Consider the following 56,898-nt stretch of genomic DNA (forward strand, 5'->3'; position numbering starts at 1 on the left):
CTTTACCGGGGTACGGCCCGTTTCACCGGCGAGCGGCGCCTGATCGTCGCGACGGCCGGCGGGCCCGTCACGCTCACCGCGGACCGGATCGTCGTCGCCACGGGCAGCCGCCCGGTCGTACCCGACGTCCCCGGCCTCGACGAGACGCTCGGCTTCCACACCAGCGACAGCATCATGCGCCTGCAGCGGCTGCCCCGCCGCATGACCGTCCTCGGCTCCGGGTTCGTCGCCACCGAACTCGCCCACGTCTTCTCCTCCCTGGGCGTCGACGTCACCCTGATCGCCCGTGGCGACCTGCTGCTGCGGCACGAGGACACCGACGTCGCCCGCCGCTTCACCGAGCTCGCCCAGGGCCGGTGGGACGTACGCCTCAACCGCAAGCTGCTGCGCGCCGAGCGGGCCGCGGACGGAACGCTGCGCCTCGAACTGGAGGGTCCCGAGGGCGCGGAGAGCGTCGAGACCGACGAGCTGCTCGTGGCGATCGGCCGGCGCCCCAACTCCGATCTCGTGGACGCCGCGGCGGGCGGCCTCGCCCTCCACCCCGACGGACGGATCGCCGTGGACGGACGCCAGGCCACCTCGGTGCCCGGTGTGTGGGCGCTCGGCGACGTGTCCTCGCCCTGGCAGCTCAAGCACGTCGCCAACCACGAGGCCCGGACCGTCCAGCACAACCTGCTCCACCCGGACGCCCCACGCGCCTCCGACCACCGCTACGTCCCGCACGCCGTGTTCTCCGAGCCGAGAGTCGCCTCAGTGGGCCTGACCGAGCAGGAGGCACGGGCGGCCGGCCGCGCGTACGTGACGGCGACGCGTGAGTACGGCGGCACCGCCTACGGCTGGGCGATGGAGGACACCACCAGCTTCACCAAGATCCTCGCCGACCCCGCCACCGGCGAACTACTCGGCGCTCACATCATCGGCCCCGAGGCCCCGACCCTGATCCAGCCACTCGTCCAGGCGATGTCCTTCGGCCTCGACGCCCGCGCGATGGCCACCGGCCAGTACTGGATCCACCCGGCCATGCCCGAAGTCATCGAGAACACCCTCCTCGACCTTCCCCTCGACGACCCGCTCGGCAGCCCTCTCGACTGACCGGGATCAGTTCGGCCGGATCTCCGGGCGGTACAGGTCCAGCCACAGGGCCAGGTCCAGTGTGCGCTCCAGGCCGCGCCGCTCCGCCTGCGTACTGACCGGGGCGTCGCGGTGGAGCAGCCGGCGCAGGCGGTCGGGGTCGACGAGTTCGAAGACCGGGTGTGCGGGGCGCGCCAGGAGGTCCTTGACCTGGTCCTGGAGGGCGGCGGCGTACCGGGGGTCCTGCGTGGAGGGGTACGGGCTCTTGACCCTGTCGTAGACGGACCTGGGCAGCAGGTCGGCGGTCGCCTCGCGCAGCAGGCTCTTCTCCCTGCCGTCGAACGACTTCAGCGACCAGGGGGTGTTGTAGACGTACTCGACGAGCCGGTGGTCGCAGAACGGTACGCGGACCTCCAGGCCGACGGCCATGCTCGCGCGGTCCTTGCGGTCGAGGAGGGCGCGGACGAAGCGGGTGAGGTGGAGGTGGGAGATGCGGCGCATCCGGTGTTCGAGGTCGCTCTCGCCGTCGAGGCCGCTGATGCCGGCGACCGCGGTGCGGTAGTTGTCGGCGACGTAGCCGCCCAGGTCGAGGGTGCCGAGGAGTTCGGGGCGGAGGACCTCCGAGTCGTCGCCGAAGTGGCGGCCGAAGCGCACCAGCCAGGGGAAGGTGGTGCCGCGGCGTGCCTCTTCGTCGAAGAACTGCTGGTAGCCGCCGAAGACCTCGTCGGCGGACTCCCCGGACAAGGCGACCGTGGACTGCTCCCGGATGGCCCGGAAGAGCAGGTACAGGGAGGCGTCCATGTCGCCGAACCCGGTGGGCAGGTCGCGCGCCCGGATCATGCTCGCGCGGACCGCGGGGTCGGCCAGGGCCTGGGGGTCGAGCACGATGTCCTGGTGTTCCGTGTGGGCGGCGCGGGCCACGTCGTGCACGAACGGGGTGTCGGGTGTGCCGCGCAGTTCGTCGGCGACGAAGTTGTCCGTCCGGCCGACGAAGTCGACGGCGAAGCTGCGGACCTTCTCGCCGTGCGCGCCGAGTTGGCGGGCCGCCAGCGCGGTCATGGCGGAGGAGTCGAGGCCGCCGGAGAGGAGCGTGCAGCGGGGCACGTCGGCGACGAGCTGTCGGCGCACGATGTCGTCGAGAAGGGAGCGGACGGTGGCGATCGTGGTGTCGCGGTCATCGGTGTGCGGGCGGGTCTCCAGCGCCCAGTAGACCTGCCGGTGCACGCCCGTCCGGTCGACGGTGACGACGGTGCCGGGTTCGACTTCCGCCATGCCGTCCCAGATCGCGTGGCCGGGTGTCTTGATCATGGTGAAGAGTTCCCGCATGCCGTCCGCGGTGACGCGGGCGGTGGCCTGCGGGTTGGCGAGGATCGCCTTGGGCTCGGAGCCGAACAGGACCCCGTCGGGCGTCGGGTAGTAGTAGAGCGGCTTGACTCCCATCCGGTCCCTGATCATCAGGAGCCGGTCGTGTCGCGCGTCCCAGACGGCGAACGCGTACATCCCGTTGAGCCGTTCGGCGATCCGTTCACCCCATTCGAGGTAGCCGCGCAGGACCACCTCGGTGTCGGACCGGGTCGTGAAGCGGTGTCCCCGGCCGCTCAGTTCGCTGCGGAGTTCGGTGAAGTTGTACGCCTCCCCCGAATAGACGAGGCAGACGCTGCCCTGCGGGGTGTCGACGGTCATCGGCTGACGGCCGCCGGGGAGGTCGATGATGGCCAGCCTGCGGTGGCCGAGGGCCGCGGGGCCCTGGATCCAGGTGTCGTGGGCGTCGGGGCCCCGACATGCCATCGTCTCCGTCATCGCGTCCAACGTGGCGGGCTGGGTGCCCAGGTCGCGGTCGAAGGAGATCCAGCCGGTGATGCCGCACATAGGGTGCCTCCTGCTCCGGGTGTGCCCGGGCCGCCGGCCGAGCGGTCTCGCGCACCCGGCGGACGGCCCCCACACAAACAAGTTGTAGCTGCCATGCATGCGGAGTGTGCGCCGCCCCGCGAACGACGGTCAACACTCGCGTCGGAGCCCGGAGTCCCCCAACCCGACGCATTTCAGCCCCACTTGACGTGCGCGATACTCACGGACGCCGGTATCCGTGGTGCGGCTCGCATGGAATCCGCCACGGGTAAAGCCTTCGCCAGTTCGGTGGCGGGCACCGGCCGCGGCCCGCGATGGCGTGGCCGGCTCGACGGGGCACAGAGCAGGACGCGCGCGGGCGCGACCGCTTGCCTGCGGTCGCGCCCGCGCGCGCTTACGCGTCCTTACGCGTGCTTCAGTTCCGGCGCAGTACGGCGCCCATCGCCCCGGCTTCCGGGGCGTGCGGATTGCTGTACGCCGCGTCGGCCAGCAGATGCGCCCGCAGTTCCTCGCGAGCCGCGGCGATGGCCTCCTTGTCGGCAAGCCGCTCCACGGCCAGACAGCTCAACGGTGAGGCCGTGCGTAGCTGCTCCTTGGAGAGGGCGCAGCCGGCCTGGACCAGGGCCGCGTGGCGGTCGTGTGCGAACAGGTCGCGGAATCGGTCGTCGGTGCTCAGCGGGTCGAGGAGTCGGTCGATGACGGCGGCCGGAAGGTGCAGTTTCTCGTTGCCCGGTGTGTGAGTCTGCAAATGGTGAAAACCGTAGTCGCCCCGCCTGCTCGGGCGGCTGAGTCCTGGCGTGGCAGACGGGCCGACTCGCTGGACGCCGAGGAGGCGGCCCTGGTGGCCGAGTTGGTCGACAGCGGCCTGGTGATCGCCGATGACGAACGCCAGTCCGCCCACCGCGAGCGCGACGACGTGCTGCGCGCCGCTCATTGGTGGCCGCCCGCGGCGATGACGCACCGGCTCGCACGGTGGGAGGGTCTCGACAGTGTCAGCAGTATGGAAGCCAACGAGATGACCACCGCCGCCGATCTGCGGCGCAAGCTGGGCCCGCCGCCCGCGCACGTACGCGAGCGCAGCGACGCGGCGGACCGGGTGCCGTTGCTGCGCGTCGAAGGCAACGAGTTCGACGCCCTGCTGGCGCGGCGGGCAACCTGCCGCAACTTCGACGGCGGGCGGGCGTCGCCACTGGCCTTGTGCTCGCGGGTACTGCAACGCGTGTTCGCCGCGCATTCCCAGGTGCGCGTCGACGACGACACCGTACTGGTTCTCCGACGCGCCCGTGCTCGCCGTCCTGGCCCCGCGGTACGCGCGCAGCCTCTGGAAGTACCGTCGGCACGCCAAGGCCTACCGCGCCCTCGTCCTCGACAGCGGGCACTTGTCCCAGACCCTGTACCCGAGCGCGACCGAACTCGGTCTCGGCGCCTTCGTGACCTCGGCGATCAACGAGATCGACATCGAGCGCGGCTTCGGTCTGGACCCGCTGGCCGAGGGCCCGCTGGCGGTCTGCGGCTTCGGCTGGCGCGCGCGGGAGATGACCACCAGCGAGTTCGATCCGGGCGGGGAGGTCTGGCTGCGCAGGCCGGACGGGGCCGACGAGTCCTGAGTCACGGCCGCGTCAGGCCGCGAGGAGGAGTCAGGGAGCGGGGACGGGTCCGCCGGGGCGGAAGCGTTCCACCCCGACGATGTGGCGCACCTTGACCGGCCGTACGATCACGGCGACCCGCTGCTCCCCCGGCATGATCCACGGGTAGCGGTCGACGCCCAGGTACTTGTGGGTCATCCGGTCCATCCGGTCGTGCGCCTCCTCGCCCTCGATGAAGCGGGCCACCACGCCGCTGATCTGCACCCGGTCGTACGGGTCCGCGGCGTCCGCGTGGGAGAGGTAGACCCGGGGGTCGTTGCGGAGGTTCTCCTCCTTCACCCGGCCCACCGACGTGTTGAACGTCAGCTCCGCGTCGCCCTCCAGGTCCACCCACATCGGGCTGACCTGGGGTGCTCCGTCGGTGCACACCGTGCCGACGTACCAGATGTTGGGGGCGGTGAGCCGGGCGCTGACGGCTGAGTCGAAAGTCGCGGTCATGGCCCGAGGGTAGCGACGACGACGGTCGGGCGGGACGGTTCCGGCGACGGTGGCCCAGCGCCGAGCGGTGCCGGGCAGCGCTGGCGGTGCCGGATGTGCTCGTACTCACCGGTCACTCGCGATTGAAAGTGCGCGGAGACTGTGTTCTCCTGCGGACCCGAACCGACGTGTCATCGCCCGACCACCCGCGCAGGAAGGATCGTTGACCGATGGTCACCCCAGAGCCTCGCGACGTCCCCGATGTCCTCACGCCGGCGAAGCTCGGCCCGCTGACCCTGCGCAACCGGATCGTCAAGGCGGCCACGTTCGAAGGCGCCACTCCGGACGGACTGGTCACCGACCGGTTGATCGAGTACCACCGCGGTCCCGCCGCCGGCGGGGTGGGCATGACGACCGTCGCCTACCTGGCGGTGGCCCCGGAGGGCCGCACCGAGCGGCGCCAGATCTGGATGCGACCAGAAGCCGTACCGGGGCTGCGCCGGCTGACGGACGCCGTGCACGCCGAGGGAGCCGCGGTGTCGGCGCAGATCGGCCACGCAGGGCCGGTCGCGAACGCCGCTTCCAACCGAAGCCCGGCGCTCGCCCCGACGCGCCGGTTCAGCCCGCTCGGCATGCGGACCACCCGGGCGGCCACCGAGGCGGACATCGCGCGGATCGTCCGGGCGCACGGTGAGGCCGCCCGGCTCGCGCTCGCCTCCGGCTTCGACGCCGTGGAGATCCATCTGGGGCACAACTACTTCGCGAGCGCGTTCCTCAGCCCCCGGCTGAACCGGCGCCGGGACCGGTACGGCGGCAGCCTCGCCAACCGGGCCACGGTCGCGCGGGAAGCCGCCCGCGCCGTGCGCGACGCCGTCGGCGACCGCATCGCCGTCACCGCGAAGCTGAACATGGACGACGGCGTCCCCGGTGGCATCTGGCTCGACGAGAGCCTGCGGCTCGCCCGCTGGCTCCAGGACGACGGCACGGTCGACGCCCTGGAGCTCACCGCCGGCAGCTCCCTGCTCAACCCGATGTATCTCTTCCGCGGCGGCGCGCCCCTCCGCGACTTCGCGGCGACCTTCCCTCAGCCGCAGCGCCTCGGCGTCCTGGCGCTGGGGGGCCGCTTCCTGATCGAGTACCCGTACCAGGAGGCGTACCTGCTCGACTCGGCCCGCCAGTTCCGCGCCGCGCTGGACCTCCCGCTGGTCCTGCTCGGCGGCATCTCCGACCTCGCCACCGCGCAGCGCGCCATGGCCGAGGGCTTCGACTTCGTGGCGATGGGACGCGCCCTGCTCCGCGAGCCCGACCTGATCAACCGCTACCGGGACGGAACGAGCAGCACGTCCCTGTGCGTCCACTGCAACCGCTGCATGCCGACGATCTACACCGGCACCCGCTGCGTCCTCGTCGACACGGAGCCCCCGGCCCGGCGTTGACCCGCCACGATCGCAGCGGCCGCAGGGGGCCACACGATCACACGGGGCGCAGGGGCCCGGCATTGCGTAGCCGCGTGCCCGCTCCTGCCTACCGGGTGCGGGTGACGACCAGGACGCGCGGGCTGATTCCGATGGCTGCCGTCACCTGGTTCGTGACCGGAACGGAGCCGACGGAGAGGCCGACGCCGGTGCCGCCGGACGTGACAGCCGAGTAGATGGCGGGGCCTCCGTTGCCGATCGAGACCTGGTAGCGGTGTTCGGGGTGGGGGTCGTAGCCGTTGGCCCAAGCGCCGCCGGCGGTGATGTGGACGGCGACCCATTCGCCTTCGTACCACCGGGTGCCGGGCCCGTTGTGGGTCATCCTGCAGTCGATGTCTCCGGCGTACCACTGGGCGGAGGGGCAGCTGATGTTCGTCTGCGCGGCTTCCGCGGGGCCGGCCGTCGCCGTCAGTGCCGCCAAGGAGAGAGCCGTCGTGCCGAGCAGGGCATACGGGCGTCGGATCGGATTCATGTGAGTCCTTCGCGAAGTCGGAGCGGTGGGCGGATCAGTTGGCGGCGGAGACGTGGAACCAGTCGCCGGGCAGGACGCGCTCGTCCCGGTAGAACGTGGCGAGGCGTTCCCCTCCCTTCTGGTTGTGGCTCCTGGGGATGTTGCAGCGCGCCCAGCCGTCCGATCCGATGTACGTGGTGACGACGGGCGTGTTGGGCCAGGTGTCCGTCAGCGGGCAGTTGCCCGGGGGGAAGGTGCGCGGGGCGAAGGGTGTGCCGCTGGTCGAGGCGCCCTGCTGCGTGGAGCGGAACGGGTACTCGTCGCACTCGTAGTCGGTGGGCCTGGGGTAGGAGGCGCCGGACGGGCACGCGCGGTCGCCGTTGGCCTTGGACTGCGAAGGGTCGTGGAGCCTCTGCAGGTGACTCGGCAGACCGGTGTAGATGGCCCAACCGACGTTGAGGGCGTTCCAACCGATCTCAGGGTCGTTGTAGTGCAGGGACAGCCACGGGTCGAAGCCCTCGAAGACGCAGCCGGGTGTGGTGTTGTTGCCGGGCAGCGCGTGGTCGCAGCGCAGCGGGAGCGCCGTTGCCTCGGCTTCGATGTCGGCGACCTCGCCCGGAACGGAGAAGTCGAGGCTGAGGCTCCCTGTGGCGTCGCCGCGGTCGCCGCGGTTGACGAGGGTGGATCTCACTCCCATCTCCTTGGTGATGATGACGTCCTTGACCACGGGATGGACCGTGCTGGTGGCCACCGTCGTGCAGTTGCCGCAGGAGGGGGTGAAGCGAAGATTCATCCCGGCGAAGCCTGTTCCCTCGAACTTCCATGGAGTGATCGAGAGTTGGTACACGGAGTCGATCCCGCCGCGGTTGTAGACGTACCTGACGTCGTGGTACTCCATGCTGCCCAGCCACGTTCCTCGGGTGTCGAAGATGTTCATCTTCGCGATGTCGACCAGGCAGGCGTCCCGGCGCATGAACCACCACTGGCCGTCCATGTGCTCCGGCTCGGCGCACCACGACGGCAAGGGCTGGGGGGTGAGCTGCGCCGCCGGCGCGGCGGTTTCCTTCCCGGTCCGTATCGCTGCCATCGTGCGACGCAAGGCGGCCTTGCTCTCCGCGTCCGGCCGCCGGCCGGACGTGTGGCACACGACGAATCGCTGTCCTAGGGTCCGCGCCTTCTTCAGCAGTGTGTCGGACGGTCGGCAGCTGTCGGTGGTGGCGGGCCCGGACACGGACGACGGCCGGAGAGGGGGCCCCGGCGTGGGCGGCGGCGTGGCGGCCGGGGGCGGGGCCAGGACCGTCAGCGCGGTCTGCCGTACGGGGTTCGGTTGGGAAGTAGGCGTCTCCTGGGCCTGCGCGACGGCCGGGGAGAGGGTCAGGAGCGTCGCCACGACGCCTATGAGAACGGCTCTTCGTCTGTGCACGGGGATCCTCCCGGATACGGGGATGCGTCGGTGTGCGAGTTGCGCGGGGGCACGCTGAAGCCGGCTCGGGTCGGGGAGCGTGCGTGGACCGGGATCGGCCAGCTCGGAGGCAACGCCGCAGGGGGACGGCGCGAGCCGACTCGGGCTCGGCGTTGGGGGCGGCGGTCAGGCCGACCCGTGAACCGGGACGGCAGTCCGCGGCCGTGCGGGACAGCGTCGGCTCCGATCCCGGAATGGGACAGCGTCGGCTCCGCCCCGGAAGAGCACGGACCCGACGGAGGCTTCGGTCAGAGGGAGGCTTCGGTCAGACGGAGGCTTCGGTCAGACGGCCTTCCGGCCCGAGCGGCCCTTGTCGTCCTCGCGGACGCGGATCGGCGTCACGTCGGCCAGGTACCCGTTCTCGGAGCCGTACGCGTCGTGGGCACCGATGGCGATGGCCGCGATCCGCCCCGCAAGGGGCTGCTTCGTTGTCATGCCCTGAACGCTAGTGGCGGCGGATCGCCCGTCGTCATACCGCTTCGCGTCGTCTGAGAAGGCCGCTGGAACAGGTCGTTCGCCGGTCGGGCACCGGATGCACACCGGTCGCGTCCGACCGCGTTCGAACCGCTACGCCGGTCATCAGTGACGATGCCGCCGGCCCTCTGTCCAGCGCCGAGGTGCCGCTGCACCCGATTCGGCCGGATCCGGCGCGGCGCGCGCCGTTCCGCGCGGCGTGAACCGGGCGCCAGGCCCCCGGCCGCGCGGTCAGCGGCGTCGTGGTTCCCAGCCCAGCACGTCGCGGGCCTTGGTCTGGCTCCAGAGTCCCTCTTGATCGGTGCCGGCGATGTGGAAGACGTCGAAGCCGTCGCGGTGGTCGAGGGCGGCCAGCACGGCTCGTGCCAGGTCGTCGGCGGCCAGGCCGTGGACCTTCGCACCGTCCGCGGCATGGGTCCTGGGTGGCCGGCCGGGCAGCGCCCACGCGGGCCACGCCTGGTTGGTCGTCGGCCAGGCCAGGCGCAGCACGGTCACCGACAGGTCCCACTGGACGGTGGCGGCGTGGCAGACCTGTTCGGCCAGGCGCTTCGTCAGGCCGTACAGGTCGGTGGCGTCCGGCGGCACCGACTCGTCGAGGCGGCGTGTGGTGAGGTCGCGGTAGACGGAGAGGCTGGACAGGTGCACGACGTGGCGAACGCCGGCCCGGTGGGCGGCGGCCAGGGCGAGGTGGACGGAAGTCACGTTGGTGTCGAAGGCCCTTGCCGCGTCGGACAGCTGGTCACCCGTGGGGTTGGTGAGAGCGGTGTGCAGGACGACGTCGATGCCGTCCATGGCAGCCGTCAGCGCGGCCGGGTCCGTGGAGGAACCGGTGAGGTGGGTGTGGGCGCCGGTGCTGGGGCGCGGGTCGAGCACGGTGACCTCGTGCCGCGCGGTGAGGGCAGGAAGGAACAGCCCGGCGACGTAGCCGCTGCCTCCGATCACCAGGACCCGCATGCGGCCACGCTAACAGGGCGCCGCAAGCCCCCTGCGGGCGCCTTGGGTTTCGGCGGGGGCCGCGTGACGACGGCAGGGCGGGCGGGAGGACGCCCGCGCCGGCGCGTAGGCCGGGCACGGGGCGGTCACTCGACGCGCTTCGATCACGGCGTAAGCGTGCGCGCCTTGGCGGTGATGGCGTCGACGAGACGCGTCAGGCCCTTCGGGTGGTGCTGGAGGAACAGGTTCGGCTCGATCAGTTCCAGTTCCATGACGACGGGCCTTCGTGCCTCGTCCAGTACCAGGTCCACCCTGGCGAACAGCGGGGTGTCCGGTGACGGGACGGCCGCCAGCGCGGCCCGCGCCACCGCGATCTCGTCGTCCGTCGGCTGGTACGGGGTGACGTCGGGGTGCGGCGCTCGCTCGTTGTCCAGCACTCCGGACTCGGTCAGTACGGGGCCCTTGCGGATCGCGTGGCTGAACGTGCCGGAGATGAAGACCAGCGCGCGTTCCCCCTCCTCCACGAGCCGCAGGTACGGCTGGACCATCACGGCCCGGTCCTGGTCCAGGAGCATGCGGACGTGCCGCTCCGCGTCGGCGCGCTGGTCGGGCTCGTACCGTGCCGTGTCCAGTGCCCCGGCGGAGACCACGGGCTTGACCACCACCGCGCCCGCGCCCAGGAGGGCCTTCGCGTCGAAGGACGAGCCCGGTTCGACGAAGCGGGTGGGGACGACGGCCACCCCCCGCTCGGCCAGGTCCGCCAGATAGCGCTTGTCGCTGCTCCAGCGCACCATAGGGGCCGGGTTCCACAGGCTGGTGAGGCGGGCGGTTCCGTCGGCCCAGGTCAGGTACGCGTCGACGCGTTCGGCGTAGTCCCAGGTCGAGCGGATGACGGCCAGGTCGAAGCTGTGCCACCGCACATCCGGTGCGTCCCAGGGCACCGCGGTGGCTGACACCCCGTTGGCCCGCAACCCGTCCAGGATCAGCTGAAGATCGGCGTCCCACGTCATGCCGGCCTCGCTGGTCACGATCGCCACCCTGCTCATGCCCCTGCCCACGCGACACTCCTGTCGTCACTCGTCCCACTGCTGCTGCGCGATGTCCATTGTCATACCGCAGCGCGGCAGGGGCCGCCTCGACGCTCGTGCGCGTCGGGGCGGCCCCTGTCACCTGTGGCGTCAGAAGCGCCGGAATCGCAGCGTGCGGAGTTCGAACGGGCGGAGCTCGACCGGTACGGCCCCGGCCACCGGCCGCGGGGTCGTGGCCTCCAGGGGGCGTTCCAGGAGGTCCGTCTCCACCACGTCGAGTGCGTCGAAGGCCGGCGTCAGGGTGGCGTTCGCGCGGGCGCCCTGGGCTTCGTGGAAGCGCACCACCACGTCGCCGGTGCCGTCGTCGGCCAGTTTCAGCGCCGTGACGACCACCGTGTCCTCGTCGACGGTCAGCAGCGGGGTCACCTCGGCGGCGCCGGTCCGTTCACGGGTCGGGAGGTTGATGCGGTAGCCCTCGCGGACCGCGTCCTCGATCGTCGCGCCGGGCACCAGGGCGTGCCGGAAGCGGTGGACGCCCTGGTCGGTCTCCGGGTCGGGGAAGCGGGGGGCCCGGAGGAGCGAGGCGCGCAGGGTCGTGGTCGTGCCGGCGTCGTCCTCGCGTACGTCGCGGGTCACGTCGTGGCCGTACGTCGAGTCGGTGACGAGGGCGACGCCCCAGCCCGGTTCCTCCATGTGCACGAAGCGGTGGTTGCACGCCTCGAACTTGGCCGCCTCCCACGAGGTGTTGGTGTGGGTGGGGCGGTAGAAGTGTCCGAACTGGGTCTCGGACGCGTACCGTTCGGCGTGGATGTCCAGGGGGAAGGACAGCTTCAGGAACTTCTCCGTCTCGTGCCAGTCGACCTCGGTGAAGATGTCGAGGCGGGACGAGCCCGGCTGGAGGGACAGCACCTGCACGACGGTCGACGCACCGAAGGAGCGGGTGACGCGGAGCGCCGCCGTGCCGTCCTTCGTCGCCTCCGGGTCCGGGCCGACCTCGTCGGCGTCCGTCAGGTCGGTGACCGTGTTGCGGTAGAAGGCGTCCACGTCCCAGGCGTCCCACATGTTGGGGAAGTCGGGGTGCATCTGGAGGAGGTTCGCGGGCGTGCCGGGCGGCACCGTCTCCCGGTCGGCCCGGAGGTCGTAGGCCGAGACGACCAGGCCCCGGGCGTCGACGGTGATGCGCAGCAGCCCGTTGTCGAGGACGTACGCGCCGTCGCCGGCCTCGGCGAGGTGGGCGGTCTCGGCCGGGGTGGCGGTGGCCGCTCCGCCCGCCGGCACGCCCTGCCAGGAGTGCGGGGTCGCGTTGAAGTGCAGCGGCGTCTCGCCGTCGCCCGCGAGGGCGGCCTGGGCGGCTTCGATGATCGCGGTCAGCTCGGCCGCGACCCGGCGGTAGGTGGCCTCGGCCTCCCGGTGCACCCAGGCGATCGAGGAGCCCGGCAGGATGTCGTGGAACTGGTGCAGCAGCACCGTCTTCCAGATGCGGTCCAACTCCTGGTACGGGTAGGGGAATCCGGCCCGCACCGCTGCCGTCGCGGCCCACAGCTCGGCCTCCCTGAGCAGGTGCTCGCTGCGCCGGTTGCCCTGCTTCGTGCCGGCCTGGCTGGTCAGGGTCGCCCGGTGCAGTTCCAGGTAGAGCTCGCCCGTCCACACCGGCGGGTTCGGGTACTCGGCCTGCGCCTTCTCGAAGAAGTCCGCCGGCGTCTCCCACGTCACCCGGGGCGAGCCCTCCAGGTCCCGCAGGCGGGCCGCCTTGGCCACCATCTCGCGGGTCGTGCCGCCGCCGCCGTCGCCCCAGCCGGTGGGGGCGAGCGAGTGCCGGGCGACGCCCTTGTCCTTGAAGTTCTTCGCCGCGTGCGCGATCTCGCTGCCCTTCATCGCGCAGTTGTACGTGTCGACGGGCGGGAAGTGCGTGAAGATCCTGGTGCCGTCGATGCCCTCCCACTGGAAGGTGTGGTGCGGGAACTTGTTCACCTGCGACCACGAGATCTTCTGCGTCAGCAGCCACTTGGCCCCCGCGGCCTTGATGATCTGCGGAAGCCCGGCCGCGAAGCCGAAGGTGTCCGGCAGCCACGCCTCGTCGTTCTCCACCCCGAACTCGTCGATGAAGAAGCGCTTGCCGTGCACGAACTGACGGGCCATCGCCTCCGAGCCGGGCATGTTCGTGTCGGCCTCGACCCACATGCCGCCGGTCGGCACGAACCGGCCGTCCTCGACCGCCGCGACGACCTTCGCCCACACCTCGGGCCGGTGCTCCTTGATCCACGCCCACTGCTGGGCCTGCGACATGGCGAACACGAAGTCCGGCTCCTCCTCCAGGAGCGCCGTCATGTTCGACGTCGTCCTCGCCACCTTGCGCACCGTCTCGCGCAGCGGCCACAGCCACGCCGAGTCGATGTGCGCGTGCCCGACGGCCGAGACGCGGTGCGCGGAGGGCTCGGCCGGCGAGGACAGCACCCCTTCGAGGAGCTCCCGGGCCCGGGCCGCCGTGCCGCCCACGTCCTGGAGGTCGACCGCGTCCAGGGCGCGGTCGACGGCTCGTACGATCTCGTAGCGGCGCGCCGCGTCCACGGGGAGCTCGGCCATGAGCTCTCCGAGCACCTCCAGGTCCATCACCAGCTGCCACACGGTCTCGTCGAAGACCGCGAGGTCCATGCGCGCCAGCCGGTACAGCGGGTCGCGGTGCGAGGTCTCGATGTCGCCGAGCCGGGTGGGCAGGAAGGGGTGGTAGTCCAGGAGCACCGGGTTGGACGCGGCCTCGACGCGGTACTCGACCTCCTCGCCGCCCTGCGCGGGGGCCGCGACCCGGACCCAGTGGTTGCGGGGGTTGAGCCCCTTCACCGGCGTGCCGTCGGGCCGGTAGACCAGGCCCTCGCACTGGAAGCCGGTCATGTTCTCGTCGAATCCGAGGTCGAGGATCGCCTCGACCGTCCGCCCCGCCCACTCGGCCGGCACGGTGCCGGTCACCGTGAACCAGCTGGTCCCCCACGGCTTGCCCCAGGGGTCGCCCACCGCGGTGGGCCTGGGCTCCGCGGCCAGTCCTTCGGCCACGGGGACGGGCTCGCCCGGGGCTTCCCAGACGCCGATCCGCATGGGCACCGATACGGGGTGGACGGCGGGTCGGATGCGTTCGTCCAGGACGCGCTTGAGGCGGGCCTCGACGAGTCCGCGGTCGTCATGCATGGGGGTCTCCTTCGGGGCGGTGAGAGTGGGGGTGAGGGTGAGGGCGGGGGTGGGGGTGAGGGTCGGTGCGACAGCAGGGGCCGCGGGGAGCAGTCGGGAGGCGGGGTGGGGCGTACGTGCCGGAGGTTCGCGGGCGCGGGCCTCGGCGGGCCCCGGTGTCAGGGGACCTGGTCGACGGTCACCACCTCCGTGATGCCCCGGGCCGCCAGGTGTGCGGGGTCCTCCGCCAGCGGGGCCAGCACCGCGGTGGGCCGGGCGCCGTCGGCGACGAGGCGGAAGTACGCCTCGTAGAAGGCGCCGCCGGGGGCGCAGACGGAGCGGGTGGGCATGCTCGGGCCGTCGCCCGCGTCGACGACCAGGGCCGTGGTGCGCGGTGCGGGGGGCGGTACGGGGACGTCCTCGGCGTACCGGCGGGCGTAGGTCTCCAGGACGCGCGCGGTGTCCTTCGGTTCGCCGGCGTTGGTGAGGATCCCGAGTCCGTACTCCAGCTCGGGGAAGTCGGCCAGCGTGCGCGAGACGTCGTGGGAGCACCACCAGGTGACGCCCCACAGGTCCGGGCAGTCGAGCGCGTTGCGCAGCGTGGCCTCGCTGAACGCGGCGGCCCGCTCCGGCGGCACCAGCGGGGCGGGGGCGCCCACTTCCTGGAGCCAGACCGGCCGTCCCGGGTCGCGCGCCCACGCCTTCGACAGCTCGATCAGGTAGGCGGCGTGGTGTTCGGTGGGGGGCGACACGAGGCCGTGGAGCTGGGCGGTGCCGTTGAAGACCCAGGAGTGGACCGCCGTCATCGCTCCGTGCCGGGCCGCGTGGTCGGGGGTGAACGGCATGTCGTCCTGGTACCAGGTGGCGTCGTACTCGGCGTGCAGGTGCGTCCGTCCGGGGGCGCCCTCCTCGCAGGCGGCGAGCATCCGGGTCAGCCAGGCGTCGACCTGTTCGGGTGTGGCTCGGTCGGGGTCGGGATGGGGGTCGGCCGAGAACTGGTTGATCTCGTTGCCGACGGTCATCCCCAGGAAGTGGGGCCGGTCGGCCAGGGCGCTCGCGAGGGTGCGCAGGTACGCGGCCTGTCCGTCGACGACCTCCGGGTCGGTGAAGAGGTTGCGGCGGTGCCAGGTCCGCGTCCAGGCGGGCAGGAAGTCGAAGCTGGACAGGTGGCCCTGGAGGCCGTCGACGTTGACGTCCAGGCCGAGTTCGCCGGCCGTGTCGACCAGGTCGAGGAGCTGGTCGACGGCGCGCGGGCGGATCAGGGACCGGTTGGGCTGGAAGTACGGCCAGAGGGGGAAGACCCTGATGTGGTCGAGGCCGAGGGCGGCGATGGACTCCAGGTCGGCGCGGACCGCACCGGGGTCGTAGTCGAGCCAGTGGTGGAACCAGCCTTGGCTGGGGGTGTAGTTGACGCCGAAGCGGGGCGTGGGCATGGGGTCTTCCTAGGGGGATGCGGAGGCCGGGGGGAGGGAGGCGGCCGGAGGGAGGCGGCCGGGGGGCGGCTGCCAGGGCGGCACTGCGTTCCGGAGGCGCGGCGTCGCGGGCGTCAGCCCTTGACCGCGCCCTCGCCGACGCCTCGGAAGAAGAAGCGCTGGAGGCCGGCGAACATCACGATCAGCGGCGCGACGGCGATGATGGTGCCCGCCGCGACCACCCTCTGGTTGTTGGCGAAGGTGCCGTGCAGGAAGTTCAGTCCCACGGTGAGGGTGAAGTTGTCGGAGTCCGAGAGCACGATGAGGGGCCAGAGGAAGTCGTCCCAGGCGCCCATGAAGGCGAAGATCGCGACGACGGCGAGGGTGCCCTTGACCGCGGGCAGTGCCACCTTCACGAACCGCTGCCAGACGTTCGCGCCGTCGACGATCGCGGCTTCCTCGATCTCGAAGGGGATGTTGCTGAAGGCGTTGCGCATCAGCAGGACGTTCATGGCGCCGATGCAGCCGGGGAGCACGACGGCGACGAGGGTGTCGTTGATGTCGAGGGTGCGCATGGTCGCGAACTGGGCGATCATGATCGCTTCCATCGGGACGAGCAGCGCCAGGACGAAGACGAGCGAGGCGGCGGCCCGCCCCTTGAAGCGGAGTCGGGCGAGTGCGTATCCGGCCATGGCCGCGCCGATCACGTTGGTGAGGACGTTGGTGACGGCGACCTTGAGGGAGTTCAGGATGTAGTCCCACACCGGGATGATGTCGGCGACGCCCTGGTAGTTGTCCCAGGTCGGGTGCTCCGGCAGCAGGCGGGGCGGCGAGGTGAAGATGTCCTCGGTGGCGCCCTTGAGCGAGGTGGACAGCTGCCAGAGGAACGGGCCGATCATGATCAGCAGGACGAGGACGAGCGCCGCGTAGCGGAGCGCCAGGAGCCAGGTGGGGGTGCGGCGGCTCCGGCGGGGCTTGCGGCGGGCCTTGACGGGCGGGGCGGAGCCGGTGTTCCGGGCCGGGGCGGGGGGCGGGGCGGGGGCCCGTGTGTCGCTGGTGGTGGGCATCAGTCCTTGTCCTTCCGGTCGGCCCGCAGCACGAAGAGCATGAGGATCAGGGTCAGGACGAACAGGGTGATGGAGATCGCCGAGGCGTATCCGGTGCGTCCCTGGAGGCCGGTGCCGACGCGCTGGATCAGCATCACGAGGGTGGTGTCCTGGCCTCCCGGGCCGCCGGTCGGGCCGGCGATCATGAAGACCTCGGAGAAGACCTTGAAGGCCGAGACCGCGGACAGCGCGCCCACCAGCACCATGGTCGAGCGCACCGCGGGCACGGTGATGGACCAGAAGCGCCGGACCGGGCCGGCGCCGTCCACCTCGGCGGCCTCGTGCAGCTCGCGGGGTACGTTGGCCAGCGCGGCCAAGTAGATGATCATGTAGTAGCCGAGGCCCTTCCAGACCGTCAGCATCATCGAACTCAGCAACAGCAGCCACTGGTTGGAGAGGAACGGCACCGGGTCGACGCCGACCATCCCGAGGATCGCGTTGACGAAGCCGCGGTCGTCCAGCATCCACACCCACATCAGGGCGACGACGACCACGGACGCCACGACGGGCGTGTAGTAGGCCGAGCGGAAGAACGCGATGCCGGGGATGTGCTTCTGGACCAGGAGGGCCAGCAGGAGCGGCAGCAGCACCAGCAGCGGGACCACGACGACGACGTACAGGGCGCTGTTGCGCAGGGCGATCCAGAACTGCTCGTCCTGGAAGAGGGCCTGGAAGTTCGCGAGGCCGACGAACTCGCCCTCGGTGAGGGTCCGGGCGTCGGTGAGGGACTTCCACACCGTCGCGAAGAACGGATAGAGGTTGAACGCCAGGGTGATCAGCAGCCCGGGAGCCAGGAACAGCCAGGGGCTGAGGGGCTGGTGGGTGCGGCGCCCCCGCCCGCCGCCGCGCTCGGTGGCGCGGCGGCGGGCGGCGGTGCCCGTGGCGGTGTTCGCGGAACCGGTCGCCCGGGCCGGAACGGGGGTGGTGCTCACGGGGCTCACCGTCCGGTCAGTTCTGCTCGAGGAGCTTGTTCATCTGGGCGGCGGCGCTGTCCAGGGCCGCCTGGGGGCTCGACTTGCCCGTGAAGCACTTGGCGATCTCGTTGCGCAGGATCGTCTTCATCTCGTCGCTGAACAGGACGGGCGTGTAGTTCACCGCGGTCGGCAGCATCTTGGCCGACGCCACCCGGATCTTGCCCTCCTCGGTGCCGTCCGGCTTCGTCCAGTACTCCTTGTCCAGCGAGCCCTTCGTCGAGGGGAAGACGGCGACCTTGTGCCCGAACGCCTCCTGGTTCTTCGCGTTGGTGAGGAAGTGCGCGAAGGCGACGGCCGTGGCGGTCTGCTTGCTCTGCGCGTTCACCGACAGACCCTGGAGGTACATGTTCTGCTTGCCGGTGTTGGTCGGGACCTCGGTGATTCCGATGTTCTCGTACAGCGACGGCGCGTTCTTCTTGAAGTTGTCGAGGTCGTGGGCGCTGCCGGGGTTCATCGCTATTTCCTGCTGGAGGAACTTCGTACCCGTCGAGTCGTCCTTGAGGGTCAGGGTCTGCTTGTGCAGTCCGCCCTCGTCGTACAGCTTCTTGAATTTCGTGAGAAGCTCGACGCCCTTTTCGTTGTTGAGCGTGATCTTCTTGCCCGCCGCGTCCATCGCCTCGACGCCGTACCGTCCGAAGTCCTCGACGGTCGGCGGCTGTCCGAGGGTGGCCTCGCCCTTCTTGGCGAGCTGACCCGCCACGGCGAACAGTTCGTCGAAGGTCTTGGGCGGCTTGGTCGCGTCGATGCCGGCCTTCTCGAACATCGTCTTGTTGTAGAAGAGCGGACCGCTGTTGAGGTACCAGGGGAAGGCGTACGTGCCGTCCATGCCCGGCATCTCGAAGCCCTTCCAGGCCCCTTCGAGATACTCCGCCTGGTACTTCTTGGCGACCGCGTCCTTGTCCAGGTTGAGCAGGAGACCGGCCTTGGCCAGCGGGTACGCCAGGTCGGGCGAGAGATTGACCACGTCGGGCAGCGAGCCGGCGGAGGCGTCGGCGCTCAGCTTGTCGGGGTAGCCGTCGGCGGGCTGGTCCACCCACTTGACCTTCGCCCCCGGATACTCCTTCTCGAAGTCCGCGATGACGCCTTCGAAGTAGTCCTTGAAGTTCGCCCTCAAGTTCCAGGTCTGGAACTTGATGGTTCCCTCGACCTTTCCGTCGGTCGACGACCCTGCCTTCGACGTGCCTCCGCCGCAGGCGGTGACCGTGGCGAGACAGAGGACCGTGCCGAGTCCGACGGCTGTCCGGATCGCGACGCTGCGAGTAATGGACATAAGTGGCTGACTCCTTGCTGCAGAAAATTCTGGTGGGTCGAGCTGCCCTCACCTTGGAGCCGAATCACCTTTAGGTCAAAGCGCGTTGAGCACCACTGATCGACAAAATCGCAGGTCAGCCGAGCTAAAGAGGACTAAAGGTTCTAAACCTGTGGTCATTGGTCGCTACACCCGGGTGCGCACGCCGGGATTTACTGTGGCCAGCAGCAACGATCTGGAGGGATTCCCGCGGACATGTGTGCCCAGACGAACGGGAACGAAGGCCCGCAACGCTCCGGAAGGCCCTTCCCCTCACCACGGATCCCGGTCGGCCGCAGTTCCCCCGGCGCCGCGCGCCGCCCCTCGTGGGACGGCGCCGCCACCCCGCCGGCGCCCCGCGCTCCCACGCTCGACGAGATCGCCAAGGAAGCGGGGGTGTCGCCGACGGCCGTCTCCTTCGCCCTCAACAACCGCGCGGGCGTGTCCGACGCGACCCGCCGCCGGATCCTCTCCATCGCCTCGCGCATGGGCCGACGGGTCCCGGCGGCCGGCCCCTCACCCGCCCGGGACCGCTCCCGGGCCATCGGCCTCGTCCTCGCCCGCCCCGCCGGCAGCCTCGGCGTCGAGGCGTTCTTCCTCCAGGTGGTCTCCGGCATCCAGGCGGCCCTGGCCCCGCACGACCACGCCCTCGTCTTCCAGATGGTCGACGACATCGACGCCGAGTGCGAGCTGTACCGGCGCTGGTGGACGGAGCGCCGGGTCGACGGCGTCATCGTCGTCGACCCGAGGGTCAGCGACCCGCGCCCCGAGACGCTGACCGTGCTCGGACTGCCCGCCGTCGTCATCGGCGCCCTGGAGGGCGCCGACCCCGGCGCTCAGGGCACCGGCGGGCACCGGCGCCGCAGCGCTCTGTCCACCCTCTGGGCGGACGACGCCGGAGCGATGGACCTGATCGTCCATCATCTGCACGAGCTGGGGCACCGGCGCATCGCCCACATGGCCGGTCCCCCGGGACTCGCGCACACCGCCCGCCGGATCGCAGCCCTCCGCTCGGCCGCCCGGCGGCTCGGGCTCGACCACATCGTCTCGGTGACCACCGACTTCTCCGACCGGCAGGGCATCAAGGCGGCCCGTCGCCTCCTCGGAGCGTCCCTGCGGCCCACGGCCCTCATCTGCCACAACGAGGTCATGGCGGTGACGGCGGCGGGCGTCGCCGCCGAGCGGGGGCTGCGGATCCCGGAGGACCTGTCCCTCGTCTCCTGGGAGGACTCGGCGATCTGCCGCACCTTCCACCCCCGGCTCAGCGCCCTCACCCGCGAACCGGGCTCCTTCGGCCGCCGCGCGGCGGCCGAGGTCCTGCACCTCCTGGCCGGCGCGCAGCCGCGCCGCCTCCAGGACCCGCTGCCGAGCCTGGAGGTACGGGAGAGCTGCGGCCCGGCCCCACGAGCCTGAACACCCACCAGCCCCCGCACACCCACCGTCCCCCCGAACCCGACAAGCGAGTACCGCCGATGACCCACACCCCCACCTCCCGCACCGCCAACCCTCCGACCCCGACCCCGACCCCGACTCCGGCTCCGGCTCCGACCCCGACTCCGACTCCGGCCCCGGCCCCGGCCCCGGCCCCGGCCCCGACTCCTACCGATGCGGTCGTCGCCGCGATCGACATCGGCGGCACCAAGATCGCGGGCGCGCTGGTCGACGCCGGCGGCAGCCTGGTGACGCGCGTCCAGCTTCCGACCCCCGCCACCGAGGGCGCCGACACGCTCATGCGGCAGGTCGGACGCGTCCTGGCGGAGCTGCGCGCCCATCCGGAGTGGCGGCGGGTGCAGGCCGTGGGGGTGGGCTGCGCGGGTCCGGTCGACACGGTCGCGGGGACCGTCAGCCCGGTCAACATCCCCGGCTGGCGCGCGTTTCCGCTCGTCGACCGTCTTCGTGACGCCCTCGGCGGGGAGGAGGACGGTGCGGGCCTCCCGGTGCGGATGATGGCGGACGGCCCGGCGATCGCCGCCGCCGAGTTCTGGAACGGTGCGGCCCGCGGGCGTACCAACGCCCTCTGCATGGTGGTCTCGACCGGGGTCGGCGGCGGACTGATCCTCGACGGCAGGCCGTACGCCGGTCTCAGCGGCAACGCGGGCCACATCGGGCACATCAGCGTCGAGCTCGACGGCGAGCCGTGCCCCTGCGGCGGCAGGGGCTGCGTGGAGCGCCTGGCCAGTGGCCCCAGCATCGTGCGGTACGCGCTCGCGCGGGGCTGGAGCCCGCCCGCCGGAACGGAGGCCACGGCGCGTACGGTCGCCGATGCCGCCCGGCGCGGCGAGCCCGCTCCCCGCGCCGCCTTCGCCCGCGCGGCCCGCGCGGTGGCCGCCTCGGTCGCGGCGACGGCCGCGCTGGTCGAGCTGGAGGTCGTCGTGATCGGCGGCGGGGTCGCCGCCTCGGGCGACCTGCTCTTCGACGCCGTACGAGCCGAGTTGAAGAACTACGCGACCCTCTCGTTCACCCGCGAGGTGCGGGTCGTCCCGGCGAAGGCCGGCACCGACGCGGGCCTGGTCGGCGCGGCGGCGCTGGCGTTCGGGATCTGACACCGGACACCGACGAGGACCAGGGATACGGCCGCAGGGGCCGGTCCGCGACACGAGCGCGGACCGGCCCCTGCGGCCGTTTGGCAGTGGCCTTGCTTCTGGTGTCGGTGACAGAGGTCCGGAGGTGGCTCGCGCCGCCTCCGGACCTCTGTGACCGACGTTTCCCGACCGTTCCCTACGAGGGGAGCCGGTCCCCGGTGACGGCGGAGAAGAGGTGCACCTCGTCCTCCCGGGGGACGACCCGCACCGTCTGCCCGCGCAGGCCCTCCTCACGTCCGAAGGTGCGCACGGTCATGGGCGCGTCCTCCCCGTCGCCGAGGTCCAGGCGGCCGTACGCGAAGCCTTCCGAGCCCAGTTCCTCGACCGTGTAGAAGGTGACCGGCAGGCCCTTGTCGCTGTGCCGGGCGTGGAAGTCGAGGTGCTCGGGGCGGATGCCCAGGGTGATCCTGTCGGAGTCCGTCGCCTTCCGGGCGGCGTCGCTGATCCTCACGAGGCTGCCGCCGAAGCGGACGCCCTCGTCGGTGAGCGGCAGGGTGAACAGGTTCATCGCGGGCGAGCCGATGAATCCGGCGACGAAGACGTTGGCCGGCTCGTCGTACATGGTGCGCGGCGGGTCGCACTGCTGGAGCACACCGTCCTTGAGTACGGCCACCCGGTCGCCCATGGTCATCGCCTCGACCTGGTCGTGGGTGACGTACACCGTCGTGGTCCCCAACCGGCGCTGGAGTGCGGCGATCTCGGCGCGCGTCTGGACACGCAGCTTGGCGTCGAGGTTGGACAGCGGCTCGTCCATGAGGAAGACCTGCGGCTCGCGGACGATGGCGCGTCCCATGGCCACGCGCTGCCGCTGGCCGCCGGAGAGCGCCTTCGGCTTGCGCTGCAGGTACTCGGTGAGGTCCAGGATGCGGGCCGCCTCCGCGACGCGCCGGTCGATCTCCTCCTTGCCCACCTTGGCGATCTTCAGCGCGAAGCCCATGTTCTGGGCGACCGTCATGTGCGGGTAGAGCGCGTAGTTCTGGAACACCATGGAGATGTCCCGGTTCTTGGGCGGGAGGTAGGTGACGTCGCGGTCCCCGATCCGGATGGATCCCTCGGAGACGTCCTCCAGGCCGGCCAGCATGCGCAGCGTGGTGGACTTGCCGCAGCCCGACGGACCGACGAGGACGAGGAACTCGCCGTCGCGGATGTCGAGGTCGAGGCTCTTGACGGTGGGCTCGTCGGCCCCCGGGTAGGTCAGCGACACGTTGTCGAAGACGATGGCTGCCACGGTGGTTCCTTCCCATCACCGGCGGTACGTGCCGGACGATCCAAGTGGAATGAGAGTTGCGCCGCGGAGCTGCGGCGCCTACTGCTGTGGAGCAGCTGGTGTAGACCAATTGCTCTCACCCTCGTCATCGACCCGCGGACCGGTCAAGCGATCCGCGCCCCGACCCGCCCGCTCCGATGAGGAGGGGACCTGAGACCCGGGTCCGGGCGGACCCAAGGACCCTCCCGAAGCCGGAGATCACCACCGAAGGGCCCGGGCTTCCGACCCCACCCGCCGCCCCAACCGCCCCCGTACCTGCCGGTCCTGACGGGTCGCACGCGAGACCTTTGTGGCGGCCGCCCCCTATCACCCTGTGAGGAGAATCCCGTGCTCGAAGGCTTCGGCGAGGCGCTCGCGGACCGGGAGTACTACCTGCCGCTGCCCAGCGTGGCCGACCCCGGGCCGCGTTTCGCCCCCGGTGACGTTCCGTCGGGCGTACGCGCTTCCGTCCAGGGCATCTGGACGGTCTGGGGCAGCCCGAGGACCGGGCCGGCCGAACAGGGCTGGAAGATCCACGTGTCGGCGCGGCTGGACCGGGCGCAGCACGTGCTCGACACGGTCGCGGAGATCTGCTTCTCCGAAGGCGTGCCGTTCAAGCATCTGAGCGCCCGGCTCTTCTTCCTGTTCCTCCACCACAAGCACGCGCCGCGGACCCAGGCGGGCAAGTTCTGCGCCGTCTACCCTCCGGACACGGCGACCGCCCGCCGGCTGCTGGACCGCCTGCGCGACGCGCTCGACGGGGAGGAGGGGCCGTACGTCCTCACCGACCGGCGCTATCGCGACTCTCGGACCGTCCACTACCGCTACGGCTCCTTCGACGGTGCCCGCAGTCGGCTCCGGGCCGACGGCACCCGGGAGGGGATCGTCCGCGACGGTTCCGGCCGCGAGGTCGTGGACGCGCGGCTGCCCGCCTTCCTCTTGCCGGCGGGGGTCACGGACCCCTTCGTCGAGCAGGAGGAGCAGCCGCACGCGGGCCCGATCCTGATCCGCGACTACGAGGTGACCGGCGCGGTGCGCCTGAGCAACGCCGGCGGCGCGTACCGGGCCCGCGACCGGCGGACCGGTCGCACGGTCTTCCTCAAGGAGGCCCGCGCCCACAACGGCCTGGTCTTCGACGGGACCGACGCGCGGCAGCGGCTGCGGCACGAGTACGAGGTGCTGCGCGCGCTGCACGCGGCGGCCCCGGGGGTGGGGCCGGAGCCGCTGGAGCATTTCACGGAGTGGGAGCACGACTTCCTCGTCACCGAGTACGTCACGGGGCAGCCGCTGGTGGCCTGGCTGAGCCGATCGTCGCCGCTGGCCCGCGCCGACCGTACGGCCGAGTCCGTCGCCGCGTACTACGAGGCGTGCAGGCGGCTGCTGACCGCGCTGGACGCCTCGCTCGCGCGGCTGCACGGCGCCGGCTACCGCTTCGGCGACCTCAGCCTGGGCAACATCCTGGTCACGCCGTCCGGCGGGGTCCGGCTGGTGGACTTCGAGGCGGCCACGGCACTGTCCGCGGCCCCGTCCGGGATCGGCACGCCGGGGTTCACGCCGCCGCCCGGCCTGCGCAGGGCCGACGCCGATCCGCTGCTCCAGGACCGGTACGGCGCGTCGGCGGTCGCGCTCGCCTTCCTGGCACCGTTCAACGAGATCGCCGAGCACGCGCCCGCCAACCTCGCGCTCCTGCGCCGCGACCTGGCGGACGTGGCTCCACCGCAGGACCTTTGGCAGCGGGCGACCGCGTTCCACCTGACGGAGGGCCGGGCGCAGGGCCTGACGGATGGCCGGGCGGAGCACCGGGCGCAGGGCCTGGCGGATGGCCGGGCGGACGGCCTGACGGAGCGCCGGGCGGACGGCCTGACCGATCCCGTGACCGTTGGCCTGACCGAAGGCCGGGCGAAAGGCCGGGCGCGGTACCGGAACGGTCCTGACCGCCCGCCCTCCCCCGTCGAGCCGGCCGCCGACCTGGCCCCCGATCCGCGGGGCCGCCTCGCCCGGCTGGCCGAGGAAGTGGCCGCGGGGCTGCTGGAGATGGCCGACCCCGACCGGCCCGAGTGGGCCTTCCCGCCCTCGCCCGAGGCGTTCCGGACCAACAACGTGTGCCTGGCCTACGGCACGGCCGGAGTGGTGCACGCGCTGCACCGCGTCGGGGCCACGGTGCCGGAGGAGATCGGTGAACGGCTGCGCCGCGACACGCTGGCGCTGCGCCGTGCCCTGCCTCCCGGGCTGCTCGTCGGTTCGGCCGGGATCGCCCGGGTGCTCGCCGGCCTCGGCCGGCTGGACGAGGCCGTCGACCTCCTCCGGGACGCCGACGGCCACCCCCTGACCGCCTCCTGCGGCACGCTCGCCGGAGGGCGGTCCGGAGTCGGCCTGAGCTGGCTCGCCCTGCACCGGCTGACCGGGGAGAGCGGCCACCTGGAACGGGCCGCCGCGGCCGGGGAAGCCCTGCTGCGCACCCCGGACCTGTCGGCGGCCCTCGGCGAGCACGACGCGCGCGGCCTGCTGCACGGCCGCTCGGGGCTCGCCCTCTTCCTCCACCGCCTGGCCCGCGCCACCGGCGAGGCCCGCTTCCTGGAGGCCGGCCGCCTGCTGCTCCACCAGGAGTTGGACCGGACCTTCCCGCTGGACGACGGCGCCCTGTCGATCTCGGACGACGCTCGGCTCACCCGCGCCATGCCGTACCTGGCCACGGGCGCGGCCGGTCTCGCGACGGCGCTCACCCGCTATGTGGCCACCGCGCCGGACGAGCGCTGCGCCGCGGCCCTGCCGCGGCTGGTCGCCGGCATCCGGGTGTCCTGCGCGACGAAGGAGGCGGGCCTGTACCGGGGCCTGGCCGGACTCGCCTGGTTCCTGGCCGAGCACGCCGGGCTCACCGGGACGGACCAGGCCCGCGAGGACGCCGTGCGGGCCGCGACCGGCCTGCTGAAGTACGCCGTCCCGTACCGGCGCGGCGTCCGCTTCCTCGGAGCGGGCTCGCAGCGCTTCACCGCCGACCTGTCCAGCGGCGGGGCCGGAGTCCTGATGGCCCTTCACCGCCTGCTGTCCGGCCCGCTCCTGACGGGGCCCCACCCGGCACGTCCCCGACTCCTGGCAGCCGCCTGACGTCACCGGACGCGCCTCCCACGACCCCCTCGGCACGGCGGCGGACACCTCCGCGCCGAGGTACGCAGTGACCCACACCCACCACTGGAACCCCGCGTTCAACCCGACACGAGAGAGGAGATCTTCCATGAGCCAGATCCTCGCGCTCCAGACCCTGGACACCGAGCAGGACGCCCAGGCCCTCGTTCCCTGCTTCAGCGTCGCCTGGAGCATCAGCGACATCTTCCCGGAGCCGATGTAAGACCGGTACGCGCACGGGCCGGGACCGGTGGGCAGGGACGAGGGTCCTGCCACCGGTCCCGGCCCGCTGCGGCCGAGTCGGCGTCCGCTCAGGGGTCTGCTTCCGCTCAAGCGGAGCGGGAGAGTTGTTCGCGCACCCACTGGGGGTCGGGGTTGGTGTGCGGACGGCCCGCCACGACGACCGTCGGCACGGTCTCGTTGCCGTCGTTGGCGGCCCTCACCACCGCGGCTCCTTCCGGGTCACGCCAGATGTCGACCCAATGCATGCGGCGGGCGTTGCGTCCCAGGCGCATGCGCAGGCGCATGCAGTACGTGCAGCCCGGACGCCAGAAGACGACCGGCCGTCCGTCGGCCTCGCTCCGGCGTTCCGCCTCCCGCGCACCGATCGACCTCGGGAAGATCAGGGGCGAGTTCACGCCGGCGAACACCAGGAACGCCACGAGGAGTACGGCGGCCGTGCCGTAGTCCCCCTTGCGGATCATTCCGGTCGCTACGGCCGAGCCGCAGACCGCGAGCAGTATCGGCAGCATCCAGGCGCGCATCATGGGACGCAGGCTACCGATGAGCCGACACGCTCCTCGAACCAGCCCGTAGGTGACGCGCACGGTGCCGTGCGGGTTCCTGCAGCACCGAGGCCCGGTTCCCCACCGGACGACAGCGTTCAGTGCCGAGACTCCGGGCCTCGTTGTCACCCGCGACCCTCCTGCGGGCTCCGCTCGACGGGCCGTCACATGGGCAGCGAGAGCAGCCGCACGGGCCCCGCGGGCCAGTGAGCGTCGTCGCGCAGGGGAGTCACCATGGTCCGCAGCGGCATGGTCGCCAGGCGCCTCTCGGGCTGCTCGACGAGGACGTCCCCGTCCAACGGGTGCCATCCGAGACGCGCGTACAGCGGTACGAGGGGCTCGCGGCAGAACAGCAGCGCGTGTTCGGGACCCCACGTCCGGGCGTGCTCCAGTGCCGCGGTGACGACGAGCCGTGCCAGCCCCTGACCTTGCATCCCCGGTGCCACGGCCACCCCGCCGACGCCCACCACCTCGGTCTCGGTGCCGCCGACGACGACACGCAGTCGCAGCAGGCCGGTGTGCGCCACGAGCCGGCCGTCCCGTCTGACGCCGAAGTGTTCGTCCTTCGGCAGCCAGGTCAATCCCGTCCAGGCGACACCGAAGGGGTCCTCGCCGGCGCCGAGGATCTCCTCCTGGTCCCTCTTCGTGTACTGGGCGAGTCGCACCACGGTCGGTGCCGCGAAGGGCGCTGTGTTCTCGGGCATTCCCTCATGATGATCGCATCGCCGATCAAGAGCCAGGCGCCCCCGAGTACCCCGCACCGTCGCGTCAGACCGGCTATAGGGTCCTGCCTGTGGCGAATCATCAGGATGAGACCAGGGTGGCCTACGACGGGGTCGTCGAGTTGTACGCATCGCTGTTCGCGAACCGGCTGGAGACACAGCCGTTCGCCCGGTCCATGATCGGCACCTTCGCCGAACTGGTGCGCGCGACGGGCAACCCACGGGCGGCGGACCTCGGGTGCGGGCCCGGACACCTGACGGCCATGCTCGACGAACTGGGCCTGGACGCCTTCGGACTCGACCTCTCCCCGGGCATGATCGACCACGCCCGCCGGGCCCATCCGGAGCTGCGCTTCCAGGAGGCGCGGATGGAGTCCCTGCCGATCGAGGACGGTGCGCTCGGTGGCGTACTGGCCCACTACTCGATGATCCACACCCCGCCGGGGGAACTGCCGGGGCTGCTCGCCGAACAGGTCCGTGTCCTGGCGCCGGGCGGCCTGCTCCTGGTCTCCTTCTTCGGGACCGACGGACCGGAGCCGATCCGGTTCGACCACAAGGTGACGCCCGCCTACAGCTGGCCGGCGGACCGCCTCGCCGCACTGCTGACCGACGCCGGGCTCACACCGTTCGCCCGGCTGCTCCACGACCCGGCCTCGGAGCGAGGTTTCCTCGACGCCCACCTGATGGCCCGCCGCTCGTAGCCCCGTCCGACGGCGCTCGCCGTACGGTGGCCGTGGACGGGCCCTCGACAAGTCGCCGTCACCTTCCGGGGGAGACGATCCCTTCCAGTGTCCGAGGCATCGGGTAGGCGCGCTCGGCGGGAATCAGCCGATGGGCCTTGGGGGCGTGCCCGGCCTGTATGAGGGTCGCGGCCTTGCGCACCTGGGGGGTGAGGTCGGTGAGACCGACGATCCAGTCGTCGGTGAACGTACGGATCAGGTGGCGGCCGATGCCGACCTGGATGCTGTAGTGGTTCAGTGCCGCTCCGCGCGGCGAGCGTTCCGGGTCCCACTGGACGTGCACCGCCGCCTGGGCCACCGCCGCCGGGTCGGCGGTCGTCAGCACGGCCCGGGACAGCGCCTCCTCCCATCCCTCCCGGGTGATCCGCACTGCGAGAACCCGTTCCTGGCCGGGCTTGCGGGCCCAGTTGCTGCGGTGCATGAGCCACATGAACGACGGCTTGATCCACGTCATCCGGTGGAACGAGAACGGCGCGACGAAGCGGCCCGCCCGCAGTGCCGCGTCGGCGATGGCAGGTGAGTACGCCTGATAGACGACGATCGTGCGAGCGTCGTAGTCGGCACGGATCTGGTACTGGGGCGTCATGCGCCGCACCCTGCCATCCGGTCCGCCGGCACGGCGAGCCGTTTTCCACCCGGCCGCGCGCCGGGGTCGGGTGGGGCCGGGCGGGGCGCCTACGCCGTGGTGCCGAGGTCTCCCCGTCGCAGCAACGCCGCCGCCCGCTCGTTGCGACGCGTCATCAGGTACGCGTGCGGCGACTCTCCGTACGCCGCCCGGAACTCCCGGCTCAGTTGCCCCGCGGACATGCCCACCTCATGGGCAAGCGCCTCCACGTCCAACGGCAGCGCGTCCTGCCTGTCGATCCGGTCACGGACGCGACGCAGCCGCGCCAGATCCGCGAGACGCTGCGCCTGGACACGTGCCTGCCGCCATTCGGGCTTGCACATCGAACCCTTCCCTTCCCTTCCCTTCCCTTCCCTTCCCTTCCCTGACGTCTTCGACCGGCCCGTACGGCTCAGCGCAGCTCCTGGAAGCGGACCAGGTTGCCGGCCGGATCGCGGAAGGCGCAGTCGCGCACTCCGTACGGCTGCTCGGTCGGCTCCTGGACGACCTCCGCGTCACCGGCCCGCACCTTCTCGAACAACGCGTCGAGGTCCGGGGTGGCGAGGAGGATCCAGCCGTAGGTGCCCTTCGCCATCATCTCGGTGATCGTGCGGCGCTCGGACTCGGTGATGCCGGGGTCGACGGCGGGGGGCGCCAGAAGGATCGAGGTGCCCGGCTGGCCGGCCGGACCCACGGTGATCCAGCGCGTCCTGCCCTGCCCGACATCGCTGCGCACCTCGAAGCCGAGGAGGTCGCGGTAGAAGGCGACCGAGGCGTCCGGGTCGTCGTGCGGGAGGGAGACCGTGTGAATGGTGATGTCCATGACCAGCAGGCTAGTCGCGGCCCCCTGACCCGCGCTTCTCGAATCCTGACCGATCGGATCCTCGCTGATCGAATCCCGACCGATCGAGTCCCGACCGATCGAGTCCCGACCGAGCCGCGCGGGTTGCAGGGGGCGCTGACGTGCCATGGGTCTAGCGCGCCAGGTACTCCTGCCGCAGAGCGTCCAGGATGTGTGCCGCCTCGTCGAGGTCCGCGTTGCGGCAGCGGGCCGCGGCGGTCGTGAGGCGGGTGATGGCGTCGTTGCGGCGGTCCAGGCCGTTGCCCTCGATCAGCGCGGCGATGCGGACGGCCTCGGCGCGCGGCACCTCGCCCCGTTCGCCGCCCTGTTCGTGGGCGGAGATCGCGGCCTCCGCCTCGGTCAGCGCCTCGGGGAAGCGCTCGGCCTCGGCGAGGACGCGGGCGCGCCGGTAGTGGACGGAGCCCCTCTCGTACCAGTCCGGGTAGTCCTCGGCGGCGTCCGCCACAGCGGCGGCGATGACGGCGTCGGCCTGGGCCAGGTGGTCGAGGGCGGCGTCCACGCCGTCGGCTTCCCTGGCCACCATGGTGAGGCGGGCGAACTCCCTCATCATCTCGGTGATGAGCGGCGGGTTCGGCGCCTCGGCGTGCGCCGCCAGGGCCCGCTGGTACGCCGTGGCCGCCTGGTCCCAGCGGTCGGCGAGGGCCAGGGTGGTGGCGGCCTCGGCGGCGACCAGCGTGTGGATGTACCGGTCCTCTTCCCATGCCGCCACGGTGTCCGCGAGACGCAGGAACTCGGTGGCCGCGGCCAGGTGCTCCTCCAGGTCCCGCAGCCCGCGCGCCAGGTTGAGCCGGGCCTGGGCGAGGACGCGCTCGTCGAGGGAGGCGGCCGTCGGGTCGGACAGGACGGACTCCAGGACGGCGACGGCGTCGGCCCGCCGGCCGCCGCCGGACAGGACGTCGGCGAGCTGGAGCCGGGTCTCGGTGGCCTCGGTGTGCTCCTCCGCCTGGTCGAAGCGCGCGGCGGCCTCCGACAGGTGGCGCACGGCGCCCGCCTGGTCGCCGAGGTGTGAGAGGGCGTGCCCGAGCAGGGCGTAGGTCGGGGCCAGCGGGAAGCGGGTCTCGTCGTACCGTACGGCGTCGGCGATGGCCTGGTGCAGCAGCTCCACCGCCTCGGCCGACTCCCCCTTGGACATCAGGAACTGTGCGAGCAGGGCCCTCGGACGCGGACCCCGCCAGGGGCGCGCGGAACCGTCCAGGTCCTTCAGGGCGGCGCGCAGTTCGGCCTCGGCCCGGGCGAAGTCGCCGCGCCGTCCGTGCAGGTCCGCCACGTACTGGCGGGCGTTGGCCCTCTGGTGGGCGACGGACAGGCGCTCGGCCTCCGCCGCGAGGCGGCCGACGTGCTCCTCGAACCGCTCCACGGCTGCGTCGGGCGGCTCCGGGAGCGCGCGTTCGACATCGCGGTAGGCGGCGTAGGCGCGGGCGTTGAGCACGATGAGGTACTCGCGGACCCGCTGCCCGGCCACGTCGTCGCCGGAAGCCGTCTCCCCCGCGCCGGGCGACTCGCCCGACAGCGGGGCCTCGGCCATGAGGCGCTCCGCGTCGCGCAGGAACCCGTCGAGGCGGGCCCGTATCGCGTCGCCGTTCGCCTCGGTCTCCTCGGGGGTGGTCCCCCAGGCCACGGCGCGGGCCCGGGCGGACAGGGCGTGCCAGGGCATCCCGACCCGCTCGAACAGGTCGGCGGCTTCGTTCATCGCCACGACGGCCTCGCCCTCGTGGTCGGACGATCCGAGTTCGCCGGCGCGGTGCTCGGCGAGCTCCGCGCGCAGCAGGTCCTCCGGTCCGAGTGCGGGGTCGTGCTCCGCGCCGCCGTCGGCCAGGCGCTCGTCGATGGCGGTCCACAGGCGGTCCGCCGTGGGGTGCCCCTCGTTCGCGAGGCGGCGTGCCTCGCCCACGAGGGCGACGAAGTCCTCGGGGAGCGCGGTGGCGGGGGCCTTCGGGGCCGCCGGGGCGGGCGAGGCGGTGCCGCGGGCGGCGGGCGACCGCAGGCCGAGCGGCAGCGGCTCGTCGACCAGGGGCTGGCGGGCGAGGCGCAGGGCGCGCCGGTCGCCGACGGCGGTGGTGCCGTTGCGCGTGTCGAAGGCGGCGGCCAGTGCGTCGGCCTCGGAGCGGACGTGGCGGAGGAGCTCTCCGGCCGTCCAGTTCCGGCCGGGCGGCCCGGCGACCGGTGTGTCGGTGTGCCCGTCCTCGACGAGGCGGGCGATCAGGACCTCCACGCCGGTGAGGAACTCCAGGTGGGCCAGCGGGGCTCCGGTCGCCTCGAACAGCGGGCGGTTCTCCGCGAGGATCTCCAGGCCGCGGCCCTCGTTGCGCGACAGGGCGCAGAACTCCAGGTGGAGGCCGACCTCCTGCTGCGTACCGTTGCCGCCGCGGACCTTGCGGTATCCGGTGAGGTGGTGGGAGCGGACCTCGTCGGTGCGTCCGGTGCGCAGCATCGGCAGCAGGGCGCGGGCCTGGCTCGCCTGCGGCTCCTCGCTGCACGCCTGGGCGCCGCCGAGGACCGGCGCCCAGGTGTCGAGGGCGCCCTCGTCGTCGCCCGAACGCACCTTGTGCCAGGCGAAGGTGCGGGTCTCGCAGGCCTCGCAGTCGCTCAGTTCGGTGCGGCCGCGGGTCGCCCAGAGGTCGTACGCGTCGGTGACGCCTTCGCCGGTGTGGGCGGCGACGTGGTAGCGCATGGCGGCGACCGGCTGCATGCCGTGCTCGGCCGCCTCGTAGCGGGAGCGCATCCGGTCGATCCAGCTGTGCACGGTGGCCAGCGGCACCTCGGGGACCTGGAGCAGTGACGTCGTGACCCACTTGAAGCGCCAGAAGACCTGGTGGGCCTCCCACTGGCTGAACGACTCGGGGGTGGTGTCCCAGAGTTTGAGCAGCCGGGCGAAGACCACGGGCGACTTGCGGTGTTCGCCGGTGAACTCGTACGCCGTCATGAGCTCCAGCAGGGCGGTGACGAGCACGTCGGGCTTGTCGAACGCCTCCGCCGCCTCGACGAGTTCCTCGGCGGTGACGGTGCGGTGCAGGCCGTGCGGGCGGTCGTGGTTCTCCCGCATCGCCTCCACCACGGCCTCGGGGGTGTCCAGCATCTAGATCTCCTTCCGGGGCTCGGTGCCGGAGGCGTCCGTGCCGGGGTGGTGCATGGCGTGGGTGAGCAGTCCGATGAACGCCCGGTTGAGCAGGGCGCTCTCGCTCGCCTTCAGGGGGCGGCGGCTGAGCAGCAGGGCCTGGCCGTAGAGCGCCTCGGCGGTCGTGACGGCGAGGCCGCGCTCGGCGATCGTGATCGCCTGGCGGACCAGCGGGTTGAGGTGGTTCAGGACGAGCTGTGCCCGCGGGGTCTCGTGGCGCAGGGAGCCGAGGATGTCGGCCCACAGGCCGTCGCTGTCGGCCGCGAGGTGGGACCGGGTCCGCTCGTGCCGTGCCTCGCGGTTGTCGAGGAGCAGCGCGGGGGCGGTCACGGGCTGGAAGTCGCGCAGGACGACGTCGCAGTCGTGGATGCCGACGGTCTCCCGGGCGACGGCGAGGAAGGCCGCCGCGCGCAGCTCGGCGGTCGGGTCGACGGCGTCGAGGTGGGCCGTGACGGTGGCCGGGTCGAGGTCGGTGACGCTCGTGCCGGGCCGGATCTCCGGCAGCCGCAGCACGAGGTCGCGGTCGTAGGTGTAGCCGCCGTTGACGACGCCGAGGCCGGCGGCCGAGGCGATCGGGGCGACCTGCAGGAACTCCTCGACGCTCCGGGTGACCAGGAGGGCCGGGTGGGTCCGGGCGAACTCCTCCAGGGTGACGTTGCCGTCGGTGGTCTCGAACGGCAGCCACGGCAGCACGATGCGGAGCAGCTCGTCGTCGTAGCGGGCGAGCGCCTTGACGGCGAGGTGGTGGGTGTCGATGAACCGGTGCAGCAGGGCCGGGTCGCTGGCGGCGAGCCCGGTGAGCCAGTCACGGATCCGGTCGCCGAGGGCGTCGCGTACGGCGGACAGCGTGCCGTCCTCGTACAGCGCCTCGCGGGAGGCCGTCGGCCGCAGGCTCGTGGTGTCGACGACGCAGCGTACGAAGAACGCCCAGTCCGGCAGCAGCTCGGGGGCCTGGTCGGTGAGCAGCATGCCCTTGAGGTGCACGCGGTGGCCCGCGCGTTCGGCGGGGCTGACGGGGGTGGGCAGGACGTACGCGGCGCCCCGCAGGCCGGCCGCCGGGAGGTCGAGCTCGATGGTGTCGAGCGGGGTGAAGCCGAAGAGGGTGCGGCCGTACTCGGCGAACGCCTCGCGGCGGGCCAGCGGGGAGCGGTGGGGACGGTCCCAGGGAGGCGTCTCGTTCACGCGGTGGGTCTCGTCGCGCGGTCCGACGACGGTGACCTCGTGCCTGAGCAGCCCGCCGTAGTGCCGGGCGAGGTCGACGACCCGCTCGGGGCTCGTCCACTCCGCGTTGTCGACGCGCGGCACGAGCCGCACGGTGGTGCCCGGCTCGGGAACGGCCGAGGCGGGCAGCGTGCGGATGGTGTAGCGCCCGTCGGAGTGGCCGCGCCATTCGACGGCGGGCGCCGCCGGGTCGGCCGCGGACCTGGTGAGCACGGTGATCTCGTCGGCGACGACGAAGCAGGCGAGCAGGCCGATGCCGAACTGGCCGATGAACTCCCCGCGCGCGGCGTCGAGCCCCGCCCCGTCGAGGGCGCCGTCCGGGGTCCGCTTGGAGCTGCGCCCGATGGTGGCCAGGAAGCGGTGGACGTCGGCCTCGCTCAGACCGACGCCGGTGTCCGTGACGGTCAGGGTGTCGCCGGTGCGCACGGTGATGCTGCCGGGCGCGGAGGGGTCCAGCGCCTGCCGCGCGGTGATGGCGTCGACGGCGTTCTGGAGGAGCTCGCGCAGGTAGACGCGGGGGCTCGAGTAGAGGTGGTGCGAGAGCAGGTCGACCAGGCCGCGCAGGTCGACCTGGAAGGTGTGCGCGGTCTCGGAACCGGAGGAGGACAAGGATCGGGTCCTTCGCTGGGCGCGCCCGCGCCCGGGGGCGGGGCGGGCGGGCTTGTGGGCGGGGGCTGCGACGGGGTGCCGGCACCTGCCGTCGTTCATTCGTCAGCGGTGGGCGGCGGGCGGTCGGCTGGTGGCGACTTCCCGGCCGTCCCCGGTCAGCGCCGCGCCGCGGAACGCATCTTCCGGTAGGCGGCGGTCGGGTCGGAGCCGTTGAGGTAGTACCAGGGGGACTCGGTGACCCGCCCCTCGGCGGCCTCGAAGCACTCGCGTGCTCCCGCCCCGTCGCCGGCCAGGGAGAAGGCCATGGCGAAGGTGTTGACCAGCGGGAGCCAGCCGCGCCCGCGCTCGAAGTCCGGGTGCCGGTACGAGTGGTCGGCGGCCTCGTTCAGGGAAGCCGCCACCTCGGGCGCGCGGATGTACCTGGTGTCCGCCCCATCGCCGAGGTCGAGCCAGTGCTCGATGTGCGCGTACGGGACGAGCTGGCCGAGCAGCGTGCCGCCGGGTGCGCCGAGGGTCGCGGTCCGCGCGAAGGCGTGCATCTCCTCGTGCGATCCGCTCCACTTGGCGCACACCTGCTGCAACTGCTGCTGATGGGCCCCCAGGTGGTGCGGGGATCGCCGCACGGTCGCCTCGAAGCGGCGGCGCGCGACGGCCTGCCCGACCTGGAGGCCCCGGCCGGTGATCTGCAGGCCGTACCAGGGCGAGCACCATCCGGGCTCGCGCTCGGCGACCTCGTACAGCCACTGTTCGGCCTGGCGCAGCCGCGCGTGGAACACCTCGAACTGCTTGCGCGAGACGTCCTTGGCGCGGGCGTCGGTGCGGGCCTCCCAGCCCCAGGTGATGTGCCGGATGCCGGCGACGAGGCGCGGCAAGGGGGCGTCCGGCTCCGCTTCGAGGACGGGCGTGATCCACCGCTCCACCCCGGCGGTCTCGGCGACGGCCCAGAGCAGCTCCGTCCGGTCCGCGCTCTCGGGCCGGGCCTCCAGCACGGCGCGTACCGCCGGCCAGTCCGCGGCCTCGGCGGCCGCCCGTACGCGCGGCAGGTCGGGGTCGCCCGAGTCCTTCTGCAACGTCACCTCGGGCCGGCCCGCCCATCTCCCCAGCGTGAGCCCCCAGTCACGGAGCAACGCCATGTCCCCACCCCTTGCCATGTTCGAACGGGCAGGTCATCGATCTTCCCACCCGGTGGAGTAGTGACTATCACGGGCGACCGACAATCGCACATCAGTATCCCTGGCCCGGTTTCCGGACCCTGTGAACGGATGTCGGCAGGTCAGGTGGGGAGGGTCATCAGGAGCAGGGGGGTCGTGGTGGGCTGCGGGGAGCCTCCGGCGGGTTCGAGGGTGAGGCCGACGGCGCTCGCGTCGGCGGAGTCGCCGGCGAGGATGACGGTGCCGTCGTGGTCGATGAGTCCGGCGGGGAGCATCGTGCCGTCGTGGTCGAGCCAGAGCTGGTAGGTCCTGCCGGTGCCGGGCGCGGGGAGGTTGACGGCGGTGAAGACGGCCTTGTTCTGCCGGTCGGAGGTGACGACGGTGGCGAGGGCTCCGTTGGCGGCCCGCGCGTGGGTGGTGCGGGCGTCGGGTGCGGCGAGGACCGCGCTGACGGCGTCGAGTCGCTGCTGGGCTTGGCGGGCCTGCCGTTCGAGGTCCTGGGTGTGCCGCACCTGCCACACCGTCGCCCCGCCGACTAGGGCCGCGGCCACGGCGGCGGCCAGGGCAAGCGCGGGGGCCTTGCGGCGCAGGGCGCTGCCGAAGGCCGGGGCGGATGCCTGGGTGGGGACGCGTGGCGGGAGTTGGCGCACGCCCTCGATGGCGGCCATGGTCCGGGCCTTGGCCGTGGCGGGGGGCGCCAGGGCGACGGCCGCCGCCAGGCGTGCCGCGGTCGCGTCGAACTCCGCCACTTCCTGCCGGCAGGCCGCGCACGTCCGCAGGTGGTCCTCGAAGGCGCCGCGCTCCCCTGGTTCGAGTGCGTCCAGGGTGTAGGGGGCGGCGAGGGTGTGGGTGTCGGTCGCGTCGTGTTTCATGTGGTCACCCCCATGCAGTCGCGGAGCCGGATGAGCCCGTCGCGCATGCGTGTCTTGATGGTGGGAAGCGGAGTGCGCAGGGCTTCGGCGACCTCACGGTAGGTCAGACCCTGGTAGTACGCGAGGGTGACGGCCTGCCGCTGGAGTTCGGTCAGGCCCCGCACACAGCGCCGGACCTGCTCGGACTCCAGCCGGGTCTCGACCTGTTCGGCGACCTCGTCGTACGCGGTGGTGTGCTCGCGGGCGGCCTGGGCGTGCTCGCGGTCGGTGGCGGCCTGGGCGGAGCGGACCCTGTCCACGGCCCGCCGGTGAGCGATGGTCGCCGCCCAGGTGGTGACGGAGCCCGCATCGGGGCGGTAGCGCGCGGCCTGCCGCCACAGGTCGATCATCACCTCTTGGGCGACCTCCTCCGACTGCGCCCGGTCCCGTACGACTTTGACCACGATCCCGAACACCAGGGGCGCGAGGCCGTCGTAAAGGACGGAGAAGGCCTGTTTGTCACCGTGCGCGACCTTCTCCATGACCTCGGCCAGGTCACCGCGGACGAGGTCGCCGCAGGGGCCGGCGGTAAAGGGGAGCGGTTGGTTCACCGGCGCGGCTCCGGACCTGGGGAGGAGGTGAAGGGGCCGTCGGGCGGGGCCGTCGGGGGGCGGGGTGTCCATCGCATGTCAGTCCTCGACTGGTCGCTCGGGGGGGCGGTGCGTCTCAGCGGTACTTCGTAGCGGGTGGGCGTACGGATGGGGGCGGGTTCCTCCCCCTGTCGGAGGCGTTCTGTCGAAGGCGTTCACCAGGTGATTCGGCGCGGGGCGCCTGACGGATGCGGTGTGCGGTGTGCGGTGAGAGGAGGTGTTCGTTCGCCGGCCCGGGGAAGGCGGGGCAGCCCGCCTGGTCCACGGACGCGTCGGGTGGCAACACGGGCCGGTCTGTTCACTCGTTCGGGGGTGCGGCCCATCCGCTGGGCGCGGGCCACCGAATGACGGGTGTGAGCAGCTTTCGCAGGACTCTCTCCCGCGCCGTGGTCGGCGCGTCGGCCGGGATGGTGGCCGGTTTCGCGGCGCTCGCCGTGGCCGAGCTGGTCGCCGGGCTGGTGCGGCCGGCCGCGGGGCCGGTGACCGTGGTGGGCGGGGCGTTGATCGACCGGACTCCGGCCGCGGTGAAGGACTTCGCGATCCGTACGTTCGGCGAGAACGACAAGGCCGTCCTGCGGCTCGGCATCCTCGCCGTCCTCGGCCTCGCCGCGATCGGTCTGGGCGTGCTCGGCCTGCGTCATCGGCGGATCGGTGCCGCCGGTGTCCTCGTGTTCGGGGTCGTCGGAGCGACCGCGGCCCTGGGCCGCCCGGACGCCGGCGGCGCCGGTGACGCGCTCCCCTCGCTGGCCGGAGGGCTCGCCGGCTGCGTCGCCCTCTTCGTACTGGCCTCGAAGGCGGCCGTCGCGACCGCGCCGGCCGGAGGCGAGGGCGACGGCGGGGGCGAGACCGGGGTGTGGGGCCGGCGCGGGTTCCTCCTCGCGGTGGGCGTGACCGCCGTGACGGCGACGTCGGCAGGCGCGCTCGGGCGGTTCCTGGCCGGGCGGCAGGGTCGGGGGGCGGTCGCCTCCCGGGAGGGTCTTGTGCTGCCCGAGCCCGCTTCACCGGCCCCTGCCGTACCGGCCGGCGCGCGATCGAGGGTCCCCGGCGTCTCCTCCTTCTTCACCCCCAACCACGCCTTCTACCGTGTCGACACGGCGCTGACCGTTCCCAGGGTCGACGCCGCGACCTGGCGGCTGCGGATCCACGGCAAGGGCGTCACCCGCCCTCGTACGTACACCCTCGACGAGCTCCTGGCCCGTCCGCTCGTCGCACGCGACATCACCCTCACCTGCGTCTCCAACGAGGTCGGCGGCCCCTACGTCGGCACTGCCCGCTGGCTCGGCGTCCCCCTCGCGGGCCTGCTGCGGGAAGCCGGTGTCCGGCCGCCCTCCCAGGGCGGCGGGGCGGATCAGCTCGTGGCGCGGTCGGTGGACGGCATGACGCTCGGCTCCCCCGTCGAGGACGTCATGGACGGGCGCGACGCGATGCTCGCCGTGGGGATGAACGGCGAACCGCTGCCCTTCGACCACGGCTTTCCCGTCCGCATGCTCGTCCCCGGCCTCTACGGCTACGTCTCCGCCTGCAAGTGGATCGAGTCGATCGAGCTCACCACCTTCGACGCCTACGACCCGTACTGGGTCAGGCGACAGTGGGCCCGGCGGGCGCCGGTCAAGACGCAGGCGCGCATCGACACCCCCAGGCCATTCGCCCGCCCCCGCGCCGGAACCGTCACCGTCGCGGGCGTCGCCTGGGCCCAGCGCCGCGGCATCACCCGCGTCGAACTCCGCATCGACGACGGGCCCTGGCGGGACGCCGACCTCGCCGCCCAGGACACCGTCGACACGTGGCGCCAGTGGTCCTACCGCTGGGACGCCACCTCCGGCAGCCACACGCTCACCGTCCGCGCCACCGACGGCACGGGCCAGGTGCAGACCGAACAGCGCACCCGCACCATCCCGGACGGAGCGAGCGGCAGGCACAGCGTGTTCGTCACCGTCCCCTAGAGGCCCTTGGACCACCCGACCGGCCCGCCGTCCACCCGACCACCGGGCCGTCCCCCAGACCACCGGACCGGCCCTCAGGCCAGGCCCGGTAGCTCGACCCACACCCGCATCACTCGTACGGACAGCTCTTCAAGGAGTACAAGGTCATGAACAGCATGCAGATCCGCCGCACCGCGATCGGCGTCGCCGCCGCAGTCCTGCTCCCCTTCTCCCTGGCCGCCTGCTCGGGCTCCGACAGCGACACCAAGGCGGCGACCGCGGCCGCCGGGGACCAGGCGAAGACGGAGGCGAGCTCCCCCTCCGAAGAGGCGATGACCGGTGACCAGCCCTTCGGTCCGGCCTGTGCCGGGGTTCCCAAGGAGGGTGCCGGTTCCTTCGACGGCATGGCGAAGGACCCGGTCGCCACCGCCGCCTCCCACAACCCGGCCCTGTCCACGCTGGTCGCCGCCGTCGAGAAGGCCGGACTCGTCGACACCCTCAACAACGCCAAGGACATCACCGTCTTCGCGCCGACGAACGACGCCTTCGCGAAGATCCCGAAGGCCGACCTCGACAAGGTCCTCGCCGACAAGGCCGCCCTCACCGACATCCTCACGTACCACGTCGTCGGCCAGAAGCTGACGCCGAAGCAGCTTGAGAACGGCACCTTCACGACCCTGCAGAAGGGCACGATCACCACCACCGGCTCCGGCGAGTCCTACAAGGTCAACGGCACCGCCGACGTGGTCTGCGGCAACGTCAGGACCGCCAACGCCGACGTCTACATCATCGACACCGTCCTCATGCCCAAGTAGCCGCGTCGGGCCCGCACGACCGGACCCCGGCAGCCGACCCGACAACCCACCCACCGCCCATCCGACCGACCGCGCAGGCCCGCCGACCCGGCAGGGCCTGCGCACAGCCCGCCGCCGGCCGACGGCGTTGCACCCGGCCGGCGGCGGACGGGCCGTCTACTGTCTGCCTGTGGGCCAGACCGACCAGCGCGCCGAAGGCGCGGGACCGTTCACCACCCGCCTCACCTGGCATCCGCCAGGCGGCGGGACCGCCACCTGGGAATCCAGGCCCGCCCGCCGCCGAGGGCTCATCACCGTCCACCCACCCGGCACGGCCGCCGCCCATCGCGACCCCGCCGACGCCTCCGTCCTCACCCGGCTGCGCAGACTCAACGCGATCGCGGCCACCGCCTTCGTCATCGGCGGGGCACTCTTCACGACCGGCGCCGCGATCGCCCAGTTCGGCTCCGGCGACGCCACCACCTGCGCCTCGGTCTACTTCGCCGGCGGCCTGTTCTTCAACACGGGCGGCTACGTGTCCCTGCTCCAGGTCGTCAACGCCCCGCGCCACACACCCGGAAGGGAAGGCAGGCTGGTCGCCGGGAGGTGGCGGTGGTGGAGCTACGAACCGCTGCGGGTCGACTGGCTGAGCGCCTTTGTCCTGTTCGCGGGCACCCTGGTGTTCGCCGTCGACCTGCTCGACTCCTTCCTGCAGGGCCTGACCGTCCAGCAGACCAACCGGCTGATCTGGGCCCCCGACGTCATCGGCTGCGTCCTCTTCCTGGTCTCCGGTCACCTCGCGTTCGTCGAGATCTGCCACAGCCACCGGCCATGCGTCCGGCAGCGCAGCCTCGGCTGGTGGATCGTGGCCGTGAACCAACTGGGCTCGGTCCTCTTCATGGTCTCGGCTCTCGCCGCCTACACCCGCCCCGCGACCGGCAGCCTGATCAACACCGACATCGCCAACTGGGGCACCCTGACCGGCGCCCTCTGCTTCTCCGCCGGCGGCGTCCTCCAGCACTACGAGCGCCCCTGACCCCGCTGGGTGGGACGACGGAACAAAGGGGCCCGGCGGGCACCGTACGATGGTCCGTCGCCCGGCGCTCCGGCACCGGTCCCCACCGTTCCCGGTCCGACCGCCGAAAGCCGCGCGAGCGGTCATCACCCACACGATCGGAACCCGTCTGCGCATGAGTCACCTCACCACCGGACGCCGCACGTCCGCCGGCACCGCGCGCGACGAACCCGCCTCCACCGTCCGTTCCTGGTGGCGCGCGCTGCGTCGGACGCCCGGCACCATGTGGAGGGACGACATCACCGACTACGCCGCCGCCCTGACGTACTACGCGATCCTGGCGATCCTGCCGTCGCTCCTCGTCACCGTCCTGGCCTTCGCCCTGATCGGTCCGGACACCGCTCAGCGGTTCGTCGCCCACGTCACGCACTACGCCCCGGGGCAGTCCGGGCCGGAACTGCGCGATCTGCTCGACGGGGCCCTGGACCAGCACTCCGCCACCTGGACGCTGCTGGCCGCGGGCACGGTCAGCGCCGTGTGGTCGTCGTGCAGCTATCTGGCCGTCTTCCGGCGGGCGCTGCACCGCATGCACGGCGTTCCCGATCGCCGCTCCCCCTGGCGCAAGGCCCACCGCCTCCTCGTGACCGCCCTGGTTCTGCTCGTCCTCCTGGCCGTCAGTGCCCTCGTGCTCATCCTCAGCGGGTCCGTCGCCGGGAGCGTCGGCGCCGTGCTCCACCTCGACGCCGGTGTGCCCCTCGTCTGGGACCTCGTCCGGTGGCCGCTGCTGCTCTTCCTCGTCGCGGTCCTGGTCGTGGTCGTCTTCCGTACGGGGCCGCCGTCCGCCCGCCGCCGTCGCCACAGCCTGCCCGGTGGCGCCCTGGCCGCCGTCCTCTGGCTGACCGTCTCGGCCGGCTTCGCCCTGTACACCTCCGTGCTCGGCACCTACAGCCGTCTCTACGGGTCGCTGGGCGGCGTCGTCGTCTTCCTCGTGTGGCTCTGGCTGTCCAACCTCGCCCTGCTCACCGGTGCGCAGTTCACCGCCGAGCTTCAGCGGGGCGCTTCCTCGGAGGCGGGCGGCGCTACCGCCCGCTCCGCTACCGCGCCCGCGGCCCGGCGTCCGGCACCTGGGCGGCCAGCCCTGCCTCCCGGGCGTCGATGAGCTCGTCCCAGTGGTCCCGCGTCCACGCGCACGCCGCCTCCAACGGCCCCAGCAGGCCGCGGCCGAGCACGGTGAGGGCGTAGCCGCCGGGCTCCTCCCGTACGACGAAGCCGTCGCGCTCCAGTCCGCGCAGGGACTGTGTCAGGGACTTGGCGGTGATGCCGCGCAGGGGGACCTTGAGCTCGGAGAAGCGGCGCGGGCCTCCTTCGAGGCAGCGAAGGACCAGCGGGGCCCACTTGTCGCCGACGCGGAACGGCACCAACGTCGAGGGGCAGACGGGGTCGAACATCTCGGGGTCCAGAGGCGGTTGCGTCACGGTCGCCACGGTAGGCCGGTATCCGATCGGTAACCACCCCCTTCCTTACGCTCACCGGTATGACGAACAGCAAGGACAACGACAACGCCAGCGACCACGGCACCAGCACCCCGACCCGGCTCATCGTCTTCGGCGCCACCGGGCGCGTCGGCGGGGCCGTCGTCGCGGCGGCGCGGGCCCGTGGGATCGAAGTGACCGGAGTGGGACGGGTCGACGGGGAGGTGACCTCGGCGGCGGACGTGGCACGGCTCGCGGCGGGCCACGACGCGGCGGTGGTGTCGGCGTACGACGCCCAGGCGGTGCCCGGGGAGTTCTTCCCGGCCGTGGCGCGGGCGATGGCGGCGGGACTCCCGGAGGCCGGCGTGCGGCGGCTGGTGTCCGTCGGGCTGGCCTCCGTACTGCCCACGGCGGACGGGACCCTGTTGATGGACACGCCGGGATACCCGCAGGAGTGGCTGGCCTTCTACGTGGGGCACGGCGCGGGCGACGAGGCGCTGCGGGCCGCCGCGCCTGAGGCCCTGGACTGGGTGGTGCTGTCCCCGGCCGGGGACTTCGACCACGAGCGCGTCCCGGGCGACGCCGACGGCTACGCGTACGGCCCCGCCGACGCCGACAGCCGGATCACTCTGGCGGGCTTCGCCGAGGCCGTCCTCGACGAGGCCACCGCCCCCACCCTGCACGCGGTCCACGCGGGGGTCACGGAGACGACGACCTCGTGACCGCCGAGCCGGCGCCTCCTCCTCCTCGGCGTTCCGACACCGAGCCCGCCGCCGAAACGGGGGGCACGGCAGGTGCTTCGGGCGCCTGCCGTGCCCGAAGCGCCTCGCGGGCCGGCACGCGATCGTGCGCGCCGGCCCGCGGGCCCGGCCGCTAGGGCCGGAACGGGAAGCGGTACGAGTCCACGTAGCCGGGGGCCGGGGAGCCGACGCCCGTGACCGTGTCGTAGCCGCGGACCGCGGCCAGGGAACTGTCCTTGCCGAGGCTGCGGACCGAGGTGACGAGGCCCTCGGAGGCATCCGTGCCGTTCGCGAAGTCGTTGCGGGCCACGGCGAGGTCACGGTCCTTGCCCAGGGGGTGGTCCGTGACGTCGTGGAACAGCGGGGAGCCGTAGCGGGCGTAGATGCCGGGGTTGGCGAAGCCGATCGGCCGGTGCCGGGCCTGCTGGGCCAGGGCCTGGAGGCCCGCGACGACCGGGGCGGCGAGCGAGGTGCCGCCGATGCGGTACTCGTCGTACGACACCGAGCCGTCGGCCCAGGTCTGCGTCTGGCCCACCAGGAAGCCGGTGTTCGGGTCGCCGACGGCCGCGATGTCGGGGACCGTGCGCATGCGGGCCGCGCCGGTCGCCTTGGCGAGCGCGTCGGGTACGACGCCGCGCTGGTAGGCGGGCTGGTGGACGGTGGCGCTGGTGCCGCCGCCCGCTCCGCTGGTGTACGCGCCGGGGAAGCCCGTCCAGGCGGAGCCGTCCGCGGCGAGGGGGGCCTTGAGGGTGCCCCAGCCGGTCTCGAACTGGTAGCGGTCGTTCTTGCCGACGGCGAGCGAGGTGCCGCCGACCGCCGTGACCCAGGCCGAGTTGGCCGGGGTGTCGACCTGCTTCGTGCCGGTGTTCGCGACCTCGTCGCCGTTGTCGCCGGAGGAGAAGTAGAAGCCGATGCCCTCGACCGCGCCCAGCTTGAAGGTGTGGTCGTAGGCGGCCGCGATCTCCGGGGTCTCGTTGGCCTCGATGTCGCCCCACGAGTTGGAGACGATGTCGGCGAGCCGCTTGTCGACGATCTTGTTGAGGGCGTCCAGCAGGTCGGGGTCGTTGCAGGAGGCTCCCGCGACGTAGACGACGTCGGCGTCCGGGGCGACCGCGTGCACGGCCTCGACGTCGAGGGTCTCCTCGCCGTACCAGCCGGACGCGTCGCAGTCCTCGGTGTGCGTGTACTCGGCCGGGGTGACCTGGCGGAGCTGCCGGGCGCGGTACGCCTTGTCGCCGTTGCGCGCGGCGTACGTCCGCGCGTCCGCCGCGATGGTCGGGCTGGCGTAGGCGTCGGTGATGGCCACGGTGACGCCCCGGCCGGTGTAGCCGCCGGCGCCGTAGGCGGCGCGCAGCTGCTTGCCGGTGTAGCCCTTCACCGCGTACGGGACCTTCGCACCGTAGGCGTCGGGGAGGGAGGTGGCGGTGTTCGACCCGTAGTAGCTGGAGAACGGGCCCGCGTTGCGGAATCCGGCGCCCGGGCCGGGCAGGGTGTCCTTGTGCGTGGCGCGGTGCGGGGCGTTGTCCAGGCCGGTCACCGTCAGCACCGCGTGCGCCAGGGCGCCCGGCGCGGAGGGGGTGGTGGTGGGGGCGCGGTAGACGGCCGCGCCCTTGCGGTAGTCGTGCAGCTGGGTCGCGAACGCCTGCTGGGCGGCGGCCACGTCACCCGAGACGGCTATGTAGTGCTCGTTCGTGGCGGTCACGGTCAGGCCGGCTCCCCGGAGCCACCGCGTGACGGCCTTGACCTGCGCCGGCGTCGCGCCGAAGCGCGCGCGCACCTGCTCGGGCGTCAGGTAGGCGCCGTAGCGCGGCGACTTCGGGTCGGAGACCGCCTCGGCGTACGCCGTGAGGCCCTGCGGGTCCCGTCCGGCCAGGTAGACGCGGGCGTCGACCCGCGCGGACCGTGCGGTGCCGCCGCGGTCCGCCTTGTCGGTGGCCCAGCCGGGGCGGGCCCCTTCCAGCGCCACCCGGCCGGCCGGGACCGGCGTCGGGGCCTGCGTCGGGGCCTGCGCGGCCTGCGCGGACGGAATTCCGACGGTCAGTGCGCCGGCGAGCAGCGGCAGGGCCGCCGCCATGCCGATCGATGTGCGCCGTGTCGTACGGCTGCTTCCCATGTCGTCCCCTGTGGTGAGGCGTTCGCGTGCCGCGCCTGGAGCGCGGCGGTACGGCGCCACTCTTGTCAGGATCAGTTCACGTAGGGGGAAGGGAGTGATCAAAAGAGGTCAAAGAGCTTTTAAGGAAAGGGAATTGAGAAGCCCGGAGTCGCAGGCGCGAAACGCGCGTACCTCGGTGGGGCGTGGTGGGGCACGGCGGGACGGCGATGGCCTCGGCGGGTCTCCGTGGGTCTCCGGGGGTCTCCGGGGGCATCTCCACCCGTACCTCCACCCGTGGGTGCAGGTGTCACGAGGTGATCGTCACGATGCTGGACCCATGACTCTCACCGACTGGCTCGTCGATATCGCGCTCATCCTCGTCGTCTTCCGGCAACTGCGGGAAGGACGGCTGGGGCCCAAGTCCTACCTGATCCCGCTCGGGATCGTGGCGTTCTTCGCCTCCCAGTACCTGGACGGCATACCTACGGAGGGCAACGATCTGGTGCTCATCGGCGTCACGGCCGGTGTGGGCGCGGCGCTCGGCGTCGCGGGTGGCGTGTTCACCCGGATCCGCGTCCTGAACGGCAACCTGATGATCAAGGCCGGGGCGATCTCGGCGGTCCTGTGGGTGCTCGGCATGGGCTCCCGGCTGGCCTTCCAGCTGTGGGTCGACCACGGGGGCGCGGATGACGTCGGCAGGTTCAGCCTCGCGCACCGGATCACCGGCGAGCAGGCGTGGGTCACCGCGCTGCTCCTGATGGCGGTCGCCGAGGTCGTCACCCGGCTGGCCACGATCTTCGTGCGCAGCCAGAGGGTGGCCCGTGCGACCCGTACGCCGCGGCCGGAGGTGCCGAGCTCGCAGCTCACCGGCCGGCTCAAGTGATCATGGCGTATCGTCACAGCATGCCACTGAGGAACCTGCGGATTCCCGGCAACGCCGAGAAAACCGGGACCGGACTCACGGAGCGTAGCCGGATCGCTCCGTGGGTCTGGGCGACGGTCCTCTTCGTCGCCCAGATCCTCACCCTCCGGCCGATGGGCCTGAGTGGCCGTGGTCTCGCCGTGGCCCTGCTCTTCGTCGTCAACTTCGCCGTCTTCGCCCTGCGGCTCGTTCCCCGGCGACTGCTCCCCGACCGTGTCCTCCTGCCTTTGCTGGTGGTCGGGGTCGTGGCGGCGGCCGGCCTGCTGGCCGTCGCGGACACGGGGACGGCCTCGCTCTTCGCCTTCTTCCTCGCCGCGCACATCGGCTACCGGCTGAGCGTCAAGCCGGCCACGGTGCTCGCGGTGACGCTGAGCCTGCTGTGCGGCGCCGCTCTGGCCTTCCGCGCCGATCCGGGCCAGCACGGGCTGCTCTTCATGGCCGGGCTGTCGACCGGCGCCCTCGTCCTGGCGGGCATGTCGGGGCGGAGCCGGACCCAGGCGGTCGAGGCCGCGATCGCGGCCGCCGCGTCGGCCGAGCGGGCCGCCCGCGCCGAGGCCCGGACGCTGGTGCTGACCGAGCGGAGCAACGTGGCGCGCGACGTCCACGACGTGCTCGCGCACTCCCTGGCCGGCATCAACATGCAGCTCGAACTGGCGGACGCGCTGATCGAGGTCGGTGATACGGAGCGGGCCCGGCAGGCGACCGCCCGGGCGCAGAGCCTGGTGAGGGAGAGCCTGAAGCAGGCCCAGTGGACGGTGCGGGCGCTGCGCGAGGAGGACCTGCCCCTCCTGGAGAGCCTCACCGCCATGCTGGAGTCGTCTGGGCATCACCAGGCCCTGACGGTGACCGGAACGGTGCGCGAACTGCCCACGCGGACCGCGCACAACCTCCTGCGGATCGCGCAGGAGGCCCTGACCAACGCGACGCGCCACGCGCCGGGCGGCCCGGTGCGCGTGACGCTGGCGTACGAGGAGAAGACGACCACTTTGAGCATTGTCAACGGGCCGGCGACACTGCCAGTGTCCGCGGGTACGGGCAGCCGAATGGGGAGCGGTATGGGGCTGATCGGCATCCGCGAGCGCGTCGCGCTCATGGAGGGGACGGTGACCACGGGTCCCGTGCCGTCCGGCCCTCAGCGGGGGTACTGGAAGGTCGAAGTGGTGGTTCCGGCATGACCGGGGCGGCAGCGGGCGCTCCCCCGATCAACGTGGTCATCGCCGACGACCAGGCCGCCGTGCGCGAGCCGCTCGCGATGGTCCTCGCGCTGGCCGGGGACATCAACGTCGTCGCGACCGCCGCCAACGGACGCGACGTGCTGGACATCGTCGCCGAGGAAACCGTCGACGTCGTCCTGATGGACCTCCGCATGCCCGTGATGGACGGGACCGAGGCGACGCGTCGGCTGAGCGAGGCGCACCCGGACGTGGCCGTGGTGGTCCTCACGACGTTCGCCGACGACGACTCGATCATGGCGGCGCTCGCCGCGGGTGCCCGTGGCTACCTGACGAAGAACGCGGGCCGTGAGGACATCGCCCGAGCGATCCGCGCCGCCGCGGCCGGCCAGTCGGTCCTGGACAACGAGGTGCGCACCCGGCTGCTCGCCGCCGTGACCGGGGCGCCGCGCTCCGCGCCGGGCGAACCCCTGCCCGAGGACCTGACCCCGCGCGAGCGCGAGGTGCTGGCCCTCATCGGGCAGGGACTCCCGAACCGGGCGATCGCCGAACGGCTCTTCATCAGCGAGGCCACGGTCAAGACGCACATCAACAACCTGTTCGCCAAGGCCCGCATCCGGGACCGAGCGGATGCCGTGCGGCGGGCGATCGCCGCCGGCCTGGCGTGAACGACGCTGCCGTGCCGACCCGGGGCCGTCCCCGCCGGGCGGAGGCGGGCGTGATCGCCGCGCCCGGCGGGGTCAGCTCGTGCGGGCGGCGCGGCGGAGGCGGGCGCGGGCCGGGTCCTGGGCCGGGCGGGTGGGCGCGGCGGGGTGGTCGTGCGGGGCGCGGCGGACGAAGAGGGTGACGGAGACGCCCTCGGTGAAGCCGTTGCGCCGCATCATCGCGGCGGACGCCTCGTTGCTGCTCTCCACGTCGGTGATGATGCGCGAGGCGCCCGCCGCGAAGAGGGCGTCGCAGCAGTGCTCCACCAGCGCGCTCGCCACGCCGCGGCCGCGGGCCCGCTCCTCCAGCGCGATCCACTCCAGGTAGCCCCAGTCCTCCCGTTCGTCGTACGAGAGGGAGCCGAGGACGAAGCCGAGCAGCCCCTCCTCGTCCCGGGCGACCCAGCAGGCGTCCGGTTGGGCGTCCCAGTGCCCCGCCACCGAGGACAGCGACCACGAGGTGTACGGCATCGCCTTGACGTCGTACACCCGGTGTCCGAGGTCGAGGACGTCGTGGAGGTGGACCAGTTCCAGCGGGACGATCTCGGCTGCGTTCTCACCCATGGAAGCGATGATGACACGACCGGACGGACGACGTACCGGCCGTCACGCGCTGCGATGGCGAGGGCCGGTCGCGCGTCCTAGGCTGGGGAAACGTACGCAGGACGCCCATGCCGAAGGGTGAGTGACGTGAGCGCTTCCGAAGACGGGGCAGGCGGACGCGAGACCCGGGTGGGGCCCGTCCCCAAGGGGGAGCCGGAGTTCGAGCCGTATCACCATCCCGCCGCGGGCTGGGGTGCCGCCAAGAGCGTGACCCGCTTCATGGCGCGCGAGGGCACCCTCGTCGACGGGCCCCGCGCCGTCCTCCGGATGAACCACGAGAACACCGGCTTCGACTGTCCGGGCTGCGCCTGGCCCGACGACACCAAGGGTCTGCACCTCGACATCTGCGAGAACGGCATCAAGCACGTCACCTGGGAGATGACCCGCAAGCGCGTCGGGTCCGAGTTCTTCGCCTCCCACTCGGTGAGCGAGCTGTCGGGCTGGAGCGACTACGACCTGGAGAACCAGGGCCGGCTCACCGAGCCGATGGTGTACGACCCGGGGACCGACCACTACGTCCCCATCAGCTGGAAGGACGCCTTCGAGCTCGTCGGGAGCACCCTGCGCGGGCTGGGCTCCCCGCACGAGGCGGCGTTCTACACGTCCGGCCGGCTCGGCAACGAGGCCACGTTCCTCTACCAGCTGATGGCCAGGGAGCTGGGCACCAACAACCTGCCCGACTGCTCCAACATGTGCCACGAGGCCAGCGGCCGGGCCCTCACGGCCTCCCTCGGGACCGGCAAGGGCACCGTCGACCTCAAGGACTGGGAGACCACCGACGCCCTGTTCATCATCGGGGTCAACGCCGCCTCCAACGCGCCCCGCATGCTCACCGCCCTCGCCGAGGCCCACAAGCGCGGCGCCCGCATCGTGCACGTCAACCCGCTCGTCGAGGCCGCCGCCACCCGCGCCATCATCCCGCACGACTTCCGGGACATGGCGACCCTCCACTCCACGCGCACCAGCAACCTGAACATCCAGCCGCGCATCGGCGGGGACATGGCGCTGCTGCGCGGCATGGCCAAGGCGATCCTGGAGCAGTCCTCCGCCGATCCCAAGGCCCTGGACCGGGAGTTCATCGACCGGTACACCGCCGGCTTCGACGAGTACCGGGCCGCGTGCGAGAGCGCGTCCTGGGAGGAGATCGAGCACCAGTCCGGCGTGGACCGCGCCGCGATCCTCCAGGCCGCCCGCGTCTACCGGGAGGCCGACCGCTCGATCGTCAGCTGGTGTCTGGGCGTCACCCAGCACGAGCACGGTGTCGACACCGTACGGGAGATCGTCAACCTGCTCCTGCTGCGCGGGAACCTGGGCCGCGAAGGCGCCGGCCCCTCCCCCGTCCGCGGCCACAGCAACGTCCAGGGCAACCGGACCTGCGGCATCGACCACCGTCCGGCCGCGGCGTTCCTCGACCGGCTCGGCGCGGTCTGCTCGATCGACCCGCCCCGCGAGCACGGCCTCGACACGGTGGGCACCATCCGGGCCATGCACGACGGTGACATCAAGGTCTTCGTCGGCATGGGCGGCAACTTCGCGCTCGCCGCGCCCGACACCCCGTACACGTACGAAGCGCTGCGGCGGTGCGAGCTCACGGTCCAGGTGAGCACCAAGCTGAACCGCAGCCATCTCGTGCACGGCCGGAAGGCCCTGGTCCTGCCGTGTCTGGGCCGCACCGAGAAGGACGAGCAGCGCGGCGGGACCCAGAGCACCTCCGTCGAGGACTCGATGAGCATGGTGCACCTGTCCGTCGGCATGAAGCGGCCGGCCTCCCTGCACCTGCTCTCCGAGCCGGCCATCGTCGCCGGGATGGCGCGCGCCGCCCTGCCCGACAGCGCGACGCCGTGGGAGTGGTACGTCGAGGACTACGACCGGATCCGCGAGACCATGGCCCGGGTCCTGGACGGGTTCGAGGACTTCAACCGGCGGGTCCGGCTGCCGCTCGGATTCCGCATCAAGCAGCCCGCGCGCGAGCTCGTCTTCCTCACCCCGTCCGGGCGCGCCGAGTTCTCCGCGGCGCCCTTGCCCGACGTGGTTCCCGAGCCCGGCACGCTCGCGCTCGGCACGATGCGTTCCCACGACCAGTGGAACACCACGATCTACTCCGACAACGACCGCTACCGCGGCATCAAGAACCTGCGCACGCTCGTCTTCATGAACGAGGACGACATGCGGGAGCGGGGTCTCGCCAGGTTCGACGCCGTCGACATCACCAGCACGGCGAAGGACGGCAGCCGGCGCGGCCTGCGCGGCTACCTGGCCGTCCCGTACGACATCCCGCGCGGCTGCGCCGCCGGCTACATGCCGGAGATGAACGTGCTGTGCGCGCTGGGCGATTACAGCACGCAGAGCGACCAGCCGATCATGAAGCACGTCAAGGTGACGATCACGCCGGCGACCTGACGTTCCCTCACGAGCACGTGTCGGCCCGGCTGTTCGCCCTTCCCGACCCGCCGATGCCTGGCAGGATGCGGCGGCATGGGGCGTGGGTTGTTGCGGGCCGGGGTGGGGCTGAGTCTACTGGTGGGCTTCGCGGGGCTGGCCTGGACGGGGGTCGTGCTCGGGCGGGGCGGGCTGGACGCGGGCGACACGGCCGGGGTGCTCTCCTTCGGTGCCGGGCTCGTCAGCATGTTCCTCGGGGGTGCCTCGTTCTGGGCGGCGCTGGCCGCGCTGCGCGGTCAGCGGGACCCGGAGTCGGTGGCCCGCCGGCTCGCCCTCCAGGTCGCCGTCGAGGCCGAGCGACGTTACGCGGCCCTCCTGGGAGGGGACCTCGGGGGGCTCGTCGACCTGGAGTGGACGGCACGCCTGTCGGGGGCGATCGGCTCCACCGAGCCGCTGACCGGGCGGCTGACCGGCCTTGCCACGTTCCAGCGCGGGCTGCTGCCCGGTCGCCTCGTCGTCACGGGGCGCACCGCCACCGGGCGGCCCACGGACGCGGGGACGGGCAAGACGCTGACGGCGACCACCCTGCTGCTCGCCCTGTCCCGCGACCGCTCCCCCGGCGACCCGGTGCCGGTGCCGCTGTCCGCGGCGGACTGGCCGGACACGCCGCTGCGGGACTGGGTCCGTGACCAGCTGGTACGCGCCTGGGCTCTGCCGCCGGCCGAGGCGGAGCTGCTGCTGCGGGCCCACCTCGTACTGCCCGTGATCGACGGCGTCGACGAGGCCGACTCGGCCGGGGTGCCGGGTCCCGGCTCCCGTTCGGCACGGCTGGTCGAGGCGGTGAACGACTTCCAGGGCGCGGGGACGCGCGCGGCGGTGGTGTCGACCTGCCGGGCCGATGCCTACGCCGCCCTGGACCGGGCCGGTGCGGCAGCCCGTACGGTGGCCGTGGTGGAACTCCAGCCGGTCAGGGCCTCGTCGGCGCGGGAGTACCTGAAGAACAGGGTCGCCGACACCACGCCCGATCTGGCGAGGTGGCAACCGGTCCTCGACGCGCTCCAGCCACCGGCGGGTTCCGGTGCGCCTCCTCAAGCACCGCCCTTGCGGGCGGCGTTGAACACACCGTGGCTCCTGACGCTCGCGGCCACCGTGTACGCGCGTCCGCGTGGCGGCGTCGCCCCCGACCCGCGGCAGTTGCTGCTGCACGCGGGGGCCGGAACCCTGCGCGAGCATCTGCTGAACCGGTACCCGGCCGCCCTGGTGGCGACGGCGCCCGCGGGCAGCCGCACGGCCCGTCTCGATCCCGCCGCCGCCTGGCGCAGGCTCCACGTGCTGGCCGCCTATCTCGACGACGGGACCGTCAATCCGGACGACGACCTCAATCTGACCGGTTGGCGGTTGTGGCCCATCGGCGGCGCCACCCGTGTCCGACGGATCGAACTCGCCCTCGTCGCCGTCCTCACCGCCGCCCTCGTCCTCGTGCCGACCGTACTGCTGGGCAGCGGCGTCCTGCCCCTCGCGGCCGTCGCCTGGGTCGTCCTGATCGGTCCCGGAGTGCTGGTGCGCCGACAGCCGTCGGCTCCTGCCGCCACCGGACTCGGTCTCCTGCGGACCTCGGCAGGCCGCCGGTCGGCCGCGCTGCGACTGGCCGCCGCCATCGCGCTGACCTGCGCGTCATGGGCCGTCGTCGGCCTGGTCCCCGCCGTCGCCCTGGGTGCGGGGCTGGGTCTCGCCCTCCTGCTCGACAGCGCGCTCGCCGAGCCGCCCACCGCACCTCGCCGCCTGCTCCGCGACGACCTCGGGTGGTGGCTGACCCTGTGGGCCCTGACGGCCGGTGCGTTCGCCCTCCACCTCCGCCCCGGATTCGACCCCGGCACGGTTCTCGGGGCCTCGGCGGCCCTGTGCCTCGGCATGCAGCTGGCGTTGCTCGGGGACTTCTGGATCGGCCGGATCCGGGAGGGCGCCGAATTCCTGCGCAACCTCGCCGTCGGTCCGGCCGCGGCACCCGCCCTGACGACCACGCTCGCCGTGGGCGTCCCCGTCGCTGCCGTCCAGGGCATCGGAACGGCCGCCGTCACCGCAGTCGTACTCTTCCCCCTCCTCGCCGTGCTGGGACGCTGGACGCCGGTGACCGAGTGGCTGGCGGCCGGTGTCGCCTACCTCCTGTCGGGTGTGCTCGTCTTCTGCCTCTCGCTGACGAGCGGATGGGCGGGCGGCGCGTGGCTGCGGTACACCGCGATGCGCATCGCCATGGCGCGGCGCCTTCCCTACCGTCTCACCACGTTCCTCACCACGTGCGAAGAGGCCGGCCTGCTGCGTCCGGCGGGCCTGAGCCACCAGTTCCGGCACCGCCAACTACAGGACCACCTGGCCCGGTTCCCGGACCCGCCGTCCGTTCCCTGACCCGCCGGCGGGTCGCACCGCCCCACCGGACCGTGCTGCCGTCCACACCGGCGGCCTGGCCTTCAGGCCTTTCGGAGCAGGGTCAGGAGCTCGTTCAGGAGGGCGTTCAGGCGGGTGGGTTCGGGGAGGTCGCTCATGGTGATGACGGGTACGTTGGCGCTGATCGGCCGGTGCAGGGCGTCGTCGGCGATGTCCTTGAACCCTGCCAGCTTCTGGGCGTGGGCCTTGTCGGTGCGCTGCACGGTGAAGGTGTGCTGGGCCGCGACCTGCTTGAAGTCCTTGTGTCCGAAGACCGGCGGGACGTGGTCCAGGACGGCACGGATGAGGGCGGCGCAGGCGTACGGGTTGCCGGCGGCGTGGTTGCTGTTGAGCTCGCGGCAGAGGGCGAGGAGTTTGTGCGCCTTCCACGTGGTCCGGGCGGCCGCCGACTCCAGGTCGGTCAGGAGGCCGGCGTCGAGGTAGGGCGTCGGGGACTCGGCACGGGGGCTGTGGTCGGTCGGCGTCGTGAAGCGCGAGGGATCGGCCAAGGCGGGGACTCCGGGGTGCGGGAGGGCGGAGACGGGGTGTCCGGCGGTCGAGGCGGCTTGCGCGTCGACGAGCTCGCAGGTCCTGGCGACGTAGTCCTCGATGGTCTCGACGTCACGGAACCGCAGCACGCTGCGGTCGATCTCCCGCTTCCAGTCCCCGTCGGGAGACGTGACGCCGCTTCCGCTCCTGACTCCGGGTTCGTGGTCGAGGAGGTCGGGCAGGGCCCGTACGAACGACGGGGCGAAGCCGCGCTTGGCGAGCGCTGACGAGTCGAGGTAGGCCCGCGTGATCTCCGTGTGCGAGACGGGCTTGCCGCGGTAGAGCCGGATCATGAGCTTGAGGGCACGCACGAAGGGGTCGCCGAGCTCCTTCCGCAAGGCGGGCAGGACGAGGACGGCGGCGACGGTCAGGCGTACGCGGTCGTCCTCGCGCACCGGTGGGCGCATGAGGGTGGTGTAGCCGTAGCCGGCGGCGTACGGGGCGTCGAGTCCGATGCGCGGCAGGGACTGCAGCAGGACGTCGGCGTCGAGGTCCTTGAGGTCGAACTCGTGCCGGATGTGGGCCCACAGGGGCCATTCACCGGTCTTCAGCCAGGGCAGGGCGAGGCGACGAAGGAGGTCGTGCTGGCCCTTCGAGAGGTCGGTGGCGGCCATCAGCTTGTTCACGGGGGACCTCTCGTCACGGGTGCGTCCAAGTGGCCTTCTCCCCGGGGCTCTTGCCGGGCGGCGACTGGATCGGATGGGAGTGGATCACTCTATCCGTGCGGTCGGCCGGGTCGAGGGCGTGCGGCTCTCCCGGCGAGGGGGCGAGGTCCGCCGTCAGGGGCGTGGGGTGAGGAGCCGGTCGAGTTCGGCGGCGAAGAGGAGGGCGGGGTCGAAGTCCATGCCCGTGAAGTGGCCGGCGAGTTCCAGGGAGAGGACTCCGTGCAGACGGGTCCAGAAGATCAGGAAGCGGTGGAGCGCGCCGGGCGGGGCGGGGTGGTCCCCTGCCCACTTCCGGTGGGTCTCCAGGTGGGTGTCGAAGGGGGTGGGGGCGGTGTCCGGGGACAGGGCGTCCGGGACGGGCAGGGAGGAACCCGCGTCCAGGAGGGCCCTCATGATCTCCGAGGAGATGGCGGTGATGTCGTCGGGCGCGTGGTACCCGGGGATGGGCGTGCCGTAGACGAGGAAGTACCGCTGAGGGTCCGTCACCGCCCAGTCCCGCAGGACGTGGGCGAGGCCCGCCAGGTCGGCGCCGGGGGCGGCGCGGAGGGCGTCGGCGAGGCTCTGGTACGCCTCCCGTACGAGTTCGGTGATGAGGTCGTCGCGGCTGGCGAAGTAGCGGTAGAGCGCCGGTCCGCTCATGCCCATGCGCTTGGCGATCGCGTTCAGGGAGAGCGCGGAGGCACCCGCCGTGGCGATCTGCTCCCACGCGTGCCGGGTGATCTCGGCCCTGACCTGGGCCCGGTAGCGCTCACGCGGCGTGCCCGCTCCTGTCGGTGCCATGCCTGGCCGCCCTTCACTCTGCCGCTACAGCCTCATGGGGTGGTGAGAAGTTATCACGCAAGCGTTGACGGCTCACCGAGTCGAGCGTTACAACTTCTAACGAACGCTTGAGCATCTCCCGCCCCCGGGGGAGCTCATGTCGACGACCTGCGAGGAGAACCCCATGTCCCGCACCCGCGCCGCCATGCTGGCCGTCCCGCTCGCGCTCGGGCTCATGAGCGCCGTCGCTTCACCGGCCGGCGCCACCGGCGCCGCCGGCGCCGCCGCCCCCCTGTCCGTCCCGGACTCGTCCCTCACCTGCCAAGGGCGGGGTGTCGATCCGGACGCCCTCGTCCGTCACCGGACCGAGGCGGTCATCGCCGCCCCCTTGGCGACGGTCTGGAGGCTCCAGACCGATGTGGAGCGTTGGCCGTCGTGGCAGGGTCCGGTCGAGTCCGTCCGGCGCCTCGACCACGGCCCGCTCCGCGCGGGCTCGGCGTTCCGATGGACGATGCCCGTGCCGCCCAACCCCTCGACTCCCGCCACCAGCCTGGAGATCACGTCGACCGTCCGCCAGATCGAGCGCGGCCGCTGTATCCGCTGGACCGGACCCGCGATCGGCGAGGGGCTGCGCATCGACGGCGTGCACGTGTGGACGTTCACGCGGGTCAAGGGCGGGGTCCTGGTGCGGACCGAGGAGATCCACACGGGAGCCCAGGTCGAGGCGGACGTCCCTGTCGCGACCCGGCTGCTGCGCGAGGGCCTGGAGGGGTGGCTGCGCGACCTCGGGCAGGCCGCCGAAGCCCGGGGGTGACGCGAGGCGGCGGCCCACGCGGCTCGCCGTGGAACGGGCGGGCGCGCTGTCGGTGCCGCGCCCCGTCGGCCCTCAGCCCGGCTCCGACGGGTCCAGCGTGAGGATGAGGAGGGTGACGTCGTCCTGGATCCTGGGCGCGAAGCGGCTCAGGTCGGCCCAGATCTCGTCGGGCAGTTCGTCGAGGCCGACCCCGGTCATCCGGGCCAGACGCTCGGCGAAGGGGTAGAAGGCGCCGGCGGCGTCCCGTGTCTCCGCGACACCGTCCGACGCGAGGAGCAGCCGGTCCCCGGGCAGCAGCGTCACCGTGGCGGCGGTTCCGTGCATCGCGTCGGCGAGTCCGAGGCCCAGGGGTGGTCCGGGGTCGAGTTCCAGGGTGCTGACCGCTCCGCCGCGCAACAGGATCGGCGGCGGGTGGCCGCAGGCCAGGACGCGGACCTCCCGCCCGCGCGGCGCGAAGTCCAGGAGGACGGCCGTGGCGAAGAGTTCCGCGTGTTCCGTCCGCGCCGAGTCGACCACGAGCCGGCGGTCCAGCCGCGCCGCGATCGACTCCGCGTCGACGTCGTCCAGCACGGCCTCGCGGAACGCTCCCAGGACGGAGGCGACCGTCGCGACGGCCGACAGACCGTGTCCCTGCACGTCGCCGAGGACCGCCCGTACCCCGTGGGGGCCGGGCCGGACGTCGAAGAAGTCGCCTCCCACCAGCGTGCCGCGCTCGGCTGCGCGGTACAGGCTCGCGCAGCGGACGGGGCCGACGTGCCGTCGTACGTCCGGGACGATGGCCCGTTGGGCCGTCTCGGCGATGGTGCGTTCCAGGTCGAGCTGTTCGTCCCGGCGCCCGCGCACGAAGGAGACGAACACGCTCAGGGTCGC

Annotated in this window: 47 protein-coding genes and 1 pseudogene (2 of these 48 only partly in view); 18 read left to right on the forward strand and 30 right to left on the reverse strand. The window is 72.4% G+C overall.

Features of this window, described 5'->3' with window-relative positions:
* Positions 1-1,092: the 3' portion of a mycothione reductase gene (locus AB0Q96_RS17420; RefSeq protein WP_365326255.1), read on the forward strand. It extends 339 nt beyond the left edge of the window; 1,092 of the gene's 1,431 nt are visible here — the last part of the coding sequence; the start codon falls outside the window, past its left edge; the stop codon is at positions 1,090-1,092.
* 6 nt (positions 1,093-1,098) lie between these two features.
* On the opposite strand, the gene asnB is transcribed toward AB0Q96_RS17420, so the two are convergent.
* Positions 1,099-2,940 carry an asparagine synthase (glutamine-hydrolyzing) gene (gene asnB, locus AB0Q96_RS17425; protein WP_365326257.1) on the reverse strand — a complete coding sequence of 614 codons (1,842 nt, stop codon included), beginning with the start codon at positions 2,938-2,940 and terminating at the stop codon, positions 1,099-1,101.
* Positions 2,941-3,334: 394 nt separating this feature from the next.
* Positions 3,335-4,153, reverse strand: coding sequence for an NHLP-related RiPP peptide (locus AB0Q96_RS17430; RefSeq protein WP_365326259.1), 819 nt, complete (start codon positions 4,151-4,153; stop codon positions 3,335-3,337).
* On the opposite strand from AB0Q96_RS17430, the gene AB0Q96_RS17435 reads away from it, so the two are divergent.
* Complete coding sequence (locus tag AB0Q96_RS17435) at positions 4,152-4,526, forward strand: nitroreductase family protein (protein WP_365326687.1); 375 nt, start codon at positions 4,152-4,154, stop codon at positions 4,524-4,526. The genes AB0Q96_RS17430 and AB0Q96_RS17435 overlap by 2 nt on opposite strands.
* Positions 4,527-4,556: 30 nt before the next feature.
* On the opposite strand, the gene AB0Q96_RS17440 is transcribed toward AB0Q96_RS17435, so the two are convergent.
* Positions 4,557-5,003, reverse strand: coding sequence for a TIGR03618 family F420-dependent PPOX class oxidoreductase (locus tag AB0Q96_RS17440; RefSeq protein ID WP_365326261.1), 447 nt, complete (start codon positions 5,001-5,003; stop codon positions 4,557-4,559).
* Between the two features lie 209 nt (positions 5,004-5,212).
* Here AB0Q96_RS17440 and AB0Q96_RS17445 point away from each other — a divergent pair, with 209 nt between their 5' ends.
* Complete coding sequence (locus tag AB0Q96_RS17445) at positions 5,213-6,418, forward strand: NADH:flavin oxidoreductase (protein ID WP_365326263.1); 1,206 nt, start codon at positions 5,213-5,215, stop codon at positions 6,416-6,418.
* Positions 6,419-6,506: 88 nt separating this feature from the next.
* On the opposite strand, the gene AB0Q96_RS17450 is transcribed toward AB0Q96_RS17445, so the two are convergent.
* From AB0Q96_RS17450 to AB0Q96_RS17495, 10 genes are all read right to left on the reverse strand, one after another.
* Positions 6,507-6,929, reverse strand: coding sequence for a hypothetical protein (locus AB0Q96_RS17450; protein ID WP_365326265.1), 423 nt, complete (start codon positions 6,927-6,929; stop codon positions 6,507-6,509).
* Between the two features lie 34 nt (positions 6,930-6,963).
* Positions 6,964-7,995, reverse strand: a complete 1,032-nt coding sequence (locus AB0Q96_RS17455) for a hypothetical protein (RefSeq protein ID WP_365326266.1) — start codon at positions 7,993-7,995, stop codon at positions 6,964-6,966.
* 657 nt (positions 7,996-8,652) lie between these two features.
* Positions 8,653-8,805, reverse strand: a complete 153-nt coding sequence (locus AB0Q96_RS17460; RefSeq protein WP_365326268.1) for a hypothetical protein — start codon at positions 8,803-8,805, stop codon at positions 8,653-8,655.
* A gap of 270 nt (positions 8,806-9,075) precedes the next feature.
* The gene (locus tag AB0Q96_RS17465; protein ID WP_365326270.1) at positions 9,076-9,798 is read right to left on the reverse strand and encodes an NAD(P)-dependent oxidoreductase; all 723 of its coding nucleotides are present in this window, start codon (positions 9,796-9,798) and stop codon (positions 9,076-9,078) included.
* Positions 9,799-9,941: 143 nt separating this feature from the next.
* On the reverse strand, positions 9,942-10,835 hold the full coding sequence (locus AB0Q96_RS17470; protein WP_365326271.1) for a hypothetical protein: 894 nt from the start codon (positions 10,833-10,835) through the stop codon (positions 9,942-9,944).
* A 120-nt stretch (positions 10,836-10,955) separates the two neighbouring features.
* Positions 10,956-13,985 (reverse strand): glycoside hydrolase family 38 C-terminal domain-containing protein, encoded by a 3,030-nt coding sequence (locus AB0Q96_RS17475; RefSeq protein ID WP_365326272.1) that lies wholly within the window; start codon positions 13,983-13,985, stop codon positions 10,956-10,958.
* A 158-nt stretch (positions 13,986-14,143) separates the two neighbouring features.
* Entirely contained in the window at positions 14,144-15,397 is a 1,254-nt protein-coding gene (locus tag AB0Q96_RS17480) for a glycosyl hydrolase (RefSeq protein WP_365326273.1), read from the reverse strand.
* Between the two features lie 113 nt (positions 15,398-15,510).
* Positions 15,511-16,443 carry a carbohydrate ABC transporter permease gene (locus tag AB0Q96_RS17485; protein ID WP_365326275.1) on the reverse strand — a complete coding sequence of 311 codons (933 nt, stop codon included), beginning with the start codon at positions 16,441-16,443 and terminating at the stop codon, positions 15,511-15,513.
* Positions 16,443-17,414 (reverse strand): sugar ABC transporter permease, encoded by a 972-nt coding sequence (locus AB0Q96_RS17490; RefSeq protein ID WP_365326278.1) that lies wholly within the window; start codon positions 17,412-17,414, stop codon positions 16,443-16,445. Before AB0Q96_RS17490 ends, AB0Q96_RS17485 begins: the two co-directional genes overlap by 1 nt.
* 16 nt (positions 17,415-17,430) lie before the next feature.
* Complete coding sequence (locus AB0Q96_RS17495) at positions 17,431-18,726, reverse strand: sugar ABC transporter substrate-binding protein (protein ID WP_365326280.1); 1,296 nt, start codon at positions 18,724-18,726, stop codon at positions 17,431-17,433.
* Positions 18,727-19,140: 414 nt separating this feature from the next.
* Here AB0Q96_RS17495 and AB0Q96_RS17500 point away from each other — a divergent pair, with 414 nt between their 5' ends.
* The gene (locus tag AB0Q96_RS17500) at positions 19,141-20,157 is read left to right on the forward strand and encodes a LacI family DNA-binding transcriptional regulator (RefSeq protein ID WP_365326281.1); all 1,017 of its coding nucleotides are present in this window, start codon (positions 19,141-19,143) and stop codon (positions 20,155-20,157) included.
* 59 nt (positions 20,158-20,216) lie between these two features.
* Positions 20,217-21,287 (forward strand): ROK family protein, encoded by a 1,071-nt coding sequence (locus AB0Q96_RS17505; protein ID WP_365326283.1) that lies wholly within the window; start codon positions 20,217-20,219, stop codon positions 21,285-21,287.
* Positions 21,288-21,462: 175 nt separating this feature from the next.
* Here the strand turns inward: AB0Q96_RS17505 and ugpC are convergent, their stop codons facing one another.
* Positions 21,463-22,554 (reverse strand): sn-glycerol-3-phosphate ABC transporter ATP-binding protein UgpC, encoded by a 1,092-nt coding sequence (gene ugpC, locus AB0Q96_RS17510; protein ID WP_365326285.1) that lies wholly within the window; start codon positions 22,552-22,554, stop codon positions 21,463-21,465.
* Positions 22,555-22,920: 366 nt separating this feature from the next.
* Between ugpC and lanKC the strand changes: the two genes are divergently transcribed.
* Positions 22,921-25,677 carry a class III lanthionine synthetase LanKC gene (gene lanKC / locus AB0Q96_RS17515; protein ID WP_365326286.1) on the forward strand — a complete coding sequence of 919 codons (2,757 nt, stop codon included), beginning with the start codon at positions 22,921-22,923 and terminating at the stop codon, positions 25,675-25,677.
* A gap of 347 nt (positions 25,678-26,024) precedes the next feature.
* Here the strand turns inward: lanKC and AB0Q96_RS17520 are convergent, their stop codons facing one another.
* Both AB0Q96_RS17520 and AB0Q96_RS17525 read right to left on the reverse strand, forming a co-directional pair.
* Positions 26,025-26,462, reverse strand: coding sequence for a glutaredoxin domain-containing protein (locus AB0Q96_RS17520; protein WP_365326287.1), 438 nt, complete (start codon positions 26,460-26,462; stop codon positions 26,025-26,027).
* 182 nt (positions 26,463-26,644) lie between these two features.
* On the reverse strand, positions 26,645-27,184 hold the full coding sequence (locus AB0Q96_RS17525) for a GNAT family N-acetyltransferase (RefSeq protein WP_365326289.1): 540 nt from the start codon (positions 27,182-27,184) through the stop codon (positions 26,645-26,647).
* A gap of 89 nt (positions 27,185-27,273) precedes the next feature.
* On the opposite strand from AB0Q96_RS17525, the gene AB0Q96_RS17530 reads away from it, so the two are divergent.
* On the forward strand, positions 27,274-27,903 hold the full coding sequence (locus AB0Q96_RS17530) for a class I SAM-dependent methyltransferase (RefSeq protein ID WP_365326291.1): 630 nt from the start codon (positions 27,274-27,276) through the stop codon (positions 27,901-27,903).
* A 58-nt stretch (positions 27,904-27,961) separates the two neighbouring features.
* Here the strand turns inward: AB0Q96_RS17530 and AB0Q96_RS17535 are convergent, their stop codons facing one another.
* The 8 genes and pseudogenes from AB0Q96_RS17535 to sigK form a co-directional block, all read right to left on the reverse strand.
* Positions 27,962-28,528 carry a DUF4291 domain-containing protein gene (locus tag AB0Q96_RS17535; RefSeq protein WP_365326293.1) on the reverse strand — a complete coding sequence of 189 codons (567 nt, stop codon included), beginning with the start codon at positions 28,526-28,528 and terminating at the stop codon, positions 27,962-27,964.
* A 104-nt stretch (positions 28,529-28,632) separates the two neighbouring features.
* A pseudogene (locus tag AB0Q96_RS17540) lies at positions 28,633-28,890 on the reverse strand (helix-turn-helix domain-containing protein); the annotation flags it as partial.
* 68 nt (positions 28,891-28,958) lie between these two features.
* Entirely contained in the window at positions 28,959-29,369 is a 411-nt protein-coding gene (locus tag AB0Q96_RS17545) for a VOC family protein (RefSeq protein ID WP_365326294.1), read from the reverse strand.
* A gap of 151 nt (positions 29,370-29,520) precedes the next feature.
* Complete coding sequence (locus tag AB0Q96_RS17550; RefSeq protein ID WP_365326296.1) at positions 29,521-32,484, reverse strand: hypothetical protein; 2,964 nt, start codon at positions 32,482-32,484, stop codon at positions 29,521-29,523.
* The gene (locus AB0Q96_RS17555; protein WP_365326298.1) at positions 32,485-34,353 is read right to left on the reverse strand and encodes an HSP90 family protein; all 1,869 of its coding nucleotides are present in this window, start codon (positions 34,351-34,353) and stop codon (positions 32,485-32,487) included.
* A 155-nt stretch (positions 34,354-34,508) separates the two neighbouring features.
* Positions 34,509-35,486, reverse strand: a complete 978-nt coding sequence (locus AB0Q96_RS17560; protein ID WP_365326300.1) for a hypothetical protein — start codon at positions 35,484-35,486, stop codon at positions 34,509-34,511.
* Between the two features lie 140 nt (positions 35,487-35,626).
* Positions 35,627-36,376 carry an anti-sigma factor gene (locus tag AB0Q96_RS17565; RefSeq protein WP_365326302.1) on the reverse strand — a complete coding sequence of 250 codons (750 nt, stop codon included), beginning with the start codon at positions 36,374-36,376 and terminating at the stop codon, positions 35,627-35,629.
* The gene (sigK, locus tag AB0Q96_RS17570) at positions 36,373-36,966 is read right to left on the reverse strand and encodes an ECF RNA polymerase sigma factor SigK (RefSeq protein ID WP_365326304.1); all 594 of its coding nucleotides are present in this window, start codon (positions 36,964-36,966) and stop codon (positions 36,373-36,375) included. The genes AB0Q96_RS17565 and sigK overlap by 4 nt, the downstream gene beginning before the upstream one ends.
* 383 nt (positions 36,967-37,349) lie before the next feature.
* On the opposite strand from sigK, the gene AB0Q96_RS17575 reads away from it, so the two are divergent.
* The 4 genes from AB0Q96_RS17575 to AB0Q96_RS17590 all read left to right on the forward strand — a co-directional run bounded on the left by AB0Q96_RS17575 (position 37,350) and on the right by AB0Q96_RS17590 (position 41,895).
* Positions 37,350-38,948, forward strand: a complete 1,599-nt coding sequence (locus AB0Q96_RS17575; protein WP_365326306.1) for a molybdopterin-dependent oxidoreductase — start codon at positions 37,350-37,352, stop codon at positions 38,946-38,948.
* Positions 38,949-39,094: 146 nt separating this feature from the next.
* Positions 39,095-39,742, forward strand: a complete 648-nt coding sequence (locus AB0Q96_RS17580) for a fasciclin domain-containing protein (RefSeq protein WP_365326308.1) — start codon at positions 39,095-39,097, stop codon at positions 39,740-39,742.
* Between the two features lie 169 nt (positions 39,743-39,911).
* Positions 39,912-40,757, forward strand: a complete 846-nt coding sequence (locus tag AB0Q96_RS17585; RefSeq protein ID WP_365326310.1) for a hypothetical protein — start codon at positions 39,912-39,914, stop codon at positions 40,755-40,757.
* A 154-nt stretch (positions 40,758-40,911) separates the two neighbouring features.
* On the forward strand, positions 40,912-41,895 hold the full coding sequence (locus AB0Q96_RS17590; RefSeq protein WP_365326312.1) for a YihY/virulence factor BrkB family protein: 984 nt from the start codon (positions 40,912-40,914) through the stop codon (positions 41,893-41,895).
* Here AB0Q96_RS17590 and AB0Q96_RS17595 read toward each other — a convergent pair.
* The gene (locus tag AB0Q96_RS17595) at positions 41,831-42,184 is read right to left on the reverse strand and encodes a helix-turn-helix domain-containing protein (protein WP_365326689.1); all 354 of its coding nucleotides are present in this window, start codon (positions 42,182-42,184) and stop codon (positions 41,831-41,833) included. The genes AB0Q96_RS17590 and AB0Q96_RS17595 overlap by 65 nt on opposite strands.
* 86 nt (positions 42,185-42,270) lie before the next feature.
* Here AB0Q96_RS17595 and AB0Q96_RS17600 point away from each other — a divergent pair, with 86 nt between their 5' ends.
* Positions 42,271-42,930, forward strand: a complete 660-nt coding sequence (locus AB0Q96_RS17600; protein WP_365326314.1) for an NAD(P)H-binding protein — start codon at positions 42,271-42,273, stop codon at positions 42,928-42,930.
* A 151-nt stretch (positions 42,931-43,081) separates the two neighbouring features.
* On the opposite strand, the gene AB0Q96_RS17605 is transcribed toward AB0Q96_RS17600, so the two are convergent.
* A complete protein-coding gene (locus AB0Q96_RS17605; protein WP_365326316.1) occupies positions 43,082-45,061 on the reverse strand; it encodes a S53 family peptidase in 1,980 nt (659 codons plus the stop codon).
* 316 nt (positions 45,062-45,377) lie between these two features.
* Between AB0Q96_RS17605 and AB0Q96_RS17610 the strand changes: the two genes are divergently transcribed.
* The 3 genes from AB0Q96_RS17610 to AB0Q96_RS17620 all read left to right on the forward strand — a co-directional run bounded on the left by AB0Q96_RS17610 (position 45,378) and on the right by AB0Q96_RS17620 (position 47,802).
* Positions 45,378-45,923 carry a hypothetical protein gene (locus AB0Q96_RS17610; protein WP_365326318.1) on the forward strand — a complete coding sequence of 182 codons (546 nt, stop codon included), beginning with the start codon at positions 45,378-45,380 and terminating at the stop codon, positions 45,921-45,923.
* 152 nt (positions 45,924-46,075) lie between these two features.
* Positions 46,076-47,137: a histidine kinase gene (locus AB0Q96_RS17615; RefSeq protein ID WP_365326690.1), complete on the forward strand. Its 1,062-nt coding sequence runs from the start codon at positions 46,076-46,078 to the stop codon at positions 47,135-47,137.
* A complete protein-coding gene (locus tag AB0Q96_RS17620; protein WP_365326320.1) occupies positions 47,134-47,802 on the forward strand; it encodes a response regulator transcription factor in 669 nt (222 codons plus the stop codon). The genes AB0Q96_RS17615 and AB0Q96_RS17620 overlap by 4 nt, the downstream gene beginning before the upstream one ends.
* 72 nt (positions 47,803-47,874) lie before the next feature.
* Here AB0Q96_RS17620 and AB0Q96_RS17625 read toward each other — a convergent pair whose 3' ends face one another.
* Positions 47,875-48,402, reverse strand: coding sequence for a GNAT family N-acetyltransferase (locus AB0Q96_RS17625; protein ID WP_365326322.1), 528 nt, complete (start codon positions 48,400-48,402; stop codon positions 47,875-47,877).
* Between the two features lie 126 nt (positions 48,403-48,528).
* Between AB0Q96_RS17625 and AB0Q96_RS17630 the strand changes: the two genes are divergently transcribed.
* Together AB0Q96_RS17630 and AB0Q96_RS17635 are read left to right on the forward strand one after the other, a co-directional pair.
* Entirely contained in the window at positions 48,529-50,841 is a 2,313-nt protein-coding gene (locus tag AB0Q96_RS17630; protein ID WP_365326325.1) for an FdhF/YdeP family oxidoreductase, read from the forward strand.
* 75 nt (positions 50,842-50,916) lie between these two features.
* Positions 50,917-53,223, forward strand: a complete 2,307-nt coding sequence (locus AB0Q96_RS17635) for an NACHT domain-containing protein (protein ID WP_365326327.1) — start codon at positions 50,917-50,919, stop codon at positions 53,221-53,223.
* 62 nt (positions 53,224-53,285) lie between these two features.
* On the opposite strand, the gene AB0Q96_RS17640 is transcribed toward AB0Q96_RS17635, so the two are convergent.
* Both AB0Q96_RS17640 and AB0Q96_RS17645 read right to left on the reverse strand, forming a co-directional pair.
* Positions 53,286-54,416, reverse strand: a complete 1,131-nt coding sequence (locus tag AB0Q96_RS17640; protein ID WP_365326329.1) for a hypothetical protein — start codon at positions 54,414-54,416, stop codon at positions 53,286-53,288.
* A gap of 153 nt (positions 54,417-54,569) precedes the next feature.
* On the reverse strand, positions 54,570-55,235 hold the full coding sequence (locus AB0Q96_RS17645) for a TetR/AcrR family transcriptional regulator (RefSeq protein ID WP_365326330.1): 666 nt from the start codon (positions 55,233-55,235) through the stop codon (positions 54,570-54,572).
* Positions 55,236-55,398: 163 nt separating this feature from the next.
* On the opposite strand from AB0Q96_RS17645, the gene AB0Q96_RS17650 reads away from it, so the two are divergent.
* On the forward strand, positions 55,399-56,028 hold the full coding sequence (locus AB0Q96_RS17650) for an SRPBCC family protein (RefSeq protein WP_365326332.1): 630 nt from the start codon (positions 55,399-55,401) through the stop codon (positions 56,026-56,028).
* Positions 56,029-56,100: 72 nt separating this feature from the next.
* Here AB0Q96_RS17650 and AB0Q96_RS17655 read toward each other — a convergent pair whose 3' ends face one another.
* Positions 56,101-56,898 carry the 3' portion of a PP2C family protein-serine/threonine phosphatase gene (locus AB0Q96_RS17655; RefSeq protein WP_365326334.1) on the reverse strand. It continues 306 nt past the right edge of the window, so 798 of the gene's 1,104 nt are visible here — the last part of the coding sequence; its start codon lies beyond the right edge, outside the window — the gene reads right to left on this strand; the stop codon is at positions 56,101-56,103.

The organism is Streptomyces sp. NPDC093111, from assembly GCF_040683955.1.
Classification (GTDB): Bacteria; Actinomycetota; Actinomycetes; order Streptomycetales; family Streptomycetaceae; genus Streptomyces.

Excerpts from the sequence above, each read along its gene's own strand:
- asnB (WP_365326257.1), bottom strand. The coding sequence starts at position 2,940 with ATGTGCGGCATCACCGGCTGGATCTCCTTCGACCGCGACCTGGGCACC.
- AB0Q96_RS17430 (WP_365326259.1), bottom strand. The coding sequence starts at position 4,153 with ATGCGCGGCGAACACGCGTTGCAGTACCCGCGAGCACAAGGCCAGTGG.
- AB0Q96_RS17440 (WP_365326261.1), bottom strand. The coding sequence starts at position 5,003 with ATGACCGCGACTTTCGACTCAGCCGTCAGCGCCCGGCTCACCGCCCCC.
- AB0Q96_RS17445 (WP_365326263.1), top strand. The coding sequence starts at position 5,213 with ATGGTCACCCCAGAGCCTCGCGACGTCCCCGATGTCCTCACGCCGGCG.
- AB0Q96_RS17450 (WP_365326265.1), bottom strand. The coding sequence starts at position 6,929 with ATGAATCCGATCCGACGCCCGTATGCCCTGCTCGGCACGACGGCTCTC.
- AB0Q96_RS17455 (WP_365326266.1), bottom strand. The coding sequence starts at position 7,995 with ATGGCAGCGATACGGACCGGGAAGGAAACCGCCGCGCCGGCGGCGCAG.
- AB0Q96_RS17460 (WP_365326268.1), bottom strand. The coding sequence starts at position 8,805 with ATGACAACGAAGCAGCCCCTTGCGGGGCGGATCGCGGCCATCGCCATC.
- AB0Q96_RS17465 (WP_365326270.1), bottom strand. The coding sequence starts at position 9,798 with ATGCGGGTCCTGGTGATCGGAGGCAGCGGCTACGTCGCCGGGCTGTTC.
- AB0Q96_RS17475 (WP_365326272.1), bottom strand. The coding sequence starts at position 13,985 with ATGCATGACGACCGCGGACTCGTCGAGGCCCGCCTCAAGCGCGTCCTG.
- AB0Q96_RS17480 (WP_365326273.1), bottom strand. The coding sequence starts at position 15,397 with ATGCCCACGCCCCGCTTCGGCGTCAACTACACCCCCAGCCAAGGCTGG.
- AB0Q96_RS17485 (WP_365326275.1), bottom strand. The coding sequence starts at position 16,443 with ATGCCCACCACCAGCGACACACGGGCCCCCGCCCCGCCCCCCGCCCCG.
- AB0Q96_RS17495 (WP_365326280.1), bottom strand. The coding sequence starts at position 18,726 with ATGTCCATTACTCGCAGCGTCGCGATCCGGACAGCCGTCGGACTCGGC.
- AB0Q96_RS17505 (WP_365326283.1), top strand. The coding sequence starts at position 20,217 with ATGACCCACACCCCCACCTCCCGCACCGCCAACCCTCCGACCCCGACC.
- AB0Q96_RS17520 (WP_365326287.1), bottom strand. The coding sequence starts at position 26,462 with ATGATGCGCGCCTGGATGCTGCCGATACTGCTCGCGGTCTGCGGCTCG.
- AB0Q96_RS17525 (WP_365326289.1), bottom strand. The coding sequence starts at position 27,184 with ATGCCCGAGAACACAGCGCCCTTCGCGGCACCGACCGTGGTGCGACTC.
- AB0Q96_RS17535 (WP_365326293.1), bottom strand. The coding sequence starts at position 28,528 with ATGACGCCCCAGTACCAGATCCGTGCCGACTACGACGCTCGCACGATC.
- AB0Q96_RS17545 (WP_365326294.1), bottom strand. The coding sequence starts at position 29,369 with ATGGACATCACCATTCACACGGTCTCCCTCCCGCACGACGACCCGGAC.
- AB0Q96_RS17550 (WP_365326296.1), bottom strand. The coding sequence starts at position 32,484 with ATGCTGGACACCCCCGAGGCCGTGGTGGAGGCGATGCGGGAGAACCAC.
- AB0Q96_RS17560 (WP_365326300.1), bottom strand. The coding sequence starts at position 35,486 with ATGGCGTTGCTCCGTGACTGGGGGCTCACGCTGGGGAGATGGGCGGGC.
- AB0Q96_RS17565 (WP_365326302.1), bottom strand. The coding sequence starts at position 36,376 with ATGAAACACGACGCGACCGACACCCACACCCTCGCCGCCCCCTACACC.
- AB0Q96_RS17575 (WP_365326306.1), top strand. The coding sequence starts at position 37,350 with ATGACGGGTGTGAGCAGCTTTCGCAGGACTCTCTCCCGCGCCGTGGTC.
- AB0Q96_RS17580 (WP_365326308.1), top strand. The coding sequence starts at position 39,095 with ATGAACAGCATGCAGATCCGCCGCACCGCGATCGGCGTCGCCGCCGCA.
- AB0Q96_RS17590 (WP_365326312.1), top strand. The coding sequence starts at position 40,912 with ATGAGTCACCTCACCACCGGACGCCGCACGTCCGCCGGCACCGCGCGC.
- AB0Q96_RS17595 (WP_365326689.1), bottom strand. The coding sequence starts at position 42,184 with ATGTTCGACCCCGTCTGCCCCTCGACGTTGGTGCCGTTCCGCGTCGGC.
- AB0Q96_RS17600 (WP_365326314.1), top strand. The coding sequence starts at position 42,271 with ATGACGAACAGCAAGGACAACGACAACGCCAGCGACCACGGCACCAGC.
- AB0Q96_RS17605 (WP_365326316.1), bottom strand. The coding sequence starts at position 45,061 with ATGGGAAGCAGCCGTACGACACGGCGCACATCGATCGGCATGGCGGCG.
- AB0Q96_RS17610 (WP_365326318.1), top strand. The coding sequence starts at position 45,378 with ATGACTCTCACCGACTGGCTCGTCGATATCGCGCTCATCCTCGTCGTC.
- AB0Q96_RS17615 (WP_365326690.1), top strand. The coding sequence starts at position 46,076 with ATGGGCCTGAGTGGCCGTGGTCTCGCCGTGGCCCTGCTCTTCGTCGTC.
- AB0Q96_RS17620 (WP_365326320.1), top strand. The coding sequence starts at position 47,134 with ATGACCGGGGCGGCAGCGGGCGCTCCCCCGATCAACGTGGTCATCGCC.
- AB0Q96_RS17625 (WP_365326322.1), bottom strand. The coding sequence starts at position 48,402 with ATGGGTGAGAACGCAGCCGAGATCGTCCCGCTGGAACTGGTCCACCTC.
- AB0Q96_RS17635 (WP_365326327.1), top strand. The coding sequence starts at position 50,917 with ATGGGGCGTGGGTTGTTGCGGGCCGGGGTGGGGCTGAGTCTACTGGTG.
- AB0Q96_RS17645 (WP_365326330.1), bottom strand. The coding sequence starts at position 55,235 with ATGGCACCGACAGGAGCGGGCACGCCGCGTGAGCGCTACCGGGCCCAG.
- AB0Q96_RS17650 (WP_365326332.1), top strand. The coding sequence starts at position 55,399 with ATGTCCCGCACCCGCGCCGCCATGCTGGCCGTCCCGCTCGCGCTCGGG.